The sequence below is a fragment of the Cohnella nanjingensis genome, assembly GCF_014212125.1.
Classification (GTDB): Bacteria; Bacillota; Bacilli; order Paenibacillales; family Paenibacillaceae; genus Cohnella; species Cohnella nanjingensis.
Map to the genome: position 1 here is coordinate 1 of NZ_JACJVP010000029.1, position 56,173 is coordinate 56,173.

Below are 56,173 nucleotides of genomic sequence, written 5' to 3' on the forward strand. Positions count from 1 at the left end.
CGCAAAGAAAAGGCTCTGCCGGCAGGCATGCGGCAGAGCCTTTTCTTTGCGTGCTAGGGGCGGCAGCTTACAAGCGAACGTCGCTCTGCGGGCCACCTCGCTCGTTCCGGCGCGCGTCCGCCAGCTCCGCTTCCCAGGTCAGATGACGATATTCGGCCGCGGCTTCGTCCGAGTTGAACCACTGCAGGTAATCCTCCCACAAAGCTACGCCCCAGGCCGCGTCGATCTGCGCGGTCGAATAGCGCCCTTCCTTCAGCCGGACGAAGCCGAAGACGTCGCGCGCCTGGGACTTCTCCGCCTGCACGACGGTGAGTTCGGCGAGGTGCGGCGGGATGAAGATGACGCCGGCCGGCGTGCCCAGCACGACATCGCCGGGGAGGCAGACGGCCCGGCCGATTCGGGTCGGCACGTTCATGCCGACCATCGTCACGTCCGCGATCGCGGTCGGATCGCTGCCGCGGTAGAAGATATTGATATTCTCGATCTGCGCGACCTGCTGATTGTCCCGGATGCCGCCCCAGATGACCGCGCCTCCCCGCTTCGTGCGGGTCGAGATGGCGGTCGAGAGGTTGCCGCCTACATACGTCCCCATGTGCACTTTGTCGAACATATCGACGACGACGACGTCATCTTCCACGAGCGCATCGATGACCCATTGGTTGAAAAATCCCCTCCGGCCTTCCTGTTCGTGCCCGTAATTCAGCAGCGTATCGTGGAGATCGGGCCGCTTCGGCACGAGGACGGCCGTAACGGCGCGTCCGACCATGACCTGATTCGGATGGACGATCTTGAAGTCGCCTTCGAACTGAAATGGATAGCCTCGGTTCCACAACGGCCCCCATGCTTCCTCCAACGTGATTTTCCGGATCCGGCGAAGCACGTCCTCCGATACTTTGGGGCGCCCGTTCGCGAACCGTTCTCCTTTCCATAGCGGCGTAAGCCGGACGATATCTTCCGGATGATCGAATTTCATGCCGAAGCACCTCTTCCCGGTAGGGTAAGTTCGAAGTTCTTGAGGTCTATTGTTAGGGACGTACCGGGATTTGTCGATGCGACTTTTTTAAGGCATTTTTCGCCCGGACATAATTTTCTCTCCCCTCCGGCAGCGCCTTTTTCCGCCTCCGCGGCACGCGCGGCGAAAGGATAAAAAAAACAAACCATTTCATAAATTCGTCGCCTATGACGATGTAACCGCTTCCGATATCATGAGTCTACGCCTATGCATCCGCGCAACAAACGAAAAGGAGATGGGGCAAATGGGGATCGCCGCGGAACGGGCGGCGGCAGCCGGCAGAGGAGCTTCCGCGAGGAGGCGCAAAGCCGCCGGAGACGCCAATTTGGCCGGTTATCTATTCATCTCGCCGTGGCTGATCGGATTTCTGCTGCTGACGTTATGGCCGATCGCGCAATCGTTCTATCTGTCCTTCACCGAGTATTCGCTGCTGAGCGATCCCGCGTGGACGGGCACGGACAATTACGCGAAAATCTTCGCGGAGGACGCGACGTTCGCCAAGTCGCTGAGCGTGACGTTTCTGTTCGTGCTGTTCTCCGTTCCATTGAAGTTATTCTTCTCCCTCCTGGTGGCGATGGCGCTGAACCGCAACATGCGCGGCATGAACCTGTACCGGACGGCCGTCTACTTCCCGTCCTTGATCGGCGGGAGCATCGCGGTGGCGGCCCTCTGGCGCAACATGTTCGGACTCGACGGATACGTCAACCAAGTGCTGGCCTGGTTCGGCATCCAAGGCGTCGGGTGGATCTCCAACCCCGACACGTCGCTCGGCACGCTGATTCTGCTCAATACGTGGCAGTTCGGCTCCACCATGGTGATCTTCCTCGCGGGACTCAAGCAGATCCCCCAAGAGCTGTACGAATCGGCCGCCGTCGACGGCGCCGGCAGCGTGCGCAAGTTCGTCCGCATCACCCTGCCGATGCTGTCTCCGGTCATGTTCTTCAACCTGGTGCTCGGCGTGATCGGCTCCTTCCAGACGTTCACCTCGGCGTTCATCATTACCAAGGGCGGACCCGTCAATTCGACCTACATGTACGCCATGTTTCTATACGAGAAAGCGTTCAAGCATTACCAGATGGGCTACGCTTCCGCCCTGGCCTGGGTTCTGCTCGTCATCGTCGCGCTGCTCACCGTCGTCAACTTTGCCGCTTCCCGCTACTGGGTGTTCTATGAATCGGATGGAGGGAAGACGAGATGACAACCGCAGCCGGAGCCAAATGGTCGAGACATTTGTTCCTGACGCTCTTCTCTCTCTTGATGCTGTATCCCGTCATCTGGTGGGTCGGGGCTTCGCTCAAAAAGACGGAGGAGCTGAGCCTGCCCACGCTTTGGCCGTCGAAGCCGATGTGGGAGAACTACAGCAACGGATGGCGCTTCTCGGGCGAGTACACATTCACCCATTTCTTCGCCAACACGCTCCTGATGGAGCTCGGCAACGTCGTAGGCGGCGTCCTGACCGCCGCCATCGTCGCCTACGGCTTCGGACGCTTGAACTTCAAGCTGCGGGGCTTCTGGTTCTCCATCCTGCTCCTGACGATGATGCTGCCGGGGCAAGTAACGGTCGTTCCGCAGTACATTCTGTTCAACAAGCTGAGTCTCGTCGACAGCTACGTTCCGCTCGTGCTGCCGCATTTCTTCGGCGGCGGCGCGTTCTTCATCTTTCTTCTCGTCCAGTTCATTCGGGGCATCCCCCGCGATCTGGACGAAGCGGCCAAGATCGACGGCGCCTCCGTCTACGGCATTTTTCTGCGGATCGTATTTCCCCTGATCAAGCCGGCGCTGATCACGGTCGCGATATTCACGTTCATCTGGAGCTGGGACGACTTTTTCGCGCAGGTGCTCTACTTGAGCTCGGTGGACAAATTCACGGTCGGCTTGGCGCTCCGCATGTTCATCGACCAGTTCGATATCCAGTGGGGGCAGCTGCTCGCGATGTCTCTGCTATCCGTCATGCCTTCGGTCGTTTTGTTTTTCCTGGCGCAAAAGCACTTTGTCGAAGGGATCGCCACGACGGGGTTGAAGGGCTAACCGGTAATAAGCCAATTTCCAAAGAGGGGATGACAAAGCATGGGGAAGAGAAAGTCGCAAGGCGCAGTCTTGACGCTCCTGGCCTCGGTCCTGTTGTTGGCGGCTTGCGGAGGGAATAGCGAGAGCGGAGGGGACGGACAGAGCGGGACCGACACCGGCAAAGGAACGGATAGCGGCGGGGCGAAGACGCTCGGGATGATGTGGTGGGGACCCGACGCGCGCCACGAAGCGACCAAGAAAGCGCTCGAGATCTATACGCAGCAGCATTCGAACGTCAAGTTCAAGCCCGAGTTCATGGCCTGGGACGCTTATTGGCAGAAGCTGCCGACGCTCGCGGCGTCCAAATCGATCCCGGACGTGCTGCAGATGGACGCCGCCTACATCCAGGAATACGTCACGAGAGGCCAGCTAGAGGATCTGTCGGATATCGACCTGAATGGGATCGTCGACCCGAACGTCGTCGAGAATAGCAAGATCGGCGGCAAGCTGTACGGCATTCCGCTCAGCCAGAACGCGCAGGGCATCGCCTTCAACAAGGAGGAGCTGGCGCAATACGGGATTCCGCTGCCGAAGCAGAACTGGACGTACGACGAGTTCTTCCAATGGGCGAGGGACGCCCGGGCGAAGCTGCCCGAGGGCAAATACCCGATCGGCGACAGCACGACGTGGGACGGCTTCAACTTCTACCAGACGTCGATGGGCAAATCGCCCGTCATGGCGGACGGGGGCAAGACGTTTAACCTCGACAAAGACTTGTTCATGAAGTTCTACAACACCTACGAAGACTTCCGCAAAGCCAAGATCGTGCCCCCGGCCGAGAAAGCCGCAGCCTTCCTGGAGAACGACCCGAAGGCGGATCCGATGGCGTCGGGCGTCGTGATGACCCGGGGCGCGACGACGGGGTCGGTGAGCGCGCTGGAGCAGTTAATGCCAGGCAAGGTCGGCGTCGTGAACATGCCGATCGGACCTTCCGGGGGCGGGTGGGCGCAATCGACCATCTTCCTGAGCGTCAGCGCGAATTCCAAGAATAAGGACGAGGCGAAGAAGTTCGTCCGGTGGTTCGTCTCCGACAAAGATGCGGGCGAGGCGCTGGGTCTGACCCGCGGCATTCCGATCAACCCGGACATTTACAAGGCGCTCGAGCCTTCCATGCAGCCGCAGGATAAGCTCGGCAAAGAAATCTACGACCTCTCGGTCGAGAAGGCGCTGCCGTTCTACTCCGCCGCCGCAGGCTATTCGGAGTGGGTCGACACGTACAAGAAGGAGATGGACGCGGTCACCTTCGGTCAGCAGTCGATCGAGGACGCCTACGCGAAGATCGACAAGATGGGCAAAGAGCTGGCGGCCAAAGCCGGAGGCAAGTAGCGGCGGCGCGCGCTCCCTCCGCCGAATGCGAAGGGGCGCGCAAGGCCGACGATCCGATTCGAGAGAGGAGTATGCGAGATGCAATTGGCCGAATTTTTCTCGTCTCAGCCGAGCCGACTCTGGCACCTAGCCAAGCAGATGGACGTCAATTACGCCGTCGGCGGCCTGCCCTGGGAGGAGCAGTTGGAGAAGCCGTGGGACCTGATGCCGCTCATTCGGATGAAGCAGCGCTACCAAGACTTCGGACTGACGCTGTCCGTCATCGAATCGATGCCGCCCAGCAACCATATCAAGCTGGGCACGCTGGGACGCGACGAGGAGATCGAGATGTTCCAGACCTTGATCGTCAACATGGGGGCGGCCGGCATCCCGGTGCTCTGCTACAACTTCATGGCGCAGTTCAACTGGTTCCGCACGTCGACGACGACCCGCTCGAGAGGCGGAGCGCTCGTCTCGAGCTACGACCACAGCCTGATGACGGACGCGCCGCTCACCGAAGCCGGCGTCGTGACGGAAGAGCGGCTGTGGGAGAATCTCCATTACTTCATGAGCCGGATCGTCCCGGTCGCGGAGCGGGCGAAGGTGAAGCTGGCGCTTCATCCGGACGATCCGCCGATCTCTCCGATCCGCGGAATCTCGCGCATCCTGCGCAGCGCGGAGGCGCTCCAGCGGGCGATCGACCTCGTGCCGAGTCCGTACAACGGCATCACGCTCTGCCAGGGAACGCTGGCGACGGCGGGCGACGACATTCCGAATACGATCCGCCATTTCGCGAGCCGGGACAAATTGTTCTTCGTGCACTTCCGCGACGTGCGGGGCACCAAGGAGAAATTCGAGGAGACGTTCCACGACGACGGCAAGACCGATATGCTCGCGGCGATGCGGACGTATTACGAAGTCGGCTACGGCGGGCCGGCGAGGCCGGACCACGTCCCGACGATGGAGGGCGAAGACAACGCGAATCCCGGTTATGAGCTCCTCGGCCGGCTCTATGGGGTCGGCTATATCAAAGGCTTGATGGAGGCGGCCGCGAAGAGCGTCCCCGCCTCCTCTCCGGCTTGAGCGGGGCGGCTCGGCCCGGCCGAACGCGGCGCGCGAAGAAGGCGGCCGGCATGCGCGAGGACGCATGCCGGCCGCCTTTTCTTTTTTAGGGCACGGATACATTCAGTAAGCACTACGCCGATGAATGCGATTTTTTATTCAAATTATTATTGAATGTTCACTAAAGAAACTGGTAAGCTACTTGGTGAGGGGATAATCGAAGGCAAGCGGATCAGCGAGGAGCACAGGTCCTTCGACAAGGACGCCGCGAAGCGGCTCTATGACGTCACCCGGGAATGGCTGTCACATTGACTTAAAGTTGTTTGTACGAGGAGGGGAAACCAGTGGCCAGACCCAGAGAGTTCGATACGACAGAGGTTCTTTCCAAAGCGATGGATTATTTCTGGAAGTATGGTTATGAAGGTGCGTCCATGCAAGAATTGGTGAAGCATGTGGGAATCAAGGCGCAAAGTCTTTACAATACTTACGGGGGCAAACGCGACCTGTTCTTCGCGGCGCTCAAGCATTATGTCAATCAAAGTACGGCGGTTCATACGCTCGAACATACGTCTTCGGGAAAAGAAGCCATCGCTCGAGTGTTCCGTGATTTGCTGGCAGATCTTGCCCGTTCGGATCGAACGAGGGGATGCTTCATAAACAATACTTGCGTGGAGCTCGCGCCGCACGACTCCGAGATTGCCGATTTTATAGAAAAGGAAAGAATCCGTCTTGAACGCGCTTATTACCTTGCATTGGCACGAGCCAAGGAACAGGGAGAAATCAATGAGCGCTATCAGGATCTTATGGCGCTTGCGCGATATTTGAACAATGCGCAAGGGGGATTGATGGTTACCGCCAAGACGGTAACGGATATGACTGTTCTGGAGGACATCGTTGGGGTCACTCTTTCGATATTCGATTGAAAGACGGTCCCCTTTTTTTTCTTTATTTTTTAATGATTGTTCAATAATATGACAGATAAGGGAGATTGAAAATGAACAAGAACTGGGTCCTTTATTTACTTGCCTTTTGCGTATTTGTCATGGCATCTGCCGAAATTGTTGTAGCGGGTATTCTGGGAATGATTGCACAGGATACGAATGTGTCCGTAGGTATGGCCGGGCAATTGGTGACCGTCTATGCCATAGTCATTGCGGCCGGATCGCCCATTCTGCTATCGCTAACGTCAAGGATGGAAAGGAAAAAACTTCTGCTGCTTGCCTTTTTTGTTTTCGTCATCGGTAATTTGCTTGCCTTCTTCAGCCCTAACTTCACCATTCTCATGGCTTCCAGAATGGTTCAGGCGGCGAGTGCAGGCGTGTTTACAGTAGTCGCTTTGACTGTAGGCGCAAGTATGGCAGCGCCGGAGAGGCGGGGCAGCGCTATCGGCATCATTATCATGGGTGCAAGCACGGCCTTGGTCGTCGGCGTTCCGCTTGGGACTTTAATAGGAGAATATTGGGGATGGCGCCTAGTCTTTATGTTTATCAATATTTTAGCCCTATTTTCAATCATCGGGATTGCTTCATCCGTTCCCAAAATGGAAAGTCAGGAATCGGTTTCGTTAAAAACTCAGCTTGCGGTCTTGCGGGATCGCCGAATCATTAGCGGATTGTTCATTACGTTTTTTTGGGTCATCGGGTATCAATTCATATTTACCTATATCTCCCCCTTTCTACAGGAGGCTGCAAGCCTCAATACGACACAGATCAGCGCAGCTCTATTCATATGCGGAATATTTGCTGTAATAGGTTCGCGTATCGGGGGATACGGCGCCGACCGGTGGGGGATTTACCGGACTCTGCTTGTCAGTCTGCTGCTCCACGCCGTGTCGCTAGCGGCGCTTTCTTGGGTGGGAACCACATTTTTAGGGGCTATCATGATCCTTGCCGTTTGGATAGGATCTGCCTATATGACAACGCCTGCACAGCAGTACTACCTGGTGTCGCTTTCTCCGAACGCCTCCGGTTTGGTGCTCGGCTTGAACAATTCCGTGCTTCAACTTGGAATTGCTGTTGGAGCCGGTGCAGGCGGATGGGTGGTAAACCAAACATCGGTCATGAATCTGGGCTGGATTGGAGCAATTAGTATCGTGATCGGTATGTTTGCCGTATTTTACTCGTTTTCATTAAAAAGTAAACCACTAAAAGAAGCCTAATGCAGCCTCTTAAACCGGTTCCCTGTAAGCTGGCAGCGGTACCTCGCATACCTATCATCCCATGTTCAACATGTCCCCTATGTACGTTCGTGATCGAGAAAAGGCAGCTTTTCTTGGAATCAATCTTACCGCTTTAATAGAGAAATCGGAGAAGGGCGAGCTATAGCCCTTCTCCGCCAAAAAATCCGAATACCCTTTTTTATCGCTTCTCGCGTCCATCGCCCGTCCATCGCCCGCGGCGACGGTTCAGCTCCACAAGCGATCGTTGGCGTAAAATTTGTTCCAGCCTTCGGTCGGCTCCCACAGCCCGGGAATATCGGGGTGCAGGTGCGCGGCGAGGACTTCGTCGTTCAAGTCGTCGATGCCGAGTCCCGGCGCGTCCGTGAGGGCGATGAATCCGTCCTGGACGAGCTTCTTCGGTTGCCCGCCGGAGCAGATGATGTCGTCCCACCATTCGACCTCGCAGGAATGGTATTCGAGGGCGAGGAAGTTCTCGGTCGCCGTCGCGACGTGGGCGGCGGCCAGACAGGCGATCGGGCTTTCCGCCATGTGGATGGCCATCGCGACGCCGTATTCTTGCGCCATATCGCCGATCTTCTTCGTCTCCAGGATGCCGCCCGCCGTGAGGACGTCGGGATGAATGACCGAGACGCCGCCGGCTTCGAGCAGCGGCTTGAAGTTCTCCTTCAGATAGATGTCTTCGCCCGTGCAGATCGGCGTCGTGACCGCGCGCGACAACCGGGCATATTGCTCGGTGTATTGCCAAGGGATCATGTCTTCCATCCACGCGAGGTTGTACTTGTCCACGCGCCGGCCCAGCTTGATGCAGTCTTCCAGCCCGATGTGGCCGAAATGATCGATCGCGAGCGGCACTTGGTACCCGATCACCGAACGGACGTCGGCGACATACCGCTCCAGCAGATCCAGTCCCTTCTCCGTGACATGGATGCCGGTGAAGGGATGGGGGATGTTGTAGACGTCGTAGTGGCGATTCGTGATCTCCCGGATCTCGTCGTCGGTCAGATCGTCGAAGTTCTGGTTGTAGCGGTTTTTGGACTTCTCGCGCATCTCCTCCAGGAAACCGACGGGCGCGCTGAGCGTGCCGGGTTCGTGGAGGATCTGGCCGATGCCGAGGTCCATCTTGAGGAAGGTGAATCCGGCCTCCATTCGTTTCTTGAGCGCCGCGCCCATCGCCAGCCCCGAATCTTTGCCGACGACCTCCGTATCGCAGTACATCCGCACCCTGTCCCTGAATTTCCCGCCGAGCATCTGATAGACCGGCACGCCGTACGCTTTGCCGGCCAGATCCCACAAGGCGATCTCGATGCCGCTCACGCCGCCGCCTTGGCGGGCATGGCCGCCGAATTGTTTGATTCGCCGGAACAGCTTGTCGACATGGCACGGGTTCTCCCCCAGCAAGCGGCCCTTGAGCAGCTGCGCATAGACCTTGTCGGCCCCGTCGCACACCTCGCCGAATCCGACCAAGCCTTGATTCGTGTACACCTTGATGAGGCTGCTGTGGAAAGGACCGCCGACGATGTCGGCAAACCGGATATCCGTAATGCGGAGTCCGGACGGATTGGAGAACGTCTTCACGTGCGCGAGCGTCTCTTCATAGGTGCCGTTGTCGATCACGAGCATCCCCCTTCGGATAAAAGGATTGCGGTTGCCGCCGCCGCGTGCCGTGTTCCGGACAGAAACGGCCATCGGCATCGCGCCGCACCTTCATCTTAGCGATCGGGTCGCTTCGGCGGCGATGCCGTAATCTTACGATTTTGTTTGTTTTTTTTGGCAACCGCGTCAGACCCGGGCCATCCTGCGTACGACCCTGCGGGAGATGCGGGAATCGCGGGATCCCGGCCCCGGCGGCCGCCGCCCCTAGGGAATCGCGCGCCTGCGGTCCCGTTCGAAGTTTCGCGCCCAAATCGGGCGGGTAAGAAGGGCTATCAAGAGGACTGCAGCCTAACTCGAAAGGAAGGTGATCCGTATGAGCAACCAGGAACTCATGGCTTGGAGCGTCGTCCTCATCGCCATCAGCTTCGCCGCTCTCTGCGTATATTTGATCGCGACGCTGAAGGCGGCGCGCCAGACGCTGCTCTCGGTACAGAGTACCGTCAAGGAAGCCGGGGACACGGTGGAGTCGATGCGAGGGAAGGTCGAAGAACTGACCGAGAACGTCAAGACGATCTCCGAGGACGTGAAGAACAAGATCCGGTCGACGAACGAATTCTTCCAAGCGGCCCGCAACGCAGGCGTCACGCTGAAGGAGACGACGGGCGCCGTCCGGGAGATCTCGGGGACGCTGACGCGGGCCGTCCGCGATCAGGTCGCCGCGCTCGAGGAGCAGGATCAATCCAAGGAGAAGCCTTGGGTCGCCTGGCTCAAAGCCGGCATGAAAGTCGTATCGGCCGTCCGCAGCGCGCGCCGCAGTGCGGAAGAGCAAGAGGAGCAGGCGTCCGAGGCGTACGTGCCCGAACCGTTTCAGCCGCGGAGCGGGCGGGTATATAACGGACAGAACCGCTTAACGCTTAATCGTTAATACCGAGACCTGCCTAAGGAGGAGATTCGATATGAAAGCTTACGCGAGACTGGTGAACAACGGACTGGAAGCATTCGACGCCGTGAAGGATTTGCACCGCCAAGGATACCGGGAAGAAGAGATCTACGTGCTGGCCCACGGGGAAGACCGGACGGTCCGGATCGCCGACGTCTCCCGCGCGAATACGATAGGAGCCTCCGAGGAAGGCGTGCTTCAATCGGTCGCGAACCTGTTCAGGGACAGGGGAGACGAGCTTCGCACCAAGATCAAGGCGATGGGCTTCGAGGACGGCGAAGCCGAGATGTACGAATCCGAGCTGGACCGCGGCAAAGTGCTGGTCCTGGCCAAACATTAACTCCGCCGGCCTGCGCGGCAGCGCGAACGGCATCCGGGAATAGGGAATGAGAGAACCGCTCATTCCTTATTCCCGTTTGTCGCTTGCGCTTTACAGTTGGCGTGCCCCGCGCTAGGCTGAGAGGAAGAGAAGGACGAGGAGAATTCAATTCTATGAGCATATTGGTAGTAGACGATAACCCGATGAACGTGATGGTCGTTCGGGAGATGCTGAACCGTTCCGGCTATGAGGACGTCCGGGTCGCATACTCCGCCGAGGAGATGTTCGCGATGCTTCGCCCCCAGGATCCGGCGGCCGAGGGAGATTCGGTCGACCTGATCCTGCTTGACCTCATGATGCCCGCGATCGACGGGATCAAGGCCTGTCATATGCTGCAGAAGGACGAACAGCTGCGGGACATTCCGGTCATCATGGTGACCGCGATCGGCGATTCCAGGAAGCTGGCGGAAGCGCTCGACGCGGGCGCGACCGACTATGTCACGAAGCCGATCAACAAGATCGAGCTCCTCGCCCGCATCCGCTCCGCGCTTCGGCTGAAGCGGGAGCTGGATTGGCACAAGGAGCGGGACCGGCGGTTGCGGGAGGAGCTCAATCTGGCGCGGCAAGTCCAGGAAGCCGTCCTCCCGAACGACGTGGATGAGGAGAATCTGCGGGTGAACGCGTTTTTCCGCGCGTCGGAGGGGCTGGCAGGCGATCTCTACGCCTGGCACGTATTCGACTCGCAGCATTTCCTGATCGCGGTGATGGACGCCATGGGACACGGCATCTCGTCGTCGCTCATCAGCACGTATACGGCATCCGTGCTGCACGAGGCGATGCGGACGACCGTCACGCCGAAGCGCATCGTCGAAGAACTGAACCGGCGGCTGCTTCAGCTGCAATACGACAGCGAGATGATGCAGTATTACTGCACCGGCATTTGCGCGTGGATCGATCTCGAGAACGGCGTCATCGAATACGTCAACGCCGGCCACCCGCCGGGGCTGTTGACGCGCGCGGACGGCGAAGGGACGGAGCAGCTGGCCGCCACCGCGCCGCCGATCGGACTGTTCGATCAGATGGAAGCGAAGATGGAGACGGCGGTCCTGCGGACCGGGGACGTGCTCCATCTCTATACGGACGGTCTGCTCGACCTGTTCCCCGGCGACATGGACGAACGCATCGGCCAGCTGACGGAACGGGTATTCCAAGCGGGCGGGAACACCGAGGAACTGGAGGCGCTGATGGCTTCGGAATCGCTGGACCGGCGCCCGGACGACCGGTGTCTCGTGCGCGTCGAGGTGAAAAAAGCAAGGCGGTGAACCGGTGAAAATCAAAACGAAACTCATCTCGGGATTTACGGTGCTGCTCGTCCTGCAGGTCGGGATCACTTCGTTCGGCTACGATCGGCTGAGCCGCATGAACGATCGGCTGGAGAGCTTCTACGATCACCGGTTCGTCAAGGTGCTCGAAGTCATCGAGTTGCGAGGCCAAGTGAACGTCGCGGGAAGAATCGTAAGCGACGTGCTGACGGGGACGTCCGAAATCGATCGGCTGGCGGCGGGCCAGCTCGCCGACCAGACGAACGATATTCAAACGAGCATGACGAAGTTGGCCGAGGGCCAAAACGACGCTGACGAGCGGCAGATGGTCGATCGGGCCGGACTCGATCTGGAACTCTACGTCGACTGGCTGAAGCGGTTCGCGGCGGCGATCGCGGACGGCGATCGCGAGACCGCCCTCGCGCTGCAGAAGAATGAAGGACGCGACCGCCAGACGGCGGTGGCGGGCTCCTTGGACGTGCTCGTCACGTACGAGCAGAAGTCCATGGCGCAGGAACAAGAACAAGCCAAGCGCATGTTTGAGCGGTCCGTCAGTTGGGTGGCCGGGTTGACCATCGCCGGCTTGCTGCTCGCGCTCGGGGTGATCCGCTGGGTCTTCCCCGCCTTCGCGCGGGGGATGGCGGTGCTCTCCATGATGGCGCGCAAGTTCGGGCAGGGGCGGCTGCGGGGATTCGAGCGGCTCGAGGTTCGCGAGACCGATGAACTGGGCGACTTGGCGCGGGTCTTCCGGCAGGTCGCCCTCGATCTGCAAGCTAAGAACGAGCGGGAAGCGCTCTACAATCAGGCGAAGGACCAGCAGGCGTGGATCGACGCGCAGATCGCGAGACTCACGGAGCTGCTGCGGGACGGGAACGACCTTGGCGCGGTCTCCCAATCGTTCATCGGGGAGTTCTCTCCCGAGCTCAACGCGGCCTACGGCGCGGTCTACCTCCGCGAGGAAGACGCGATCGCCGGCGTCCGCCTCGTCTTGGCGGGCGCCTATGCGGGCGACTCGGCACACCGTTCGTTCCGCATCGGCGAAGGGCTCGTCGGCCAATGCGCGGCGAGCGGGCGGCAGATGACGCTCGACGCGCTGCCGCCCGGCTACATCCGGATCGGTTCGGGACTCGGCTCCGCCGAGCCCGAACAGCTGCTGCTGTACCCGCTGAAGCTGAACGAGCGGACGATCGGCGTGATCGAGCTCGCTTCGCTGCATCCGTTCTCCAATCTCCATCTGGCGTTGTTGGACAAACTATGCGAGAAGTTCGCGTATCTGATCGGCAACATCCAGTCCCGCATCCGGGTGGAGGAGCTGCTCCGGGAGTCGCAGACGATGACGGAGGAGCTCCAGGTTCAATCGGAGGAGCTGATCTCGCAGCAGGAGGAGCTCCGGCAGACGAACGAGAAGCTGGAGAGAAAAGCGGGGGATCTGAAGCGCTCGGAACATGAGCTGCAGCGGCAGCAGGAGCAGCTCGAGTACGCCAACCGCGAGCTGACGAACAAGACGGCCGAACTCGAAGAGCAGATCCGCCAGACGGAGCGGGTCAACCGGGAGATCGCCAAGGCGAACGTCTCGCTCGAACGACAGGCCATGCAGCTGTCGCTCGCTTCCAAGTACAAGACGGAATTTCTGGCGAACATGTCCCACGAGCTGCGCACGCCGCTCAACAGCATGATTATTCTGTCCCAGTTCCTGACGGACAACAACGAAGGCAACCTGACGGCCAAGCAGCTCGAATATATGTCCGCGATCCATGCGTCGGGCAGCGACCTGCTCAAGATGATCGAGGAGATTCTCGATCTGGCCAAGGTCGACGCCGGCAAGATGGACATCTATCCCGAGTCGACGGTGCTGGAGGATATCACTTCGCACCTGGAGCAGGTCTACACGCCGATCGCGCAGGAGAAGGGTCTCGCGTTCGCGATCCGGACGGACCCGGACGTGCCGAAAGTGCTGCTGACGGACGGCTACCGCTTGAAGCAGATTCTGCAGAACTTGCTGTCGAACGCGCTCAAGTTCACGTTGGAGGGATCCGTGACGCTGCATCTGCGCAAGGCGCGGGAGAAGGAAGTTCCCGCAGCTCCCGCCAGGTCGGAGGGGGACTACGTAGCGTTCGAAGTAACGGATACGGGGATCGGCATCCCGCCCGAGAAGCGCGAAGTCATCTTCGAAGCGTTCCGCCAAGCGGACGGCACGACGAGCCGCAACTTCGGCGGCACCGGCCTGGGCCTCGCGATCAGCAGGGAGCTATCCAACCTGCTGGGCGGATGGATCTCGCTCGAGAGCGAACCCGGACGCGGGAGCGTCTTCACCTTGATCGTGCCGGAGGCTTGTCCGAATCCGCCCGCGGCGGAGACGGAGGGGACCGCCGACCGCGAGGCAGCCGCCGCGAGCCCCGGGGCGGAACGGGAAATGGCGGCCGCCGCGTCCGGAGCGGAGCCCGGCATGCCCCTGTCGTCGGCGCTCGCATTGGCGGAAGAGGAGGCGGGTCCTTCCGCGGCGGCTTCGGGCAAGCGGGAGCGAGGGCGGGAATCGGGATCCTATGCCGGCAAGACCATCCTGCTCGTCGACGACGACGCCCGCAATGTCTTCTCCTTGACCAGCTTGCTGAACCATCACGGCATGACGGTCATCTCGGCGGAGAACGGCCGGGAAGCGCTGGAGATTCTGGACGCCCGGGACGACGTCGACCTCGTCTTGCTGGACATCATGATGCCCGTCATGGACGGGTACGAGGCGATGGCGCGCATTCGTCGCGACCCGCGCTGGCGCGAGCTTCCGATTCTGGCCGTTACGGCGAAGGCGATGAAGGAAGACCGGAACAAATGCCTGGAAGCGGGGGCGTCGGACTACATCCCGAAGCCGATACAGACCGAGCAACTGCTCTCTTTATTGAAAGTGTGGTTATATGCATGACGGATCGGGGCGAACCGCAAGCTTACGACGAAAAACTGGAGAAGATCGAAATCGAGGTGCTGCTGGAAGCCGTCTTTCTGAGATACGGCTATGACTTTCGCTACTATGCTTATCCTTCGCTGAGGCGAAGGATCTGGCACCGGATGTCGCTCGAGCAGCTGCCGACGATCTCCTTGCTGCAGGACCGGGTGCTGCATCAGCGGGAGGCGTTCGAACGTCTGCTGGCGGACCTGTCCATTCCGGTCACGGAGATGTTCCGCGATCCGGGCATGTTCATGGCGGTGCGCGGCGGCGTCTTGCCCGTCCTGAAGGACGCTCCGTTCCTCCGCGTCTGGCATGCGGGCTGCGCCTCCGGCGAAGAGGCCTATTCGATGGCGATCCTGCTGGAGGAGGAGCAACTGCTAGGCCGGTCCAGGATCTACGCCACGGACATCAGCGAGAGCTGCCTCCAGCGCGCGCGCAAAGGCGTCATCCCGATCGACCGCATGCGCCTCTACACGAAGAATTATCAAGCGGCCGGCGGCAAGCGCACCTTCTCCAGCTATTACGAGGTCGCGCACGGCTCAGCGACGCTGGACGCCGCGCTGGGCGAGCGCATCGTTTTTGCGGAGCACAATCTCGTGACCGACCGGTCCTTCAACGAATTCCAGATCATCTTCTGCCGGAACGTGATGATCTACTTCAATGCGGCCTTGCGGGAGCGGGTGCACGGGCTCTTGTACGAGAGCTTGGCGCCTGGCGGATTCCTGATTCTGGGGGGGAAGGAGTCGGTCGCTTTCACCGGCTTCGCGAGCCGTTACGAGGCATGGAACGACGAGTTCCGCATTTACCGGAAAGTGCGCTGAAGCAAGCCGGGGTTGTCGGCGATTGCGCATGTGGCGCACCTCGGGCATTTTAGCCGCATAATGCGGCTTATTTCGCTTCGAAGGGCGCGTTCACAGTATTTAAGCCACGAATTGCGGCTTATTTTGTTCGAGGCGTATCTTTTTTATCTTCTTCTTAAGCGCAGCTTCCTCGAGTTGATTTGCGTTCTCCGCGCGTCGGCGCTTCGGTTCAATTCCGCCCGCGAAGGGTAAAATGAGGGAAAGGCGAAAGGCGGAAGCATCGCCGAAAGGAGGTCTTTCCCATGGGTATGACAATCGGAATCTTCTCTCAGGAACAACAAGTGCTCGACGCGATCGAGGCGCTTCGCAATGCAGGATCGCACAAGCAGGATCTGCGCGTCATCGTGAAGAACGAAGCGGACGCGCCGCTGCTCTCCTCTAACAGCGTGGTGCCGCTGGAGGGCGTAGCGGGCGTGCGGGAAGCGCAGGAACGCGGCGCGCGCGAGGACATTCGCAGATGGAGCGGCGACGAGAGCGTGGTGCCGGTCGCGGGCGTACTGGCCGCTCCTCAGATGAACGGGGTGGCCGGCTATACGGGCAGCGGTCCGGTCATGCCGGTCGCGGGTCTCGTCGACTGGGACAACGAAGGCGATGTCGATACGGATCGCGTGCTGGGCCAGATGGGACTGCCGGATAGAATAGCCGATCGCGCGGCGGAGGAGTTGAACGGCGGGAAATACCTGCTCGTCGCCGAGGAGCGCAAGGACGGACAGACTGCCAAAATCCTCCGGCAAGCTGGCGCGCTCGATGTTGTGCAATAATAGTGGCGCCAAACGCCGAGCTACCGCCGCGCTCTGAGGAGCGCGGCGGTAGCTGTTTTTTATAGAGGACAGGGTCGCATGTGCGGGACAGGATGGAAACGGCCTGGCTGCAAGGGCCGGGTATCGCGGGGATTGGGAGCCCGCGCACCGCCGGCGTCAAAGAGATGTACTGGATACACACTTTACGCATTCCGATGCTGCCAAGTGTCAAAGACACGTGATGTGACGTACTGCATACGTCTCTTTGGCCGCAAAGCGGCGAACACGCGCGAAGTGACGTGCTGCATACGCCTCTTTGACCTCAAAGCGGTGAACACGCGCGAAGTGACGTACTACGTACGTCTCTTTGACCGCAAAGCGGCGAACACGCGCGAAGTGACGTACTGGGTACGCCTCTTTGACCGCAAAGCGGTGAACACGCGCGAAGTGACGTACTGGGTACGTCTCTTTGACCGCAAAGCGGCGAAAACGCGCGAAGTGACGTACTGGGTACGTCACTTTGACCGCAAAGCGGCGAAAACGCGCGAAGTGACGTACTGGGTACGTCTCTTTGACCGCAAAGCGGCGAAAACGCGCGAAGTGACGTACTTGGTACGCCTCTTTGAACGCAAAGCGGTGAACACGCGCGATGTGATGTACGGGATACATCGCTTTAGCCTCGCTAGGGCGAACACGCCTGAGGAAGTTGTCCCACCGGTCTAAAACCGTCCGGGACAGCCTCTATGGCTCACCTGGCATCACCTGGACGCAAAGTCGATCGCGCGGCCAAGCGCCGACCGTCCTAATCTAAGCGTTCGAACCCGTAGGCTCCGCGACTTTGGCCGGCTCGCTTCGCGCGGGGCTGACGATCGCCGCGATCGGATTGACGATGCCTAGCAGCTCGTCGACGAGAAGCTGGGCCGCTATCCAGCTGTAGACGGTCCCGTTGCCCCCGTATCCCAGCGCGTAGTAGTGGCCGGGCCTGTCCGGATCTTCTCCCAGCCAGGGAAGCTGATCCGCGGATTCCCCAAAGGTAGCGCACCACTCGTAGGCCAATTCCAGCTCGTAATGCGGGAACAGCTCCCGCAAATCGTCCATGAGTTTGGCGCTATAGACACTAAGCTCCTTCTGGTTGGTCAAGGGCTCCCGGATAGGCTCGTCGCGGCCGCCCGCCACGATCCGCCCGTCCGCGGTCGTGCGCAGATAGAAATAGGGCCGCGCCGTCTCCCACAATAGCCAGCGCTGATGCCATTCCGCTAGAGACGGCAACGGCTTGGTCACGATGACGTAGGTCCGGTTGAGCAGCGCCTTGACGCGATTGCCGCCCGCCGTCTCCGGCGAATAGCCGACGGCGTATACGACGCGCTCCGCGTGGACCTCTCCGCGTTCCGTTCGGCAGATCAGATCGCCCTTCCGTCCCTCGACGGACTTCAAAGCGGTATGCTCGTGAACGCGCAGACCATGCTGCGCCGCATCTCTGGCCAGCTCGGACACGAATCGGAACGGATCGACCTCGCCGTCTCCGCGCGTGACGATCGCCGACTCGCGACGGAACGGGAAAGCGTCGGCGATCCGGTCCGCGTCCCACCATTCGGAGTCGAAGCCGTGCCGGCGCAACATCTCGTATTCGCGCCGCAGATCGGGCACGTCGTCGGCCGAGGTGGCGTAGTACAAGCTGTTGCGGCGTCTAAAGTTCACGTCCGCCGGCAGGTTCTCCGCGATTTGACAAAGCTTTTCGACGGCGTTCTTGCAGGCCCGGTAGAACATCGATGCATCCTGCTCCCCGATCTGGGCCGCGAGGTCCTTCAACGTTATGTCGTTGGAGAATTGCAGCAGCCCCGTGTTGGCGGAGGTGCTGCCCGAGGCGATGCGGTCCTGTTCGATCAGTACGGTTGAGATGCCGCTGCGAACCAAAGCGTAGCCGATAATAGCGCCGGTCATGCCGCCCCCGACGATGGCGACTTGGCAGTCGACTCGTCCGTTCAGAGGCGGGTAACTCGGCATGGCCGGACTGTTCGCAGGCCAAAGTAACGATCCGAAATGCAGCGATTTCAAATTCACGCCTCCATCCGTTCATCGTGCTTCAAGTATGCGCCCTTTTCTCAGGCTTTACTTCAACATGGGCAGCAAGTAATAAATGATGAGGTACATCAGCCCGAAGAAGATGACCAGGTAAGCCGCGTATTTGATGAACGAGGACCAAACGACGCTCGAATCGGATTTATGCTCCACTTCGCGTCTTTCGATATCCACATTGTTGTTCATGACGTCCACTCCCTTTATGTTATAAAATGGATGGGGCTCCGCTATGACCGATTACCCGGCTCGCGGAGCCGGCGAAACAAAAGGCGTCAAGCCGTTTGCATTTGTTTCAAAGCGCCAAACGCAGGGTAAACATCCATATCCGCTTATCTATTATTGGAGAGGGGTTTCGTATGCATACCGATAAATTGTCTTTTCACACGGAGAACCTGGATGGTCTGACCGTCGTTCATATTGCAGGGGAATTGGACCTGGAGGTCGCTTCCCAGATGCGGTCCGTCATGGAGCCGCTCATGGAATTGCCCGATCGCAGACTGATCTTGAACTTGCGCGAGCTTAAGTATATCGACAGCACCGGCATCGGGATCCTGATCAGCATCGTGAAGGCCCGTCATGCCCGCAACGCGCCGTTCGGGGTGGAGGACGTGCCGCCCACCATTCAGAAGCTGTTCGACATGACCGGCATTACGCCGTTTCTTGACGCTTCCAACGCCTAATGCGTACTTATATAACGAAGGGAACGAGGACGAAACAACGATGAAAAATGACGCGAACGTAACGCTGTCGGTACCGGCCAAAGCCGAGTATGTAGATATAGTCCGCTTAACGTTATACGGCATCGCCGCGAGAATGAAGTTTTCCTTTGAAGAGATCGAGGATATGAAGGTGGCCGTCTCGGAAGCCTGCAACAATGCGGTCCTGCATGCCTATGACCAATCGGAGCCCGGACACGTGGAAGTCGTCTTCACCGTGATCGGGGACGACGCGCTCCAGATCTCGGTCAGCGATTCGGGCGTGAGCTTCGAACAGGCGACGGACCGGACTTCTTCCAATCTGCATGGAAAGTCCATCGAGGAGATCCAGTCGGGCGGGTTGGGACTTTATCTCATGCAAGCATTGATGGACCAAGTCGAAATCCGCAGCAATCAAGGCACCAGCGTGATCTTGACCAAGCGGCGGATGGCTCAAGAAACGGTATGAGCGTGCAACCGAACGCGCGTCTGCCCGACGATGCGTTTCTGAAGCTGTTAGAATACCAGCGTACGCTGTGCAATGAATTGGCCGAAGATCTGATTCGGCATTATGAGCCGCTCGTCCGGATGGCTGCGCACAAGATGTCCCGCAGCCATCTGAGCTTGCAGGAGGACCTGTTCCAGGTGGGGCGGATGACGCTGTTCCGGCTGCTGAAGCAATTCGACCCGGACCTCGGCATGCCCTTCGAGCCTTACGCGATGAAAAGCATCGTCGGTCAGATGAAGAACTATCTGCGCGACAAGTCGTGGTACATTCAAGTGCCTCGCCGGATCAAGGAAAAAGGACTGGTCGTCCAGCAAGCGATCGACGAGATGACCGTCCGGCTCGAACGGTCGCCCAGCGTGGAGGAGATCGCGGAATTTCTGGAGATGAGCGTGGAGGATACGCTCGAGGTGCTGGCGGGCCGCGAGCTCCATCACTACGTCTCGCTGGATACGCCTGTCTCTCAAGAAGAGAATACGGCGACGCTCGGCGAGCTGATCGGATCGCCGGCGGACGACTTCGCGGGCGTCGACCGGCGGATCGATCTGCAGGAGGCGATGATGAAGCTGAAGCCCGAGGAACGGCAGGTGCTCGTCCTTCTGTACGAGGAGGGTCTCTCGCAGCGGAACGCCGCCGAGCGGCTGTGCGTCTCCCAGATGAGCATCTCGCGCATCCAGCGCAGGGCCATCGACAAGCTGAAGGGATGGCTGGCCGAGCCGGAGGAAGATGAAGAGAATTAGCCCCCGATGTTTAGGGGGGCGGCGAACCGGGTACATATCGGTAAGCTACACCATTCTCTTCACCAAAGGCGGTGGAAACGATGACTGTCAAGTATCGTCTCGCGTGCTTCGAGTGCGACATCCTGGTTCGCGAACACAACGATGCTCACCAACTCAGCATCCAATCCCGCAAAAACCCGCTAGGCAACGGCAACCGGTTGGCCGACTACGACTCCGAAGAGAAAGCCGTCCATGCAGCCGATCAGTTGTGCCAATCGTACACGATAGCTAGAGAGTATGGTTATCATCTGTCGGGCGGCGAGTTCGTGAAGGCCGATATGCCTTCCATTCCGGTCGTTCAACTGCTGGACATGGGACTTACGCCGTCGGGACTGCGGAACCTGCTCGACCAGGAAGCGATCGTGTACGGCGCGCAAGAAACGGTAGGCTAAAGTTAAGCGTTCTCATGGCGTCGCGACGAGGCCGTTCTCTCTCTGATCGCCAAAGATGAAAAAAGATCATAAAGGAACGGTGCAGAGCAACATCTGCACCGTTCTTTTTGAGTTTGAAAGGTTCATGCCTAATCCTTTCCGCATGACCTCCGATCCAAGCGTTCGCCCTCTTGCCTGGCAGACGGTCAAGCCGGGTTGCCTTGCGGGCAAAAGTAGCGAAGAAAGCCGAGGTTCTTTACAATAACTCATAGGCCTAATTTCGAACGCGGAGGAAACACTGCTATGAGGCGTTATTTCATATTCATCGTGGAGGACGACGAGAAGATCGCAGCCGAGCTGAACAAATACTTGATGAAATACGGATACGACCCCTATATCGCGCGCCGGATGGACGATCTGAAGCGGGAATTCCTCGAGCGCAAGCCCGATCTCGTTCTACTGGATATCAACTTGCCGTACTATGACGGTTACTACTGGTGCAGGCAGATTCGTACGGTCTCCAGCGTGCCGATCCTCTTCGTCTCCGCGCGGACGCATGAGATGGACCAGGTGATGGCGATCGAATACGGGGGCGACGACTATATCGCCAAGCCCTTCAACTTGGAAGTGATGCTCGCGAAGGTGAAGAGCAGCTTGCGGCGCGCTTATGGCGAATACGCGGTCGCGCCGCAGACGCGGGAGATGCTCGACATCGGCGGCCTGCTGCTCGATCGCACGCGCAACCGGCTGGTCTGGAAGGACCTGCAGACGGACTTGACCCGCAACGAATGCATCCTGATCGACGCGCTCGGTTCGCGCGCCGGCGAGATCGTCTCCCGCGAGGATCTGCTCTCCAAGCTGTGGGACGACGTGAACTTCGTGGACGACAACACGCTGTCGGTCAATATGACCCGGCTTCGCAAGAAGCTGGAGCAACTTGGCATCCTGAACGCCATCGAGACGGTCCGGAGCCAAGGCTACCGGCTGAACGCGGATAGGGACGCGGAGCGATCGGAGGCGTCCCGTCCATGAGAGGAACGGCTTGGCGGATCTGGCGGGCATTGCTGCGGGATCGGCTCGTCTATATGCTGGCGTATGCGGCGCTGGCCGTAACGCTCGTCGCGGTGCTGGCGCTTCGGCTCGCGGATGCCGGGCAGCCGATCGATTGGCGAATCGCGGGTTACATGCTGCTCCTGACCGTCGTCTTCCTGACCGTCGCGCTCGCGATCGATCACTTCCGCCGCCTCGCGTTCGAACGGCGCGTTCGCGAGCTTCGGCAGACGCCGCCCGCAGGTCCGGAGAAGGTGCTCTCCCTGCCCGAGCCGGACTTCTCCGATCAGCTCGTCTACCGTGAGCTCCTCTTCGCCCAATATCACGCCCATGTGTCCGGAATGGCGGAGGCGCGGCAACGCGCGGAGCGGCGGCATCTGTTCACGCAGCAGTGGGTGCACCAGATGAAGACGCCGGTATCGGTGATCGACCTGTTGACGCAGCAATCGGGTGGGTTGCCGTCCTTGGAGGAAGCGCGCGAGACGCTGCGCAGCATCCGGGAGGAGAACGGAAGGATCGAGGAAGGACTGGAGACGGTGCTGTACCAGGCCAGGCTGGACCAATTCGACCGGGATCTACGGCTCGAATCGGTCTCTCTGCGGGAGACGGCGCGGGCTGTCGTGAACAGGCACAAGCATGCGATGCTCCGCGCGTCCGTCTATCCCCAGCTGGAAGGGGAGGATCTCCTGGCGACCACGGACGCCAAGTGGCTCGCCTTCATGATCGGACAGCTGATCTCGAACGCCATCAAGTATTCCCGAGCCAAGCCGGGGGCGAAGCGGCTCCTCGTCGCCGTCGCGGCGGTCCAGGGCGGGTGCGAGCTTTGCGTCGCCGACGAGGGGGTCGGTATCGCCGAAGAGGACTTGCCGCGGGTCGCCGAGCCCTTCTTCACGGGCCGGAACGGCCGAATGGGCGGGGAGTCGACGGGGATGGGGCTCTACTTGGTCCAAGAGACCTGCGCGCTGCTCGGCCATCGACTCGCCATCGAATCCCAAGCGGGCGCGGGAACGACCGTACGGATCTTTTTCCGCCGATGACCGTCCGAACGCGCGGAAGAAACGTGACGAACTTGTAAGATACGCGGGGCCATTCGTAAGCCAAATCCATAGGTTCTTCGAGATCGCCTTGCTAGACTAAGATTATCGAACGGCATTCATGGGAGGTTGCATCATGACGAAGGTGATCTTGAAGGCGGAAGGCCTATCCAAAATCTACGGCTCGCAGAGCGGGGTTATGTATACGGCGTTGGACGAGATCCGGCTCAGCGTCGAGCAAGGCGAATTCCTCGGCATCATGGGGCCGTCGGGGAGCGGCAAGACGACGCTGCTCAACTTGCTGTCTACGATCGACAAACCGTCGTCGGGGCAGTTGGAGATCAACGGCGTTCGCCCCCAAACGCTGAAGGACGCGGAGCTTGCGTTGTTCCGCCGGCGGGAGCTCGGCTACGTCTTTCAGGATTTCAACTTGCTCGACACGCTCTCGATCCGGGAGAATATCATTCTCCCCCTCGCCATGGACAAGCTGCCCGTGGACGAGATCGACAGGAGGGTCCAAGAGAGCGCTGCGCTCCTCGGCATCGAATCGATTCTGGACAAACGGACCTATGAAGTGTCCGGCGGCCAGAAGCAGCGCACGGCCATCGCCAGGGCGATCGTGCACCGGCCGTCCCTGCTGCTGGCGGACGAGCTGACGGGCAACCTCGACTCCAAGGCGTCGCGCGACGTGATGACGTCCTTGACGGGCTTGAACGAACGGCTGCACGCGACGATCGTCATGGTCACCCACGATCCGTTCGCGGCCAGCTATTGCCGGAGGATCGTCTTCATCCGCGACGGCAAGCTGTTCTCGGAGATCCGGAGAGGGTCGAACCGGCAAGCGTTTTTCCAACAAATACTGGATGCGTTGAGCGTGTTGGGAGGGGAGTTCAATGACGTTTCGCCAACTCGCCTCCCGTAACATCTGGGGCAACCGACACGCATACGGCTCCTTCTTCCTGAGCAGCGTGTTCGCGGTGACGGTCTTCTTCGTCTACGCGGCGTTCATCTTCCATCCGCTCATCCTGCAGGGAGACGTAGCCGGAGGGGCCGGTACGAGGCTCGCCTTGATCGGCTGCGAATACATCATCATCGTCTTCTCTTTCTTTTTCATTCAATACGCGAGCTCCTCGTTCCTGAAGACGCGGCAGAAGGAGTTCGGCATGCTCTGCCTGTTCGGATTCACCCGCCGGCAGCTGCGCAAGCTGATCGTCTACGAGAACCTCCTGCTCGGCGCGGCGGCCATCCTATGCGGTCTGGCGATCGGACTGCTGTTCAGCAAGCTGTTCTTCATGGTGTTGTCCAGGCTGATGGACGTAGCGAATCCGATCCCCTTCTACTGGCCTTGGCGGGCGATCGCCCTGACGGCCGCGGGCTATCTGCTGCTGTTCTTGGTCATCGCCGCGTTCTCGCTCAGGCGCGTCGGACGAATGGAGGTCGCGGAGCTCCTGCTGGCCTCGCGAAAGCCGAAGCGGGCGCCGGCCGCTTCGCCTTGGCTCGCGGCGTTGTCCGCGGTCTGTCTAGGCGGAGGCTACGCGATGGCCTACACGATGTCGGCGGGCAATCTGATCTTCCGCATCCTGCCCATCATCGGGCTGGTCACGGTAGGGACGTATTTCTTGTTCACGCAGCTCAGCGTAGCGCTGCTGAAGCGTCTCCAGCGCAACCGGGGGATCAGCCATCGCGGAACGAACCTGGTCGTGCTGTCCCAACTGGCTTACCGGATCAAGGACAACGCGCGGGTTCTGTTCCTGGCTTCCATCATGTGCGCCGTCGTCGTGACGTCCGCCGGCACGCTGACCGTGTTCATGAACGCGACCGAAGACAACGTGGTCGGCCACAACCCGCAGACCTTGTCGTTCCAGCAGCGGGGCAAGCCCGCCAAGGCAGCGGATCTGAACCGGATCGAGGAAGCCGTTCGGGCGGAAGGCTTCAGCCTGGCGTTCAAAGCCGACGTGACGGGGATCGCAGGTTCGCTGAAGCTGCCCGGGGTCAGGGAACTCGATGATACCGCCATGCTCGTCTCCGAATCCGCCTACAATGCGCTGGCCGGGCATATCCAAGGCCTGCGGCCGGTGAAGGTCGAGCCTGGCCACGCTTGGTTCGTCTATCCCTACCGGGACGCCGCACCCGCGTTGGCGACCGCGGGAGCGGAAGCGGCGTTCCGGACAGGCGAACGCGTGCTGCCGCTGTCGATGGACGGCCAGCGCAACGGAGGGATCGTTCAGGCGATCGGTCCGGCAACATATCTGGTCGTGCTGAATGACGCGCAGTTCGCAGCTCAGTACAAAGAGGCGGCCGGGGGCAGCCGGGTCTACGCCTACGGGTTCGAGATTCGCCATTGGCAGAAGGCCGAGCAGGCGATCGAACGGGTCCGGGCTTCCTTGCCCGATCTGAAATTCGCTTCCCGGCTGGACGAGTACAAGCTGACTCGGCAGTTCTCTTCGCTCGCGCTCTTCATCGCGATGTTCGTCAGCGCGTTGTTCTTCCTGGCTTCCGGCAGCTTGCTCTTCTTCAAGCTGTTCACCGAGCTTCGGGAGGAACAGACGCAGTTCCGCTCGTTGATGCGCATCGGCATCTCCCCGAAGGAGCTCGGCCGGATCCTGACCGCTCAGATCGCCATCCTGTTCTTCATCCCTTGCGCGGTCGGCGCGCTGCACGCCGCGTTCGCGATGATCGCGCTCGGGAACGTCTTGGATCCCGCTAGGATTCTGTCTTCCGCATCGATGGTCATGGGCATCTATCTGGCGCTGCAGACCGCGTACTTCCTGATCGCCCGCCGCTCCTACGCCCGAACGGTAGCCCGGGACTCGGGCATCCGCGTATAGCGCGCACATACAAGAACCTCCATTCCCGTCGACCCGGGATGGAGGTTCTTGCGCATGGGGATGCTTATTCGTCCTGCGCCGGATCGGGCACAAGACCTTCTTCCTTCAACTCTTGACCGGTCTTGACCCGTTCCATATCGGCGCCGAGGCGCTTCAGATCGTCCAAGTCCTGGACCATCGAGCCGTTGCGCGCCTCTTCGACCGGCCGCGTCGGCATCGGTCCCGAAGGTGTGCGGTCTGCGTCGGGCTCGTAATCTTTGCCGGGAACCGGCTCGCCGTTGCGGGAAAGCGAGGAATCGCCCATCCCGTTCACGCTCCTCTCTCGTTGCGAATCGAATCGCGCCTCGCGAGCCCCGGGGATCCTCCCCGGATCTGGTTCGCCGGCGGAAGCCCGAACAAGGCCAATCCCCGAGCGCGATCGGGGAAGGCCTGGGAAGAGAGGCGATCAGTTCGGCTTCTGCGCGTCCGACATCGCATCGTGCATGCCATCCTTCGCGGATTGGATGCCGTCTTTGGCCGTCTGGACGGCGGACTTCGTCTGGCCGATCAGATCGGTCGCCTGCCGACCGACTTTTTGGGCCACTTCCTGCGTCTTGACGCCGGCATCGGACACCCACTGCTTCGTGCGGTCCATCGACTTGTTGTACGTCGTCTTCAGATCCTGACGCAGTTCGCGTCCCGACTTCGGAGCCAGCAGCAGCGCCGCAGCCGCCCCGACGACCCCGCCGATCAGCGCGCCTTTAATCAGTCCTGCCATATGAATTCCTCCTTTATATCCTGTGTCTGTCTTGCTTGGTTTTCATTACCCGACCCGTCCGGGGCTGAATCATGGCGGGACTTTCCGCAGCGTGGACTTTGGTCTACAATAGGGAAAGACAGGGAGGAAGGCGAGGGCGTTCATGGACTGGAGAGACGACGGAAGGCCGTCGCCGTTCGGCTGGGGCGGCGTGTCCGCCGACGAACGGACAAGCCGCCGCTGGAGGCGGCTCGATTGGATCTTGGTATTGGCATTGATGATATTCTCGGCGCTGACATCGTTCACCGATTTGGGCAACCGATCCGGACCGCAGACGTTCTGGAAGCCCGACGCGTCCGGCGAAGGTTTCGTCGCGGACTTCGGCGCCGTGCGGAAGGTAGACCGCGTCAACCTCTACGAGGGACCGGGCGCGACCGGCAAGAGCAAGATCGAATCGTCCGTGGACGGCGTCACCTGGGAGCCGTATCAGGATGTCGAGCATAAGACGAACCGGGTGTTCACGTGGATCTCGGCGGACAAGACCGTAGAAGCCCGCTACATGCGGTTCACGACGGAGCGCACGGGCTTCCGGCTCTATGAGGCCGGATTCTTCGCTCAAGGCGAGTCTGCTCCGATCCCCGTCGCGGGAATTACGCCGGTCGGCCGTCCCGGCTCGGAATCGGAAGGCGGCGGCGCGCAGGTGTTCGACGAGCAGGACGTCACCCCTTACCGGCCGGATTACCGCAATAGCATGTATTTCGACGAGATCTACCACGGCCGCACGGCTTACGAATTCATTCATCAGATCGAGCCCTACGAGAACACGCATCCGCCGCTCGGCAAGTGGCTGCTCACCTTCGGGATCCGGCTGTTCGATATGACGCCTTACGGCTGGCGCTTCATGGCGGCCGTGTGCGGCACGCTAATGGTTCCGGTATTCTACGCGGCGGCCAAAGGCATGTTCAGGCGGACGAGATACGCGTTCATCGCGACGCTCCTGCTTACGCTCGAAGGCTTTCACCTCGTGCATTCGCGGATGGCGAACGTCGATATCTTCGGCGTGACGTTCACGATCTTGATGTACTACACGATGTACCGCTATGGCGAGACCGCATGGCGGAACGGCGGCTTCGGACGAAGCTTCCGCTATCTGGCGCTGTCGGGCATCTTCTTCGGCTGCGCGGCCGCCGTCAAATGGAACTACCTGTACGGCGGCGCGGGGCTCGCGATCCTGTTCCTCTTCGCGCTGCTGCGTCGGAGGCGGGAGTCCAGGCTGGGCGGAGAGCGAGGCTACGCCAAGAAGACGATCATCACCCTGCTCTCGTGCCTGATCCTGTTCGTCGCCGTGCCGACCGGGATCTATACCGCGTCGTACATTCCGTACGAGAAGGCGACCAAAGCCGACGACGGGATCAAGGATCTGGTGCAATACCAGAAGAACATGTACCACTACCACAAGGGCGTCAAGGAGAAGCATCCGTACGCTTCCAAGTGGTATACGTGGCCCGAGATGCTCCGGCCCGTCTGGTACTACGGCGGGAAGGACCTGCCGAAGGGAGACGCGCAGAGCATCGCGGCGATCGGCAATCCGCTCGTTTGGTGGGGCGGTCTGATCGCGATGCTGCTCTCCTGGTGGCTCGGCGTGCGCAATCGGGACCGGATCGTGCTGACCATCACCGTCATGTACTTGTCCTTCTACGTGCCGTGGATGATCGCGCCGCGAAGCATCACGTTCCTGTACCACTACTTCCCGATGGTGCCGCTGCTCATCCTGTCGATCGTCTGGATGCTCCGGTGGATCGAGGAACGGTCGCGTTACGGGAAGCGCATCACGGCGGCGACGATCCTGGTCGCGGCGGCGCTCTTTGTCTGGTTCTATCCGGTGCTGACCGGCATGACGATCAGCCGGGAATGGATGAACCTGGGCATCCGCTGGCTGCCGAGCTGGGGATTCTAAGCGATGAACGGCGTTACGCATGATAAAGGGGGAAGCCGAATGGGCGGACCGGTAGTACTGTCGGTCGTCGTGCCGATGTATAACGAAGAAGAAGTCATCGAGACGACATATCGGCGTTTGACCGATGTGCTGGCCAAGCTGGGCGAGACGTACGAGCTCGTATTCGTGAACGACGGCAGCCGGGATCGCACGGCGGACCTCGTGCGCGCGCTCGGCGCGAAGGACGAACGGGTCAAGATGATCGACTTTGCCCGCAACTTCGGCCATCAGATCGCGGTCACGGCAGGCATGGACCATACGAGCGGCCGGGCCGTCGTCTTGATCGACGCCGACCTGCAGGATCCTCCGGAGCTGATCCCGGAGATGCTTGCCAAGTGGCGGGAAGGCTATGACGTCGTATATGGCAAGCGGATCGCCCGCCGCGGCGAGACCTGGTTCAAGAAGCTGACCGCAAAGGCGTTCTACCGTCTGCTGGCGTCGATGACGTCCGTCAGCATCCCGGTGGACACCGGCGACTTCCGGCTGATGGACCGGAAGGTGTGCGACGCGCTCAGCAGCATGCGGGAGCGGAGCCGGTTCATCCGCGGCATGGTGGCGTGGGCGGGGTTCCGCCAGACGTCCGCCGAGTACGTGCGGGACGAACGGTTCGCGGGAGAGACGAAGTACCCGCTGCGCAAGATGGTGCGTCTCTCGCTGGACGCGATCACGTCGTTCTCGACGAAGCCGCTGAAGATCGCGGGCATCCTCGGCTTCCTGATGTCGGCGGCGGGCTTCATCTACCTGATCGTCGTCATCTGCCAGCGGATCTTCACGGACACGACGACGGCGGGCTGGACTTCGCTCATCGTCATCAGCTTGTTTTTCCACGGCATCACGCTGTCGCTGCTCGGGGTGCTGGGCGAATACATCGGCCGTATCTACGAGGAGTCGAAGCGGCGTCCGCTGTACTTGGTCGCGGACAAGCTGAACTTCGGGGAGCCCGGGCGCGCGGCGCGCGGTCCGGAGCTGTCCGAGCTCGGCGAACAAGGCATCCGCCATTAGCGCATCGGGCGCGGAACGATACAGAGGCTGACCCTTATAGGGCCAGCCTCTGTTTTCGCCTATTCATTTCTGAATGATCTCCGATAACAACGTATCGCCCTCTAAAGAGGACGGCGAAGCCGTTTTTACTTGCGTTCCTGCCGCTTCGTAGAGCAGCTCGATCATGTGCCGAATGGCGGGATCGAGCCATTTTTTCTTGTGCAGCACGATTTGCGTATAGAAGGCAATCTCCGGATGCGAGATATCCAGCTCCACGAGTCTGCCTTCGAGCAGCTCGCGGGCGACGGCGATGCGCGGCAGCAAGCCGATGCCGAGGCCGTAGCTGACGCATTGCTTGATCGCTTCCAGGCTGCCGAATTCGTGGTGGATCGTATAGTCGACGCCTTGATTGCCCAAGAGCCGCTCGAATGCGCCCCGATAGGTGCAGGATTGCTCGGTTGCGATATAGGACTCGCCATGCAGCGCGTTCAAGCTCAGCTGCTTCCTTCCCTGCAGCGGATGTCCAGGGCAGGCGACGACGACGAGCTCTTCCTGGCGCAGCGTAATCGCTTGAATATCGTCATCGCAGACGATCCGGTCCAGGATGACGCCTATATCCATCGCACCGGATTTGACCTGTTGAATCACTTGGTGATCGTGGGACGGGCTCACTTGCAGGTTGATATTCGGGAAGGTGAGGCGGAACCGGTGGAACACCGGCGGGAGAAAGAACGAGACCAGCGACTCGATCGTGCCGATGTCGAGATGGCTGCGGGCCTGACGGGAGATCAAATGCTTCGAATTGTCGTAAAGTTCGAGGATCTGCTCGAAGGTGTCGAGCAGGTTCTCCCCGGCCGAGGTCAGCCGCATCGTGCGGCCGAAGCGTTCGAACAGGGTGACGCCGTATTCGCTCTCCAGCTTCTGGATATGCGCCGTTACGCTGGACTGGACGTAGCCGAGGTTCTCCGCCGCCTTGGTGAAGCTCTGGCAGCGGGCGACTTCCATGAAAGATCTGATATAAATAAAATCCAAACCATCACCGCCCGACGTGTGTTGTCAAGGCCGTTGGAACATGGAGATCGCGAGTGCGCTTAGCATCGGGCGGGAGCGTTTGCCTGCGTATACGCCCATCCCTCTGTCCAAGCGCCGTGCAAGCTTCCATTGAAGATCACGTTCCTTCGTCTCGCTTTCCCATATTTTATAAGCCGCGTAGTCGTGAATCAACATTTTTTTCGCCCCCTCCGGCAATCTGTGAAGACATCTTATCACCGGAGAGGTTCGGAGCGTTATCGAGCGCTTTTCATAGATGCCATCGGTATTATCGATGGAAACGCCATCATCCTTGCAGGACGGAAACGCGGTAGTCGGTCGGCGTCTGGCCGTAAGCCTTTCGGAATTGCTTCGAGAAGTAGAGCGCGTCGTGAAAGCCGACCGAGGACGCGATCTGCTCGACGGTGAGCTCGGGCCGTTCGCGCAGCAGCCGGCGCCCGTGATCGATGCGCAGCCGGGTCAGGAAAGCGATCGGCGTGAGCCCCGCCTGCCGCTTGAACAGCCGGGACAGATAAGCGCGGTTATAGCCGAGCGTCTCCGCCATCGCTTCGATCGTGACCGGCTCCGCGTATTGGGTGGACAGATGGGCAATGACCTGCCGCACGAGCTCCTCGTCGTGCGAATGCGGCCGCGGAGTCGCGGGAGCCTCTTCGGCCGACGCTTCCCGGAGGCCGGCCAGCAGCAAGTGCAGGTGCCCGGCCGCTTCCAGCGCGGCGGCGCCCCGGCGCGAGCGGAACGCCTCGTAGATGCTGCGGCAGCTGTCGGCGGGCAAGCGGCTCGCGCCGGTATCGGCGACCGCGCGGTCGCCGCCGAGGCCGGCTTCGGCCAGCAGGGCGGCGGCCGGCTCGCCGGAGAAGGCGACCCAACGGTAGCGCCACGGGTCTTCGCCGTCGCTCGCGTAGCTGAACAGCTGCTGCGGATGGATCAGGAACGTATGCCCCGCGCGCAGCTCGCGTTCGGCGTCGCCCGCGCGGAAGCGGCCCCGGCCGGAGAGGACGTGGTGCAGCAGATAGTAGTCGACGACCTTGGGACCGACCCGGTGGTGCGGGCGGGTCTGGCTCTCGCCGGCGAACAGCACGTTCAGTCCGCGGGACTCCATGGCCGCGGGGCTGGAAGCTACGCGGTAGGTGGGCACTCTCGGCATCGGGATTCCTCCTGCTTTCGCTAAACGGGATCTATTCGCATTTTAAACCATGAAGTCACAAATCTCCATAGGATACGCACTTCAAGCCATTTCCCGCGAAGGCTCGAATTCGTTATACTAATAGCAAATCCGACCTCATAGGAGGAACTGCCTTCATGCCTCATATTCCGCAGCTCAAGCAAGCATTCATCGACCGGTTCGGCGGATCCGAATCCGATATCCGCGTATTCCACGCGCCAGGGCGCGTCAATCTGATCGGCGAGCATACCGACTACAACGGGGGCGCCGTGTTCCCCGCCGCGCTGACCTTTGGCACGACGCTGCTCGCCCGCCCGCGCGGCGACCGGTCGCTCGGGCTCGCCTCCACGAACTTTCCGCTGACGCGGACGGTGTCCGCCGACGAACTCGTTTTCCGGGAAGAGGACGACTGGACGAACTATCCGAAGGGCGTCGTCTGGGAGCTGAACCATCGCGGCCTCCCGCTGTCGACCGGCTACGACCTGCTCTACCACGGCGAGATTCCGAACGGGGCGGGCTTGTCCTCTTCGGCATCCATCGAAGTCGTGACGGCATTCGCCCTGCTGACGCTGGAAGGCAAACGGACCGACACCGTGGAGATCGCGGTCTGGTCCCAGCATGCCGAGAACGAGTTCGTCGGCGTCAAGTGCGGCATCATGGACCAATTCGCGGTGGCGAACGGCAAGAAGGACCATGCGATTCATCTCGACTGCGACACGCTCCGCTACGAGCTGGTGCCGTTTCAATCCGGCGACTACAAGCTCGTCATCGGCAATACGAACAAGCGCCGCGGCCTGGTCGATTCGAAGTACAACGAGCGCCGCGCCCAATGCGAGCAGGCGGTGCGGGACCTGCGCGCGGCCTTCCCCGAGCTGACGCTGCTCGGCCAGCTGTCGCTCGCGGACTTCGAAGCGAACGAAGGCTTGATCGCCGACGAGACGGTTCGCCGCCGCGCCCGACACGTGGTGGAGGAGATCGACCGCGTCGGTCGTTCCATCGAAGTGCTGCGGGCGAACGACCTCGCCGCGTTCGGCGCGCTCATGAACGCGTCGCACGATTCGCTGCGCGATCTATACGAGGTGACGGGCGACGAGCTGGATGCGATGGTGAGCGCGGCGCGCGAAGTGCCGGGCGTGCTCGGCTCCCGCATGACGGGCGCCGGCTTCGGCGGCTGCACGATCTCTCTCGTTCACCAGGATTCGGTAGAGAAGTTCATCGCGCAGGTAGGCAGCCGCTATGAGGCGGCCACCGGGCTGCATCCGGACTTCTATGTCTGCGATATCGGCGACGGCGTGCGCGAGATAAAGGAGGAGGCGTAACATGGCGGTATTGGTAACGGGCGGGGCCGGGTATATCGGCTCTCACACCGTAGCGGCGCTGTTGGAAAAGGGCGAGCAGGTCGTCGTTATCGACAACCTGTACCAAGGGCACCGCGAGGCGGTGCTGGGCGGCAAGCTGTATGAGGGCGATCTGCGCGACGAAGCGTTCCTGGACCGGGTGTTCGCGGAGAACGAGATCGACGGCGTCATCCACTTCGCGGCGAATTCCCTGGTCGGCGAGAGCATGCAGAACCCCGGCAAGTACTACCACAACAACGTCTACGGCACGCTGTGCCTGCTCGAAGCGATGAAGAAGGCGGGCGTGGGACGCATCGTCTTCTCCTCGACGGCGGCGACGTACGGCGAGCCGGAGAAGGTGCCGATCGACGAATACGACCGCACGCTGCCGACGAACGCCTACGGCGAGACCAAGCTGGCGATGGAGAAAATGATCCGTTGGTTCGACGTCGCCCACGGCATCAAGTCGGTCTCTCTGCGCTACTTCAACGCGGCGGGCGCGCACGAGAGCGGCCGGATCGGCGAAGACCATCAGCCGGAATCGCATCTCGTTCCGCTGGTGCTTCAGGTCGCGCTCGGCCAGCGCGCGTTCATCTCCGTCTTCGGCGAAGACTACCCGACGGAGGACGGCACCTGCATCCGCGATTACATCCATGTCGGCGACCTGGCGTCCGCGCACATGCTGGCGCTCGAACGGCTGCGCGGCGGCGGGGACAGCGCGATATACAATCTGGGCAACGGCACGGGCTTCTCGGTCAAGCAAGTCATCGAGATCTCGCGCGAAGTGACCGGGCATCCGATCCCGGCGAAGATCGAAGCGCGCCGGGCGGGCGATCCGGCCGTGCTGGTCGCTTCGTCCGACCGCGCCCGGCGCGAGCTGGGTTGGACTCCGCGCTACGCCGATCTGAAGACGATCGTCGCGAGCGCTTGGGCATGGCATCAGGCGCATCCGAACGGCTACGAGAAGTAACGCGGGAGGCATCAGGTGCGTTCGAATAGCTGTTAGGAGAAGGAACATGGGAGCGCCAAGCAGCGTTAGAACGGGAATGTGAAGGAACAGGTGGGCACCAATCGGCGTTCGAACGGCTATTGCGAGGACACGGGCACCAAGTACATTCGAATGGCTGTTTGAAGGAACATAAGGGCACCAAGTTGCGTTCGAATGGCAATGTGAAAGAACACGGGAGGCATCCAGAGATGATCGAAACGCGTTATACCCCTTCTTCCGAGGAAGGAGAGGAAATCGGCCTGCTCATCGGGCGGCTGGTGCAATTCGCCCGGCAGCGAGGAATGCTTGAGGCGCTGGATACGGACGCCGCGATCAACGCGCTGCTCGATCTCTACGGACTGACGGAGCCGGCCGAAGGGGAGATTCCGGCCGAGACGCAGGAGAGCGCGACGCCGATCCTGGAGCCGCTGCTGGACGCAGCCGTGCGTCTCGGCTTGACGCCGGACGATACGGTCACGTCCCGCGACTTGTTCGACGCGCGGATCATGGGTCTGCTCCTGCCGCGCCCGTCGGAGACGACAGCGCGGTTCGCGGGGCTGGCGCAAGAGCGGGGCGCGGGCGCGGCGACGGATTGGTTCTACGGCTTGAACGTCGACTCGAACTACATCCGGATGGACCGCATCCGCAAGAACGGATACTGGCTGCATCCGACGGAGGATGGCGAGCTGGAGATCACGGTGAACCTGTCCAAGCCGGAGAAGGACCCGCGGGAGATCGCGAAGCTGAAGACGCTCCCTCAGGCCAAGTATCCGAAGTGCCTCCTGTGCAAGGAGAACGTAGGCTACGCCGGACGGCCGGACCATCCGGCGCGGCAGAACCTGCGGATCCTCCCGTTGAAGCTGCAGGGCCAGCGCTGGTTCTTCCAGTACTCCCCGTACGTGTACTACAACGAGCACAGCATCATCTTCTGCGGCGAGCACGTCCCGATGCGCATCTCTCCGGCGACGTTCGCGCGCCTGCTGGACTTTGTGGAGCAGTTCCCGCATTACTTCATCGGGTCGAACGCCGATCTGCCGATCGTGGGCGGCTCCATCCTGAACCACGACCATTTCCAGGGCGGGCGGCACGTCTTCCCGATGGAGAAGGCGTCGGTCGAGGCTTGGACGGCGCATGCGTCGGAGCCCAGCGTGCGGGCCGGCATCGTGAAGTGGCCGATGTCCGTCATGCGCCTTCGCGCGACGGACCGCGCCGCGCTGCTGCGCGTCGCCGAACAGGTGCTGACCGCTTGGCGCGGATACAGCGACGAGTCGGCGGAGGTTCGCGCGTTCACCGGCGGCGTGCCGCACAACACGATCACCCCGATCGCGCGGCTGCAGGACGACGGCGAGTATGAGCTGGATCTGGTGCTGCGGAACAACCGCACGAGCGAGGAGCACCCGGACGGGATCTTCCATCCTCATCAAGAGCTGCATCACATCAAGAAGGAGAACATCGGCCTGATCGAGGTGATGGGGCTCGCGGTGCTGCCGGGGCGGCTGCAGGAGGAGATGGCGCAAGTCGCAGCTATCCTGACGGGCCGCGAAGTCTACGAAGCCGGCGCGCTGGCCGAGCCGAGCCATCCGCTAGCGAAGCATGCCGATTGGATCGCGGCGCTCGTCGCGGCGCACGGCACGTCGATGCCGGAGCCGGATGCGCAGGCGGCCTTGCGCGCCGCCGTGGGCGACAAGTTCCACGCGGTGCTGCGCGACGCGGGCGTGTACAAAGGCGACGCGGCCGGCCAGGCGGCGTTCGGACGCTTCCTCGCCGAAGTCGGCTTCGGCGGCTGAGGCTGACGTTCGATAGTGTGGCTGAGGCTGACGTTCGATAGGGCGGCTTAGGAAGGCTAGCAGGCGGGCGGCGGCAGGCAGACGTTCTCTAGGGTGGCAAGACAGCAAGGCGGCTAGCAGGAGGAGTTAGTCGAAAAAATCGACTAACGCAGGCGCCTGGCTCGGGTGTTGAGCGGCGATAGTCGAAAAAATCGACTAACGCAGGCGGATGGCCCGGGTGAGGAGCGGCGATAGTCGAAAAAAACGACTAACGCGGGTTTAGGGCGAGGGAATGAAAAGGAGATAAGCGGAAAAACCGCTTATCTCGAACGCTTGGCCGATAGTGAGGCGGAATAAAGCGGAAAAACCGCTTTATTCGGCGTCTTAACCGGGTGCGAAGCGAAATAGAGCGGAAAAACCGCTCTATTCAGCGTCTTAACCGGGGTGTGGAGTGAAATAAAGCGGAAAAACCGCTTTATTCGGCGTTCTGGGCGGGAGTTACGCGGGGATAAAGCGGAAAAACCGCCTTACTCGGACGCACCGACTCGGATCCGCTTCTTTGCTCCCATTCGCGAACTTGGCGGTGCCCCGAGCGCCCAAAAAAAGGACCGAGCAGCCGCGCAACGCGCGTCTGCCGGTCCTTTTTCGTGCTTGTACGTCGAGTAGCCTCTCAGCCGCCAGCCCCTCAGCCACCAACTCTCGGCTGTCTAGCCCAGCCGCCAGCCCCTCAGCCACCAACTCTCGGCTGTCTAGCCCAGCCGCCAGCCCCTCAGCCGCCAGCCCACAGCCACCAACTCTCGGCGGTCTAGCCCAGCCGCCAGCCCTCAACCGACTAGCCTCTCAACCCCGCAGCTTGCCGAGCTCCGACACGAGCGCCTCGACCTCGCTGATGCTGAAGCGCTCCTTGGACGCGACCATGTCGTAGATATCCTTGATGTCCTCGTACTTCTCCGAGCTGAAATGCGAAGCCTGCATCGCCGCGCCCGAAGCCATGCGAAGCTTCGTCTTGATGGCCTCGATCATATACTCGACGTTCTCTTGAGAAGGCTTGGATAAATCCATTCGTTCCGCTTCCTTTCGGTATGTATCTTGCCCCCATTGTACCATAGGCGCGGGGGTTCGGCTAAGCGCGGATCCGGGTACAGGGAGAAAGAGGCCGAATCGCCCGCGGCGAGGTGGCGCTTGGGGGCGCGGGCATGGTACGCTTGTAACGATCCTGTAGGAGAAGGAGCTGTATTCGCGCCGTGACACCTCTTTCCAGTCGTACCGCCGCCGAGGACGCATCCGCGCTCGCGCCGTTCTTCGCGGATCTCGCGGCGCGTCACGCATTGGCGGATTTGACCTTCGTCTGCATCGGCACCGACCGTTCCACCGGCGACAGCCTCGGCCCCTGGGTCGGCACGCTGCTCGAGGAGCGCGGCTTTCCCCGCGTCGTCGGCACGCTGCGCGAGCCCTGTGACGCCGACAGGCTCGCCGAAGCGGTAGCCGCCCTGTCCCCGGAGGCGACGGTCGTCGCCGTCGACGCTTGCCTCGGCCGGCCGGAGAACGTCGGCCGCTTCCTGCTGTCGGCGGGGCCGCTCGTGCCAGCGCGCTCGGTCGGCCGTTCGTTTCCCGGCATCGGCCATTACAGCGTCGCGGCGATCGTGAACGCCGTCGGCCCAAAGCCGTACTGGACGCTGCAGACGACCTCGCTCTACCGCGTGATGGGCATGGCCCGCCAGATCGCGGACGCCGCCTCGCTTTATTTGGGTTCGCCCCATCCGATCCTAGACAACAAGTAACCACGACTGTCCCGTCCTCGTAGAGGGCGATACGTATACCGGCGATGCTCCGGAATTGGATCGGCCGGCAACAATTTTGTACAATAAAGAAAATGAACCGGAAGGATGTGCGCCAGCGATGACCGCCAAACACGTTACGCTAGCCAACGGACTGAACGTCGCTTATACGGAGGAAGGACAAGGAACGCCCGTCCTGCTGCTGCACGGCTATTGCGGGAGCAGCGCCTATTGGGAGGAAGTCTGGCCGCTGCTGGTTCCGCATGCCCGGCTCGTCGCTCCCGACGCGCGGGGACACGGAGGAACGTCGGCCACGGAAGGCGCGTACGCGATGGAGCAGCAGGCCGAAGACGCCGTCCAGCTGATGGACGCGCTCGGTCTGCGGCAAGCCTACGTCCTCGGTCATTCGATGGGGGGCTATGCCGCACTGGCGCTGGCCGAACGGTACCCGGAGCGGCTGCTCGGCTTCGGCCTGCTGCACTCCACGTCCTATCCGGACAATGAGACCGGCAAGGAGAACCGCGAGAAAGTCGCGCGGCGGGTCGCCGAGGAGGGGGTCGAAGGACATGTCGCGGACTTGATTCCGAAGCTCTTCGCTCCCGCGCACCTGAACACGATGCCGGAGAAAGTGGAGCGCGCGAAGCGGATCGGTTACGAGACGTCGCCCCTCGGGGCCATCGGCGGCGCGCTCGGCATGAAGGACCGGCCGGACCGCAAGGTCGTGCTCGAAAAGACGGCGCTGCCGGTGCTGCTGCTGGCCGGCGAGTCGGACGGCGTCATCGCGCCGGAGAAACGGTTCCCGGTCGATCGCCCGAACGTGACGGGCACGCTGCTGAGCGGCTCCGGCCACATGGGGATGTTGGAGGCGCCGGAAGCTTTCGCGGAAGCCGTGCTCGCTTATCTGCAGGCGGCCGAAGAGAATCGCGCCGATGCATGACCGCGACTATCTGATGCGGCTCATCAGCCAGATGTCCGTCGCCTTCGGCCGACTGATGGGGCTGAAGGAGCAGAAGAAGCACGAGGAGGCGATCGTGCACATCGACGAGTTTCTGAGCCGCGAGCTGAGATTGCGGGCCCGACTGGCGCTGGGCCTGTCGGACAAAGACCTGCTCGCGATGTTCTCGACCGGCGGCGTGCCGAACGCCGAGACGGTGGCGATCATCGCCACTTTCCTGCAAGAGGAGGGCGACCTGCTGCGCGAGCTCGGCCGCGATGCGGAGAGCGTCCCCCGCTACGAGAAAGCGCTGCGGCTCATGCTGTACGTGCTGCGGGTGAACGGACCGATCGAAGGGCTGGGGCTGGAGATCCGCAAGAACATGCTGCTCACAGCGTTGGCGGACGAGTCCTGCTCGGCGGAGACGAGACGCGCGATCTGGGTATGGCAAGAATACGAAGGCCGGTACGCGGAAGCCGAGGATCTGCTGTACGATCTGTCGGAAGACGGGGCCGTCACCCCCGAGGACGGGCGAGAATTCTACGATCGCTTGGACCGGTTGGGGGACGAAGCGCTCGCTTCCGGCGGCTTGACGCGGGATGAGTTGCAGGACGGCCGAAGACAATGGCAATCGCTGACGGGAGAGACGGCATCATGAGTTTGAGATCGATGGACGGTGATTTGGAGACGGTATTGCGGCAATCGGTGGCGGAGAGCAAGCTTCTGCAGGCGACGCTGAGCCAGCCCCGGCGCAAAGACGCGGACTTGGCGCGCAAGGTGACGGTACGTCCCGTCCGGATGAAGAACGGGCTCCATTATCAATTCGAGCGCTTGCTGGAGAACAAAGCGTTCCACGACAATCTGTCGCCCGACGCGGCGGCGGACGAGCTCTCGCGGCTGCTCGCGGACGATTATCGCCAGGCGCTGCTGAAGACGCCGGAAGCCGATATTCAAGTGCTGATCAACAAGAAAGGCAAGCCCGCCTTGCTCCGCGGCGCGCCGTCCGCCGGCGCGAAGGGGGCGGCGGACGGCGCGCCGCCTGCGCACAACCGGACCAAAGCGTACGTGCTGCCGGAGGGCGAGCCGGTCCCGTTCCTCGAAGCGCTGGGCGTCATGACGGCGGAAGGCCGCGTCGTCAAAGCCAAGTACGACAAGTTCCGGCAGATCAACCGGTTCTTGGAGACGGTCGCGGACGTGGTGCCGAACCTGCCGAAGGACCGCGAGCTCACGATCGTTGATTTCGGCTGCGGCAAGTCCTATCTGACCTTCGCGCTCTATCATCTGCTCGCGGTCAAGGAACGCCGGGACGTGCGCATCATCGGCCTCGACCTGAAGGCGGACGTCATCGAGACGTGTTCGCGCCTAGCCGAGAGACTCGGATGGGACAAGCTGAAGTTCGCGGTGGGCGACATCTCGCAGTACAACGGCTCCGAAGCCGTGGACATGGTCGTGACGCTCCATGCCTGCGATACGGCGACGGACGCGGCGCTTATCAAGGCGATCGGCTGGCGGACTGCCGTCATCCTGTCGGTGCCCTGCTGCCAGCACGAGCTGTTCGGACAACTGAACCAGCCGGTCCTGAAGCCGCTCTTGAAGCACGGGCTCCTGAAGGAGCGTTTCGCTTCGCTCGTGACCGATGCCGTTCGCGCGCAGTTGCTCGAGCTGTCCGGTTACCGGACGCAGCTGCTCGAATTCATCGACATGGCGCATACGCCCAAGAACGTGCTCATCCGAGCCGTCCGAACCGGACAAGCGCCGTCCCCCGAAGCCGTTCGCGAATACGAGGCTTTCCGCGATTTTCTGTCCATTTCCCCGTTTATGGAACGAAATTCTTAAGAGTAGGTTAAAAAGCGGGAACAAACCAGAAGTTCATGTTGTCGAAAAAAACCAGTGTATGGTAGAATAAAGCAATTAAGTCCCGGGCGTTTAGGGGCAGCTGATTCGTGAAAAGGTGAGCCGATTGGGATTCTTGCGGCCTGACTTTCTTCTCTTTATCTGTCTCTTCGTGTTGTTCGCCAGCGTCATTGCCCTCAATCGGATCACGCAAACGCACAAAGTCTATTTGGCGTTTCACTTCGTGATGATGCTGTGGCCGCTGGGGCAATTCGCGGTTCGGACCACCGACTTTCCCGTCTATCAGCTCTTCTATCTCAATTTGTCTTTTGTAGCGCTGTCGCTGCTAGGACCCGGATGGCTCATCTTTGTGCTCTTCCTCACTCAGCGGTCCCATCTGCTGAAGTCATGGCGGCTTGGCGCCTACCTGGCGCCCGCGCTCGTCTGCATGGCTTCCGTCGTCTGGAATCCCGATCACGCCTTTCTGAAGCCCGTTGCGGGCCTATACGACCAAAGAGAATACGGAGCGCTGTTCTGGCTCCTGACCTTACTGCAGTTCGCTTATTTTTCCTTTGCGCTTATCATCATGTTCCAAGCGATCCGAACCGTCCGATCGGCGAACGAGCGCAAGCAGCTCGCGACGACGCTCGTCGGGATGTTCGTGCTGACGGTATTCGCGGCGATCGATCTGATGGTCAACGTGCTGCTCGCGAATTGGCTGCCGACCATTCCCGGTCTCATGTCGCTCGGGATTCTGCTCTCCGACATTTGCTTCGTGGTGGCGATCTACCGGTACGGCATGTTCGATATTCTGAGCATGGCGCAGCGCGATCTCTTCCATCACCTGGCGATGGGCATCGTCGTCGTGGACGAGAACGCCAAGGTGCTCGAAGTGAACCGCAGCGCCGCCCCGTTCGTCCGGCTCTCCAAAGGGGATGCCTTCGAGATGGAGAAGTTCCTGGCCCCTCTGCAGACGAAGGGGGAGGTCAACGAATTCCTTTTCCAGTACCGTCACCATCCCGGAGAGCGCATGCAGACGGAGATCTCGCTCGGCGAGGGCGCCGGCAGGCACGTCTCCATCCAGATCTCGCCCGTGCTCGACCACTTCAAGCAAGCGATCGGTCGCGTCATTACGTTCCACGACGTGACGGAGCTGCGCAAGCTGGTCGACGAGATGAACCGGAAGAACGAAGCACTCCATGAGCGCAATCTCGAATTGATCGCCATCCAGGAAGAGCTGTTCCGCGTGAACCAGAAGCTGGAGCAGATGGCGGTCACCGACGGACTGACCGGCTGCTACAATCGCAGGTTTCTCATGCATCAGCTCGAGCACGAGGTCATGCTTAACGCGCGTCACCGTATCCCGTTCTCGATCTTCCTGTTCGATATCGACTTCTTCAAGCAAATCAACGACCGCTACGGCCACGTGATCGGCGACGAGGTGATCCGGGCCACGACCGACGCGGTTCGCTCCGAGCTGCGGCGTACCGACATCTTCGCCCGCTACGGCGGGGAGGAGTTCACCGTCTATCTGCCGCACACGAGCAGACAGCAGGCCGAGGTGCTGGCCGACCGCATCATGCGGGCGGTGGCGGACAACGTGGTGCATGCGGGCGGAGACCGGGTCAGCATCACGATCAGCATGGGGATCGTCTCCGAAGAGGACGACTACTTGCGCATCGACAACGCCAAGGAATATTTGCGCGACCTGTTCTCCCGGGCGGATGCCGCGTTGTACGTGGCGAAGAACGAAGGACGGAACAGGATCGTCTACGCATAATCGAAAGTACATATCGAACGAGCGACAGGAAGAGGAGGACGGGGCATTGGCGCACACGGGCGGAATGATCGGCATGGCATTGGCGAGCGGCATCTGTACGGCCGTCGTTCTGACGTTAACCGTATCGCGCGGCTTCACCGTCCCGGCGCCGTTCGACCTATGGGTGGGTGCGGGGTTCGCGACCATCCTCTATCCGCTGGGCTGGTCGCTCGGCAGGCAGTACGACCGGATGAAGCATCGCGCGGAGCGCGACAGCTTGACGGGCGCCTTCAACCGCGGATTCATCGGCCGGTGCTATCCTCAGCTGGCCAAGCGGGCGGCTCGCGCGCAGAAGCGGATCTCCGTCGCCCTCATCGACGTGAACGACTTCAAGGCGATCAACGACGTTCACGGTCATATGACGGGCGACTTGGCGCTGCTGCGCCTTGCCGATGCCCTGAATTCCTGCACCCGTCGCGGGGAGATCGTCGGCCGCTGGGGTGGGGACGAGTTCCTGGTTCTTTGTCCCTACGCGGAACGGGATGAGCTGGATTCGCTGGAACGGCTCATCTCGGACAAGCTGGACCGCCTGTCCTCGCAGGAGGGCTTGAAGCTCTCGATCTCGTTCGGCACGGCCGTCTACCCGGGGGACGGGCAGACGCTGGAATGCCTGGCGGCGGCGGCGGATCGCCACATGTACGAGAACAAGCGCCGTGCCAAAGCGCCCGCCCAGGCCGCTCAGCGGCTGAACGCATAGGCGACTTGCGTCGTCCTAGGACTGGGGACTTACGCACGCTCGCAAAATATGGTAGAATCAATCGTGTCGAAGCGATAGTGATGCAACGATAAAGGCAAACTTGTCGAAAGGCAAGGACGCAAAGCCATAGGGTCTAAAGTTCGCGAGAACGATGACAGCCTGGCCGCCGATAGCTTCCCGCTTGGGATGAGAATTGGTGAAGGCTGCTTCCTTATCGGGAGCGGCCTTTTTAAGATAGAATTCGAGAATGCGAGAGCATGGGAGACAGAAAGGTGGATGCGCAGCATGGTCCAAGAAGGAGCATTGCGCAAGAAGGGTTTGGCTGGAGGAGATCGGGATCTGCCGCCTCTCAAGGTGCTGCTGCACTGTCGTACCGTCGTCGAGCGCAAAAACTTCGTCACCACGGGCATCATGACCCAGGTGGAGGGGGAGCTGTTAGAGATCGAGCTGCACGAATATCAATTGTTCGAGCTGGGCGAGACGGTGAAGCTGACCGTCTATTCGCCGGCGGGCATCCAATCGTTCCAATCGATCGTCCTGGCCAAATACGAAGGCGCGATCGCAACGATTCAGCCTCCAGCGCTGCATCAGAAGTTCCAGGAGAAGCGCGAACACTACCGTGTCGAGGCATCGGGGACCGGACTGATCACGCACGTATCCGCCGATAAAGATGAACAGCCGCGGCTGCTGCCCCGGCCGCTGGAAGTCCAGATCAAGGATATCAGCGTGGGCGGGATCGGGTTCGCCGGACCGGACCTGCCGGAATTCAAGCCTGGCTCGCTGCTCCGCACCGTCGTGAACGTGGGGTTCAGCTTTGCCTGCGACCTGGAGATTATGCGGCGCGAGCGAACCGAAGACGGCGTGTTCTGCGGGACGAGGCTGACGCTGCTGGATCCGGACATGACGAGACAACTGCGCGCTTTCCTGTTACGGCAGCAGGTACAGGCGCTCGTCAGGCATCGCAACGAGGCGAACGCGCAGAAGAAATTCAAAGGGTGAAGGCCCGGCTTTCGGCGGAGGAGAGGGACAGGTCCGGATGGACCTGTCTTTTTGTTGCGCGGCGACGCTCTCCGGACGATTGGAGGGGCAAAGCCGCCGTTCGTGCCCGCCGCTCCTCGGCGCTTGCCTTGCGGCGAAGCGATGAAGCCGTTACGCTAGAAGGATAATGGGCGAGGGGAAAGAGTGACCATGCGGGTGAGGATGGATTACGCGCTTGCCGCGATCGGGGCGCTGGCGTTCGCCGCCGGGCTGGCGGGGGCTGCTTATACGAAGGGAATGTTCTTCGACGGCGATCTGTACCGTTGGGAGGCGATCGTCGTCGCGCTCGCGGCCTGCGTCGCGGCAGGCGTCTGGCTGCGCGCCCGCCGTCTCCCGCCGCTCTGGTCGGCGGCGCCTTTTGGGCTGGTCCTGGCCTATGCGCTGTCGTATCTCGCCGGTCCAGCTTCGGTCAAAGGAACGGTGGACGCCATGCTGCGATGGTCGCTGTACGGCGGGTGGATGGTGTTGGCGGGCTTATTCTTCTCCAAGCCGTTAAGACGGAGCGCCGGTTTGGCGGCATTTCATGCGGCCGGTCTGACCGTCGTCCTTGGCGGTCTTGCCGGGTGGTACGGCTGGCTGGCGTACCCCGAGATCGTCTTCCGTTCCACTGACGCCGCGCTCTCGGCGACGGGCGCCCGGCTGGCCGGCTTCCTGCAGTATCCGAATGCGTATGCGGCGGTCTTGGGCATGTGGGCGCTGGCCCAATGGCAGCTCTTGGACGCGCGCAGCCGCCCGGCGGCGGCGTTCGGCTGCGCCGCGCTCATCCCGAGCGTGACGGCGCTGCTGCTGACGGAATCGCGGGGGGCGATCCTGGCGATCGCGATCGGCGGCATCCTCTCGTGGGTCTGCCGTCCGAAGGGGCGGCGCGGCTACGCGCTCGCCGCCGCCGGGATCGCGATCGGGCTGGCGGCGGTCGCCGCCCACGCGTCCTTCGCGGCGATGGCGCGCGGCGCGCCGGCCGCAGGGGTCTGGACGCTGCTCGGCGCCGCGGCAGCAGGCGGCACGCTGCTCTGGGCGCTGCGGCCGAGGCCGGGAGCGGAGGGAGCTGCGGGTTCGAGCGACGGGCGCCGCCGGTTCAGCCGGGCGGCCGCCGCACTGACTACGACGCGGGGCGGCGCGGCCTTATTCGCGATCGGACTCGCGGCCGCGTACCTGCTCCTGGTCGGCGGCGCGTCGGGCGGCGCGCGGGTTGAAGGTCATCTGGAGACGGCCTCCGCCCGGCAGCTGTACTACGCGGACGCGCTGCGCATGTTCGCCGACCGGCCGTTGTTCGGCGCGGGCGGAGAGGCATGGCGGATGCTGGTCGGCCTCTACCAGAGGAGCCCCTATATCGGCAACGAGGTCCATAGCGGCTATCTGGAAGTATTGATCGATACCGGCATCGTCGGCTTGGCGCTGCTGCTCGCGATGCTGATCGGCTATGCCCTGAAGCTGCGCAGGCGCGCGGGCGCGGCCTGGGGACCCGCCGCCGTGCTGCTGGCGCATGCGGCGGTCGATTTCGACTGGGGCTATGCGTTCGTCTGGCTGCTGCTGCTGTATTGGATCGCGCTCCAGCTGTCCCATCCGCAGCAGGCAGGCGGGGCATCCGGCGCCGCTGCGCCGTTAGCGGCCACGGCGGCGGAGGCAGATGACGCCCTCGCGCGCGAGGGGGCCGAACACGCTGCCGCACCGGCTGAGACCGACGATCGGCAGCAGCGCAAGCGCGCCGGCGAAGCCGGAGAAGCCGCCGCCGACCGGCGCAGCCGCGCCAGCCGGGCGGCAGGCGCGGTTCCGGCGCTGCTGCTGATCGCGGTCGCGGTCGCGACGGCGCCTGTCGCCTGGGGGTACGCGGCGGCCGCGCACGCCGACAAGGCCGCCTACGCCGCGCAGAGCGACGCCTTGCGGATCGCGTACTGGCGCAAAGCGCTGGAGGCGAACCCGGCTTGGAGCTCGGCTCGTCTCCAACTGGGGGCGCTCCTGCCGCCGAAGGAGCGGGCGAACCTACTGACGGTCGGCTTGCGGTACGAGCCGCAGTCCGCGGCCATTCAGTACGAACTCGGCATGGCATATATCGATCTGGGAGAGGTCGAGCCCGCGCACCGTTACTTGCGCGAGGCGATCCGCCTGAGCCGGTTCAACCGCGATGCGCAGGATGCGGTCATCGCTCGTCTGATGCGCCTCTCGGAGCGTCTCGACGACGGAGGGGACCGCGAGGGCGGGCGCGCCGCCGCGGACGCCGCCGTCGGCTTCTTCGAACGATACCGCGATCTGTACGCGCGCTTGTATGCGGGGAGGACGAACCCGTGGCACGCGACGGCTTTGTTCGCTTCCGCGAAGGTCAATGCCGCCAAGGCGTACGGCCGATTGGGCATGGAAGACAAGGCGGTGCCGCTGCTGCGCGAGGTCGTCGCCGCGGACGACGGCGACTGGAAGGAAGAGGCCGCGTCGCTGCTGAAGACAATGGGGGTTTCAGCCGAGGCTGCCGTGAAATAGGGGGATTGCCCGCGCGCCGCAACATCAAGCAAGGCCCCTTACGGACGGCTACGCCGCTGCATGGGGCCTTGCTGTCTTCCCGCGCGATGAAGCTACCCGCCGAACGCGTCCCGGAACGCTTGGACGAGCCGCTCCCGGTCCACGTTCCAGAGCGCGGCGATCTCGCCGCTCAGCTCCGTCTCCCACCAGTCCGCCAGCTTCTTGCGGTCGCTCCGGTGATCGTGGATCCACAGCAGGTTGGAGATGACCCGCCGCACGTACAGCTCCTCGGCCTGCTTCATCTGGTCGGCGGAGACGTACGTTTTGAGCCGCTTCGCCGTGCGATACAGCTCGTTAGAGCAGGCTCTGCGAATACCGCGCGGATTCGGCAGCGGCGAGGCGTGCTTCTCTTTCCCCATCTTCATAAGCCATCCTCTCCCGCTTTAGATTATGCGGGAGAGGATGGGGAGGTCACCTGCGGAGGCGGCGGCTGACCGCTTCCCTTGTCATACAGCATTTATGAATTTCACGCCTATTCAATTCCGTATGACCTCCGATACAAACGCGTAGTCCTCTTTCGAGGACGGAAGCCGTTATTCGATGGCTTATTGAACGACGATATAGCCGACCATCGGGATTCCGGTCTTCGGATCGTTGTGCGTTTCGCAGATGATAGGGTAGGTGCCGGCTTGCTCCGCGGTGAAGCGGACCACGGTCGTCTTGCCTTTGTTGACCGTCCCCTGAACGCCGAGTCCTTCGATCGAGAACGGATGGGATTGGCCGCTGACGCCCGTGATCCGGAGCTCGACGGGCTGTCCTTTTTTGACGACGAGCGTATCCGGCGCAAAGACGTAAGCCTCGAGCTGCTTGCCGTTCTCGGTCGTCGAAGTGAATTCGCCCGTGACGAGCTGATATACCTGCGTCTCCGCGGAGATCGGCGCCGTAGCGGCTTGCGTCCGTTGCCATCCAATATACGCGCCTCCAAGCACCACGAGCGCCGCCGCGACGATATACCACTGGATCCTTCTTTTGCTGATGAACATGACTTTGCTCATATCCGTTCGCTCCTCTTCGGCTTTGTCTTAGCTCTATCAAGAGTCTATGCGCCGGCCCGTCCCGGCATGACAAGCCTGCGCTCGCCGGTGCCGGGAGATTCGAGTAGAATCGGCGCGCCGGTCTATGCTAGAATAGAGACGGTTTGGACATCCGGCCACGGCCAGCCGCAAGGCGCAAATCGGATAAAGAGAGCAGGTACGATAGGATGATGGATACGATTCACGAGTGGTTGTCCCAGTTGTTGCAGTGGATTGAGAGCCTTGGGTACTTCGGCATCATTATCGGTCTAGCCATCGAAGTCATTCCGAGCGAGATCGTGCTGGGTTACGGCGGCTATCTCGTCTCCAAGGGCGACATTACGTTCTGGGGCGCGGTCCTGTGCGGGACGATCGGCGCGATCCTTCAGCAGTGGTTGCTCTATGCCATCGGCAGATTCGGCGGACGGCCCGTCGTGGACCGATTCGGCAAATACTTGCATCTCAAATCGAAGCACGTCGACATCGCGGAAGGCTGGTTCCAGAAATACGGACCCGCCATCGTCTTCACCGGACGATTCGTGCCGGTCATGCGCCAAGTCGTCTCGATTCCGGCAGGCATGGCGCGCATGAACTTCTGGCACTTCACGGTGCTGACGGTGATCGCATCGATTCCGTGGTCCATTCTCTTCGTCTGGCTGGGGAATTCGCTCGGGGACAACTGGGAACAGATCAACCATAAGGCGGCCCCGTACGTACAACCGATCATCTTGATCGCGGTCGCGCTGCTGATTCTCTATATTGTCTACCAAATCGTGCGCCGTCGCGGCAAATCGGCGTAATTCGCGAGGCGTCTCCGCTTGGAGACGCCTTTGGCATTTGTTACAATAGAAAAGAGTTAGGTCCAAGGCACATACGCCGGGAAGAAAAGAGGGATTGGGATGAGCCAGCAACTGGGGCACAAATTAAATCAAGGCATCTCGCCGCGCCAATTCATGGACGGCATGGAGAAAAACAAAGAAGCGTTCGCCGCGAATTACGAGCAATTCGCGTGGCCGGACGACAAGCTGCGCGAATTTTTCGAGTCGCTGAACAACCGCGACGATCTGCGCAGCATGATCATCACGGCCGATTGGTGCGGGGATGCGCTCCGTAGCGTGCCGGTCATCTTCCGCGCGCTGGAGACGGCAGGCATCGCGACCGAGGTGATGATCATCGAGCAGCACTACGACCTGCTCGACCAGCACCTGACCCTGGGGGGACGCTCCATTCCGATCGTGCTGTTCACGGATACGGGCGGCCACCTGCTGGGCAAGTGGGGACCCCGTCCGCAGCACGTGCAGGACGTCATGGTCGCGTTCAAGGAAGCGAACCCGGACCGCGAAGCGCCGACCTATGAAGACAACATGGCCGCGGCGCGCCGGGAGATCGTACAGCAGTATGGCGATGCCTCCGATTATACGCCTGTCATTCTCTGGGAACTGCAAGACATTCTCGAGCGCGCGTGAGGTCGGTGGACGAATGCTGACCTTTCAACGATTCACGCTGGGGGCGCTGCAGACGAACGCGTACGTGCTGATCGACGCGGGCCGCACGCGCGCCGTCGTCATCGATCCCGGTACGCCGGACGCCACGCTGCTGCGCCGCCTGGAGGGGCTGAAGGTCGAAGCGATCGTGCTGACGCACGCCCACTTCGATCATATCGGCGGGGTGGACGAGCTGCGCCAGCGCTTCGGCTGCCCGGTCTATCTGCACGCGCTGGAGAAGGATTGGCTCGGCGACGCGGCGAAGAACGGCTCCGCCCGCTGGACGGACGTGACCGGTCCGGTCGCGACGTCGCCGCCGGATCGGTTCCTCGAGGACGGGCAGCGGCTCGAACTGCTCGGAGAGACGTTCGAAGTGCTGCACACGCCGGGTCACTCGCCGGGCAGCGTCAGCCTGCGTTGCGGCGACCTGCTGTTCGCGGGCGACGCGCTGTTCCGGCGGTCCGTCGGCCGCACCGATCTGCCGGGCGGCAATCCCGCCGCGTTGGAGCGGGCGATCCGGGACAAGCTGTACGTCCTTCCGGACGACACGATCGTGCTGCCCGGACACGGGCCGGAGACGACGATCGGCGAAGAGAAGACGGACAACCCTTATGTCAAAGCTTAATAAACGTCTGATGAATGCTCCCCCGCCGGGTTCGGCGGGGGAGCTTTATTTGCCGGAGCGTGATGGTGGGCCCGTCGCTGTAACGATAGAAAATATCGTTATAGGCGTATAAAGGGCGTGGCGGGTCGCTTTAGCGGTAAAAGTATCGTTAGGGGCAATTGCGATTGGGACTGAATAACCGCTAAAGCCGGTTATACACCTCAACTAACCTCAAACCGTGGGAGATACCCGTCGAAACCTGTTATCTCCCCTTAAACGAGCCTCAAACCGTGGGAGATACCCGCCGAAACCGGTTATCTTCCCTTCAATGAGCCCCAAACCGTGGGAAATACCCGCCGAAACCTGTTATTTCCCCTTAAACGAGCCTCAAACCGTGGGAGATACCCGCCGAAACCGGCTATCTGCGCCTCAGTGAGCCTCAAACCGTGGGCGATACCCGCCGAAACCGGCTATCTGCGCCTTCAGTGAGCCTCAAACCGTGGGTGATACCCGCCGAAACCGGTTAACTCCGCCTCAACGAGCCCCAAACCGTGGGAAATACCCGCCGAAACCGGCTATCACCCTCGCCCTCAACTTCCGACCACATCGGCGTTTTATTTTTTTGCGCGAAATGCGTTAGACTGGATACAAAAAGCCGGGCACGTTCGTCTTCCTAATAGCTGCAGCGGAAAGGAGGCAAATCCCTTTGGATCATCCGGAATCCGAAATGTTTCGCCAAGTATTCTATGAACACTATTCGTCCGTGAGGCGCAAGCTTGCCGCCTTGGTGCGCGATGAAGCGGCCGCCGACGATCTGGCCCAGGAAGTGTTCCTGCGGCTCTACCGCAATCCGCCGGAAGAGTCGGGCGCGATCGGCGCTTGGCTCCATCGGGTGCTCACGCGGATCGGATATGACTATATGGACAAGAAAGTCAGGGAGCGGCGGCTGCTCGCCAAGCAAGAGACGCTGCTCGATGAGACGCCGAACCCGCCTTCCGGCGAAGAAGTTCTGCTCCGCCGCCTGGACCAGGAAGAGGTCCGGGAATGGCTTGAGGAGCTGCCGGAGCGGGACAGGCAGGCGCTCATGCTCCGCTACTCGGGGTACAGCTACGCCGAGATTGCCGAGGAGCTGAACCTGCGTCCGCCCCTGGTCGGGACGCTGCTCCACCGGGCTTCCCTCAAACTCAGACAAAGCGCGGGCAAACGGCTGGCGCAAACGGAATAAATCTCGCATTTCGACAAGGAGGATCTGCCATGACGAACGAATCGCTTCATGCCAGAGAGGAGAAGCAGCGGACGGACGACGCCTGGGCGAAGTTCCAGTCGCGGTCGGCCGGCGAGCCGATGCACCCGAATTGGGCCGTCTGGTCCGAGGCGGACGCGCTTGTTGCGAAGAGCCGCCCGCGGGCGGCGACGATCGACGAAGCGTCCGCCTCTGCGCCGCATGCCGAACAGGCGGAAGCGCCCGCAGCGATTCAGCCCCCGGGGCTCGAGTCGCCGCCGCGCAGATTATCGCGGCCGCCGCGCGGCCGACGCAAATGGGCGGCGCTCGCCGCCGCGGGCGTGCTGTTCGGCGCCCTGCTAGCCACGCCGGCGGGAGACCGGGCGCTGGCCTCGATTCTGGCGCAATTCCGGATGCAGGACGTGACCGTCGTGAACGAGGACGACCTGCAGCAACTGTTCAATCAGTTCGTAAGCGACGGACAGACGCGCGAGAGCATCAACCGGTTCGGCAGCTTCGCAAGCACGAACGGAACGATCAGCGGATCGTACGAACCGAAGGAAGCGGCGCGGCTCCTCGGCTATCCGGGGTTGCCGCAAGGGCTGGAAGCGGAGTTGAGCGGCAGCGGGACCGCGCAGGGCCGGCAATCCGCTTACGTCTCCGCTTCGCAACGGGTGACGTTCTCGCTGAATGTGGCGCCAATCAATGAGGCGCTGAAGCGGCTGGGCGCGAAAAAGCTGCTCTCCCCGGCCGTCGACGGCAAGCCGATCACGCTGTCGATTCCGGAGGCGGTCTCGTACCGGCTGCCGGGCAAGGGAGCTGCCGAATTGCGGCAGATGAACGTCCCCGTCGTCACCGTCGATCCTTCGATCGACGTGAAGCAAGCGCTGGACGCGGTGCTGGACTTCCCGCTCCTGCCGAGCCGGCTCAAACAATCTTTGCAGCAGAGCCGCATCTTGTCGGGCGATATCCCGATGCCGGTGTTCGCGGGCCAAGGCGCCGTGCAGCGGGAGATCGGAGGCGTCAAAGTCATCGTACAGAAAGTCGTCTACGGCGATCAGACGCAGTATCAAGCGACCTGGGTGAAGGACGGCCAAATGCTCACGTTCGAAGGCGGCCGGGATTACGACACCGAAGAAGCGTTCGACGGCAAGCTGAAGGAGTGGTTGGGCGCATGAGCGAAGCGGCGATCGTCGCGGACGGACTGACCAAGCAATTCGGCAACGGCCGCGGCTGCCGCGACGTCACGATTGCCGTGGAGGCGGGGGAAGCCTTTGGCTTCCTCGGCCCCAACGGCGCCGGCAAGAGCACCTTCGTCAAGATGATGGTGGGTCTCGTCATGCCGACGAGCGGCAAGGGAACGCTGCTGGGCCAACCGATCGGGTCGCTTCCATCGAAGCGGCTCATCGGTTATTTGCCTGAACTGTACCGCTACCAGGAGTGGCTGACCGGCGAGGAGGTCGTGCGTCTCCATGCCCGGCTATGCGGCGTGGACCGCCAGGCCGCCGACCGCCGCGTTCCGCGTCTGCTCGAGGACGTCGGCATCGGGCTTAGGGGCAGGGATCGGGTCAAGCATTATTCCAAAGGCATGCAGCAGCGTCTGGGGCTCGCCTGCGCGCTGGTGGGGGACCCGCCGATCGTGTTTCTGGACGAGCCTTCCTCGGCGCTCGATCCGATCGGACGGATGGAGGTGCGCCGGCTGCTGGAGCGGCTTAAGGCGCAAGGCAAGACCGTCTTCCTGAACTCGCACCTTCTGGAAGACGTGGAGGCGGTCTGCGACCGGATCGCGCTCATGAACGACGGGCGCATCCTTCGCCATGGCCGCGTGGCGGACGTCCTGCAGCAGCGACTCCGATGGCGATTCAAGGTGGGCGGATTCTCGGACGCGGCGCTCGGCTGGTTGCGGGAAGAGAGCGGACTGCCGGTAGGTATCCCCCCGGACGCGGGATCGGACCGGGATGGCGCCGTATGGCTGGAGGCAGATCTGGCGAACGAGGAGCAAGCCGGCTGGCTGAACGCGCTGATCGTCGAACAGGGCTTGACGCTGTACGAGGCCGGTCCTCGATCGGAGCGGCTGGAATCCTGGTTCGCGAACGCCGTCGCGGGATTGAACCACAGGGGGGAACGGGAATGACGGTGATCTTCGGCATGACCTGGCGAGAGATGCTGCGCAAGCGCGTCGTCTTGCTCACCCTGCTTTTGACGCTTGCCTTTCTGGTCGCCTTCTGGTTTATCGCGCAGACGATCGGATCCGCGGGCAGCATTGCGGGCCTCGACCCGAACGGCGGGGAGGCGTTGATGGAGCGGTTCGCGCGCGGCGCGTTCCTACTTACGCTCGGGTACTTTTTCGGCGCCTTCGTCGTGGCGTTTCTGTCGATCTTCAGCTCCTTCTCCGCGATCGCCGGCGAAGCGGAGCAAGGGGTGCTGCAGGCGATGCTCCCCCGGCCCGTGCCCCGCTGGCAGTGGTATCTGGGCCGGTGGCTCGGTTATGTGACGATGGGCGTGTTGTACGCGTTCTTGCTGTACGTCGCCATTCTTGGCATTACGCAATGGCATGCGTCCGTTCCCCGCGACGCCGTCTCGCTTGCGGAGGCGTTTCTGCTGTTCGCCATGCCGGTTCCGATCCTCGCGGCCGTCTCGATGCTGGGTTCGGGCTTCCTCTCCGCGCTCGGCAACGGCGTCTTCATGACGATGCTGTACGGCGCCGGCTGGCTGGGGGGCATGATCGAGAAGCTCGGCGGACAGATGCCGCTCGGCGCCGTCGTCCTGGCGCCGCTGTCGAAGATTTCCGGCCTGATCGCGCTGGTCATGCCCGTCGACGGGCTGCAGGGCAAGATGCTGGCGGTCTTGTTCGATTACGGCTCTCTCGGCAGTCTCATGCCGGTGGGAGCCAATCCGATGAACCAATTCGCTTTCGGCCAGGTGCCGTCGGCGTCCTTCGTCGTTTATGCCGGCATCTACGGCCTGGCCGCGTTAGGGCTCGGCTTATGGCGGTTCGAACGCAAAGACCTCTAGCAGTCGGGGGCAAATAGCCTTTTCCATGCTTGCGGGAGGAGGGAGCGGGCTGCGCTCTAGAGGGAGGCTCCATCTTCCCGGCGAGGCAGGCGACCAATGCGCGATGTTACGGCGGTCATCTAAGGCGCGGCGCGCGGCGGACACAGCGAAGTTTGTGGGGGATCGTCCGGCGGGCGGGAGTCCGTTACGTCAAGTTTATGGCGGTCATCGTCCGGCACGCGGACTTTAAGGCGCCTGGCGGCGTTCGTCTAACCCTGTCGCATTTTGGAAATTAATGCTTTACAACGCTGGTAGCATCTGCTAATATGGGCCATACCAGCAACTTACATATTTTAGCTACGGCTGCGAAGAACGCAGGCGATAGAGAGCGAACGCTCTCTCCGCTTGCGTTCTTTTTTATTTCCAAGAGGAGGCGATCAGGTGAACCGCAAGAGGCAATTGACCATTAGCCTATCGGCTGCCGTCCTATCCGGACTGCTCGTGTACGGGGTGTATCTGCTGCAGCTGAGGCACATCCGGCTGGAGGAGACGGAGCGCGTCGTCGTGCCGAGACAGTTCGTGCCGGCGGGGACCGCGCTGGACAGGGGGATGCTCACGACCGTGTCCGTCCCGCGCGGCGCGGTAACGGGCGAGATGTTCACCCGGGTGGAGGAAGCCGTCGGCCTGGAAGCATACGCGCCGCTCGGCAGCAACGAACCGTTGCTGAAGTGGAAGCTCGACAAGTTCCGTCTGCTTCCCCGGCCGGGAGAGGCGACGTTCCAGATTCCGCGGGAGTACGTGAAGTCCGTATCGAACGGCATTCGGGCAGGCGACCGCGTCGTCGTCTACTTGTCCGCGGAGGCGAATGTCTCTCGCAGGCTCTTCCCCTCCCCCGTCGTCATCGCGGCGGTCAAGACGGCCTCCAATCAGGAGATCGACAATCCGAAGAACTCCAACCTCCTCTCGCTCGCCGAGGGCGACAAGGAACGGATGTACGCCTCGCGCCGCGATGCGAACGGCAGCATCGACGCCATTAACTTGAACTTGACCGAAGCGCAATGGCTGGAGCTGGACAACGCCTGCAAGGGCGGAGCCGCCAAGCTGGTCATCGCGTTCGACGCCTCCACGTTCGACGCGGCCGAAGGGGGGAAGACGCCATGAGCGCGCGGACCGGTACGTTAGTGACCTTCGCCGGTTCGACGCCGAATATCGGCACGTCGCTAGCGGCGTTCGGGACGGCGTTCCGCCTCGCCTCGGTCACCGGCAAGCGGGTGGGCTTTCTCTGCCTGAACTTGAAGAGCGCCAAGACGCATTTGTACTTGGGGATCGACAAGCCCGAGATCACGCTGGACGGCCTCCGGCCGGAACTGAAGGCGGGCACGCTGACCGGCGACAAGCTGAGGCAGTATGCGTTTGCGCCGACGCGGCTGAACGGTCTGCACGTCTTGTTCGGCAATCTGGCTCGCGACCAGGCCGAATACTACGAGCCGGATCAGGTGACGCGCCTGCTAGACGCCTCTCGGGAGGCATTCGATCTGACCGTGGCGGAAGTCAGCGAGAGTTTATGTGGACAAATTCCATGTAATTTCTGGTTCTGTTCCCCTGGGATTGATTTTCACATACAATACGATTTTTCGAAGAATGATCTTCTGTTCTTCTTCTGTCAGTTCATCCCATACGTCTCCAATTTCTCGAATGAATGATACGTCAACTGATTCATTGTTTGCTGGTGAACTATCTTTAATCTCTTCTAGACTCTTTTCAGCAGCTTCTTTTTCCTCTTCTAAATCCTTTATCCGTTTCGCAACGGAAGATGCTTTGACAGCTCCAATCTGGATTGCTTCCATTAGGTTTTCTAGTCCTGAATCCGCTGCCTTTATTCGCGATTTGAGAGCGTGTATAATTTCCTCATTGTTGTCGCTTTTAGTTCCTAATTGATTTTGTACGTCGTTGTCATCGGATGATATTGTTTTAATCTTATGGACGATATAATCTTCAACCTCTATACGCCGATGATAACCCATGGTGCAGCTATACGGCTTGAACTTTTGTGCCTTACAACATATATAGTCTTTGTAATATACCTTGCCGGTCTTTTTATTCTTGTGCTGCTTAGTTTCGTGTACCACGGATGAACCGCATAGACTACATCGGCATAGGCCCGTTAGCAAGTAATCTCCACGCGGAGGGAGACCGTCATTTCTGCGCTTTAACTCTCTTCGTGAGTCTTCCCATGTCTTTGCATCGACGATTGGCTCCGTAGTGCTTTCATACATCGTTCCGGAATATAACATTTTCCCTGCATAGGCCGGTCTGCTGATGATTCTTTTAATAATGCTTGCCTCGAATGTATGTGAAGGGTGTTTTTCCTGTGCCCATCTAGAAAGCTCGCTATAAGAATCACCATCTATAAATCGTCTGAATATCTCTATTACCGTATCTGCTTCATCGGGTACCATCTCCAAGAAGTCGCCGGATTCGTGCCACTGGTATCCGAATGGCGCATGCCCTCCATGCCACTTGCCGCCGCGTATTCGTTGCAATTTTCC

Annotated in this window: 55 protein-coding genes, 1 pseudogene and 1 riboswitch (1 of these 57 cut by a window edge); of the genes and pseudogenes, 44 read left to right on the forward strand and 12 right to left on the reverse strand. The window is 61.3% G+C overall.

Annotation, left to right across the window (positions count from 1 at the left end; all coding sequences use genetic code 11):
* Window positions 1–67 precede the first annotated feature (67 nt).
* Window positions 68–973 carry an RraA family protein gene (locus H7C19_RS17760; protein WP_185144014.1) on the reverse strand — a complete coding sequence of 302 codons (906 nt, stop codon included), beginning with the start codon at window positions 971–973 and terminating at the stop codon, window positions 68–70.
* A gap of 283 nt (window positions 974–1,256) precedes the next feature.
* Here H7C19_RS17760 and H7C19_RS17765 point away from each other — a divergent pair, with 283 nt between their 5' ends.
* From H7C19_RS17765 to H7C19_RS17790, 6 genes are all read left to right on the forward strand, one after another.
* The gene (locus tag H7C19_RS17765) at window positions 1,257–2,210 is read left to right on the forward strand and encodes a carbohydrate ABC transporter permease (RefSeq protein ID WP_185144015.1); all 954 of its coding nucleotides are present in this window, start codon (window positions 1,257–1,259) and stop codon (window positions 2,208–2,210) included.
* On the forward strand, window positions 2,207–3,040 hold the full coding sequence (locus H7C19_RS17770) for a carbohydrate ABC transporter permease (protein WP_185144016.1): 834 nt from the start codon (window positions 2,207–2,209) through the stop codon (window positions 3,038–3,040). Before H7C19_RS17765 ends, H7C19_RS17770 begins: the two co-directional genes overlap by 4 nt.
* 39 nt (window positions 3,041–3,079) lie before the next feature.
* Entirely contained in the window at window positions 3,080–4,405 is a 1,326-nt protein-coding gene (locus H7C19_RS17775) for an ABC transporter substrate-binding protein (protein WP_185144017.1), read from the forward strand.
* A 78-nt stretch (window positions 4,406–4,483) separates the two neighbouring features.
* Window positions 4,484–5,467: a mannonate dehydratase gene (locus H7C19_RS17780; RefSeq protein ID WP_185144018.1), complete on the forward strand. Its 984-nt coding sequence runs from the start codon at window positions 4,484–4,486 to the stop codon at window positions 5,465–5,467.
* Between the two features lie 323 nt (window positions 5,468–5,790).
* Window positions 5,791–6,369: a TetR/AcrR family transcriptional regulator gene (locus H7C19_RS17785; protein WP_185144019.1), complete on the forward strand. Its 579-nt coding sequence runs from the start codon at window positions 5,791–5,793 to the stop codon at window positions 6,367–6,369.
* Window positions 6,370–6,440: 71 nt separating this feature from the next.
* Window positions 6,441–7,604, forward strand: a complete 1,164-nt coding sequence (locus H7C19_RS17790) for an MFS transporter (RefSeq protein WP_185144020.1) — start codon at window positions 6,441–6,443, stop codon at window positions 7,602–7,604.
* A gap of 246 nt (window positions 7,605–7,850) precedes the next feature.
* Here the strand turns inward: H7C19_RS17790 and H7C19_RS17795 are convergent, their stop codons facing one another.
* On the reverse strand, window positions 7,851–9,245 hold the full coding sequence (locus tag H7C19_RS17795) for a mandelate racemase/muconate lactonizing enzyme family protein (protein ID WP_185144195.1): 1,395 nt from the start codon (window positions 9,243–9,245) through the stop codon (window positions 7,851–7,853).
* Window positions 9,246–9,591: 346 nt separating this feature from the next.
* Between H7C19_RS17795 and H7C19_RS17800 the strand changes: the two genes are divergently transcribed.
* From H7C19_RS17800 to H7C19_RS17830, 7 genes are all read left to right on the forward strand, one after another.
* Window positions 9,592–10,143 (forward strand): DUF948 domain-containing protein, encoded by a 552-nt coding sequence (locus tag H7C19_RS17800; RefSeq protein WP_185144021.1) that lies wholly within the window; start codon window positions 9,592–9,594, stop codon window positions 10,141–10,143.
* Window positions 10,144–10,174: 31 nt separating this feature from the next.
* On the forward strand, window positions 10,175–10,498 hold the full coding sequence (locus tag H7C19_RS17805; protein ID WP_185144022.1) for a YflT domain-containing protein: 324 nt from the start codon (window positions 10,175–10,177) through the stop codon (window positions 10,496–10,498).
* Window positions 10,499–10,650: 152 nt separating this feature from the next.
* On the forward strand, window positions 10,651–11,799 hold the full coding sequence (locus tag H7C19_RS17810; protein ID WP_185144023.1) for a PP2C family protein-serine/threonine phosphatase: 1,149 nt from the start codon (window positions 10,651–10,653) through the stop codon (window positions 11,797–11,799).
* 4 nt (window positions 11,800–11,803) lie between these two features.
* Window positions 11,804–14,716, forward strand: coding sequence for a response regulator (locus H7C19_RS17815; protein ID WP_185144024.1), 2,913 nt, complete (start codon window positions 11,804–11,806; stop codon window positions 14,714–14,716).
* Window positions 14,713–15,561, forward strand: coding sequence for a CheR family methyltransferase (locus H7C19_RS17820; protein ID WP_246469582.1), 849 nt, complete (start codon window positions 14,713–14,715; stop codon window positions 15,559–15,561). The genes H7C19_RS17815 and H7C19_RS17820 overlap by 4 nt, the downstream gene beginning before the upstream one ends.
* Window positions 15,562–15,842: 281 nt before the next feature.
* Window positions 15,843–16,361: a hypothetical protein gene (locus H7C19_RS17825; protein ID WP_185144026.1), complete on the forward strand. Its 519-nt coding sequence runs from the start codon at window positions 15,843–15,845 to the stop codon at window positions 16,359–16,361.
* A gap of 222 nt (window positions 16,362–16,583) precedes the next feature.
* Window positions 16,584–17,063: a hypothetical protein gene (locus H7C19_RS17830; RefSeq protein WP_221469317.1), complete on the forward strand. Its 480-nt coding sequence runs from the start codon at window positions 16,584–16,586 to the stop codon at window positions 17,061–17,063.
* 84 nt (window positions 17,064–17,147) lie between these two features.
* Here H7C19_RS17830 and H7C19_RS17835 read toward each other — a convergent pair whose 3' ends face one another.
* Both H7C19_RS17835 and H7C19_RS17840 read right to left on the reverse strand, forming a co-directional pair.
* Complete coding sequence (locus tag H7C19_RS17835; protein ID WP_185144197.1) at window positions 17,148–18,344, reverse strand: NAD(P)/FAD-dependent oxidoreductase; 1,197 nt, start codon at window positions 18,342–18,344, stop codon at window positions 17,148–17,150.
* Between the two features lie 105 nt (window positions 18,345–18,449).
* Window positions 18,450–18,605 carry a hypothetical protein gene (locus H7C19_RS17840; protein ID WP_185144028.1) on the reverse strand — a complete coding sequence of 52 codons (156 nt, stop codon included), beginning with the start codon at window positions 18,603–18,605 and terminating at the stop codon, window positions 18,450–18,452.
* 170 nt (window positions 18,606–18,775) lie between these two features.
* Here H7C19_RS17840 and H7C19_RS17845 point away from each other — a divergent pair, with 170 nt between their 5' ends.
* The 9 genes from H7C19_RS17845 to H7C19_RS17885 all read left to right on the forward strand — a co-directional run bounded on the left by H7C19_RS17845 (window position 18,776) and on the right by H7C19_RS17885 (window position 25,681).
* Window positions 18,776–19,099 (forward strand): STAS domain-containing protein, encoded by a 324-nt coding sequence (locus tag H7C19_RS17845; protein ID WP_185144029.1) that lies wholly within the window; start codon window positions 18,776–18,778, stop codon window positions 19,097–19,099.
* Between the two features lie 40 nt (window positions 19,100–19,139).
* A complete protein-coding gene (gene rsbW, locus H7C19_RS17850) occupies window positions 19,140–19,583 on the forward strand; it encodes an anti-sigma B factor RsbW (RefSeq protein ID WP_185144030.1) in 444 nt (147 codons plus the stop codon).
* Window positions 19,580–20,359, forward strand: coding sequence for a sigma-70 family RNA polymerase sigma factor (locus H7C19_RS17855; protein ID WP_185144031.1), 780 nt, complete (start codon window positions 19,580–19,582; stop codon window positions 20,357–20,359). The genes rsbW and H7C19_RS17855 overlap by 4 nt, the downstream gene beginning before the upstream one ends.
* Before the next feature lie 80 nt (window positions 20,360–20,439).
* The gene (locus tag H7C19_RS17860) at window positions 20,440–20,790 is read left to right on the forward strand and encodes a hypothetical protein (protein ID WP_185144032.1); all 351 of its coding nucleotides are present in this window, start codon (window positions 20,440–20,442) and stop codon (window positions 20,788–20,790) included.
* 55 nt (window positions 20,791–20,845) lie between these two features.
* Window positions 20,846–21,034: a hypothetical protein gene (locus H7C19_RS17865; RefSeq protein WP_185144033.1), complete on the forward strand. Its 189-nt coding sequence runs from the start codon at window positions 20,846–20,848 to the stop codon at window positions 21,032–21,034.
* A 38-nt stretch (window positions 21,035–21,072) separates the two neighbouring features.
* Entirely contained in the window at window positions 21,073–21,801 is a 729-nt protein-coding gene (locus H7C19_RS17870; RefSeq protein WP_185144034.1) for a response regulator transcription factor, read from the forward strand.
* Window positions 21,798–22,856: a sensor histidine kinase gene (locus tag H7C19_RS17875; RefSeq protein WP_185144035.1), complete on the forward strand. Its 1,059-nt coding sequence runs from the start codon at window positions 21,798–21,800 to the stop codon at window positions 22,854–22,856. The genes H7C19_RS17870 and H7C19_RS17875 overlap by 4 nt, the downstream gene beginning before the upstream one ends.
* Window positions 22,857–22,989: 133 nt before the next feature.
* On the forward strand, window positions 22,990–23,775 hold the full coding sequence (locus tag H7C19_RS17880; RefSeq protein ID WP_185144036.1) for an ABC transporter ATP-binding protein: 786 nt from the start codon (window positions 22,990–22,992) through the stop codon (window positions 23,773–23,775).
* A complete protein-coding gene (locus tag H7C19_RS17885; protein ID WP_185144037.1) occupies window positions 23,747–25,681 on the forward strand; it encodes an FtsX-like permease family protein in 1,935 nt (644 codons plus the stop codon). The genes H7C19_RS17880 and H7C19_RS17885 overlap by 29 nt, the downstream gene beginning before the upstream one ends.
* A 64-nt stretch (window positions 25,682–25,745) precedes the next feature.
* On the opposite strand, the gene H7C19_RS17890 is transcribed toward H7C19_RS17885, so the two are convergent.
* Both H7C19_RS17890 and H7C19_RS17895 read right to left on the reverse strand, forming a co-directional pair.
* Window positions 25,746–25,985, reverse strand: a complete 240-nt coding sequence (locus H7C19_RS17890; RefSeq protein ID WP_185144038.1) for a hypothetical protein — start codon at window positions 25,983–25,985, stop codon at window positions 25,746–25,748.
* A gap of 141 nt (window positions 25,986–26,126) precedes the next feature.
* Entirely contained in the window at window positions 26,127–26,438 is a 312-nt protein-coding gene (locus H7C19_RS17895) for a YtxH domain-containing protein (RefSeq protein WP_185144039.1), read from the reverse strand.
* Between the two features lie 142 nt (window positions 26,439–26,580).
* Here H7C19_RS17895 and H7C19_RS17900 point away from each other — a divergent pair, with 142 nt between their 5' ends.
* Together H7C19_RS17900 and H7C19_RS17905 are read left to right on the forward strand one after the other, a co-directional pair.
* Window positions 26,581–28,374 (forward strand): glycosyltransferase family 39 protein, encoded by a 1,794-nt coding sequence (locus H7C19_RS17900; protein ID WP_185144040.1) that lies wholly within the window; start codon window positions 26,581–26,583, stop codon window positions 28,372–28,374.
* A 39-nt stretch (window positions 28,375–28,413) separates the two neighbouring features.
* Window positions 28,414–29,415 carry a glycosyltransferase family 2 protein gene (locus H7C19_RS17905; protein WP_185144041.1) on the forward strand — a complete coding sequence of 334 codons (1,002 nt, stop codon included), beginning with the start codon at window positions 28,414–28,416 and terminating at the stop codon, window positions 29,413–29,415.
* A gap of 63 nt (window positions 29,416–29,478) precedes the next feature.
* On the opposite strand, the gene H7C19_RS17910 is transcribed toward H7C19_RS17905, so the two are convergent.
* Together H7C19_RS17910 and H7C19_RS17915 are read right to left on the reverse strand one after the other, a co-directional pair.
* Window positions 29,479–30,399, reverse strand: coding sequence for a LysR family transcriptional regulator (locus H7C19_RS17910; protein WP_246469583.1), 921 nt, complete (start codon window positions 30,397–30,399; stop codon window positions 29,479–29,481).
* Window positions 30,400–30,730: 331 nt separating this feature from the next.
* Window positions 30,731–31,588 (reverse strand): AraC family transcriptional regulator, encoded by an 858-nt coding sequence (locus H7C19_RS17915; protein ID WP_185144043.1) that lies wholly within the window; start codon window positions 31,586–31,588, stop codon window positions 30,731–30,733.
* Window positions 31,589–31,743: 155 nt separating this feature from the next.
* Between H7C19_RS17915 and H7C19_RS17920 the strand changes: the two genes are divergently transcribed.
* The 3 genes from H7C19_RS17920 (at window position 31,744) to H7C19_RS17930 (ending at window position 35,718) form a co-directional block, all read left to right on the forward strand.
* Window positions 31,744–32,925 carry a galactokinase gene (locus tag H7C19_RS17920; protein WP_185144044.1) on the forward strand — a complete coding sequence of 394 codons (1,182 nt, stop codon included), beginning with the start codon at window positions 31,744–31,746 and terminating at the stop codon, window positions 32,923–32,925.
* 1 nt (window position 32,926) lies between these two features.
* On the forward strand, window positions 32,927–33,913 hold the full coding sequence (galE, locus tag H7C19_RS17925; RefSeq protein ID WP_185144045.1) for a UDP-glucose 4-epimerase GalE: 987 nt from the start codon (window positions 32,927–32,929) through the stop codon (window positions 33,911–33,913).
* A gap of 227 nt (window positions 33,914–34,140) precedes the next feature.
* A complete protein-coding gene (locus tag H7C19_RS17930) occupies window positions 34,141–35,718 on the forward strand; it encodes a UDP-glucose--hexose-1-phosphate uridylyltransferase (RefSeq protein ID WP_185144046.1) in 1,578 nt (525 codons plus the stop codon).
* 819 nt (window positions 35,719–36,537) lie between these two features.
* Here H7C19_RS17930 and H7C19_RS17935 read toward each other — a convergent pair.
* Entirely contained in the window at window positions 36,538–36,759 is a 222-nt protein-coding gene (locus H7C19_RS17935) for a DUF1128 domain-containing protein (protein ID WP_185144047.1), read from the reverse strand.
* A gap of 182 nt (window positions 36,760–36,941) precedes the next feature.
* On the opposite strand from H7C19_RS17935, the gene yyaC reads away from it, so the two are divergent.
* From yyaC to H7C19_RS17975, 8 genes are all read left to right on the forward strand, one after another.
* A complete protein-coding gene (gene yyaC / locus H7C19_RS17940) occupies window positions 36,942–37,478 on the forward strand; it encodes a spore protease YyaC (RefSeq protein WP_313731772.1) in 537 nt (178 codons plus the stop codon).
* 118 nt (window positions 37,479–37,596) lie between these two features.
* Window positions 37,597–38,412, forward strand: a complete 816-nt coding sequence (locus H7C19_RS17945) for an alpha/beta fold hydrolase (protein ID WP_185144048.1) — start codon at window positions 37,597–37,599, stop codon at window positions 38,410–38,412.
* Window positions 38,405–39,067: a DUF6483 family protein gene (locus tag H7C19_RS17950; RefSeq protein WP_185144049.1), complete on the forward strand. Its 663-nt coding sequence runs from the start codon at window positions 38,405–38,407 to the stop codon at window positions 39,065–39,067. The genes H7C19_RS17945 and H7C19_RS17950 overlap by 8 nt, the downstream gene beginning before the upstream one ends.
* A complete protein-coding gene (locus H7C19_RS17955; RefSeq protein ID WP_246469584.1) occupies window positions 39,064–40,245 on the forward strand; it encodes a class I SAM-dependent methyltransferase in 1,182 nt (393 codons plus the stop codon). Before H7C19_RS17950 ends, H7C19_RS17955 begins: the two co-directional genes overlap by 4 nt.
* Before the next feature lie 133 nt (window positions 40,246–40,378).
* Window positions 40,379–42,022 carry a histidine kinase N-terminal 7TM domain-containing diguanylate cyclase gene (locus H7C19_RS17960; protein WP_246469585.1) on the forward strand — a complete coding sequence of 548 codons (1,644 nt, stop codon included), beginning with the start codon at window positions 40,379–40,381 and terminating at the stop codon, window positions 42,020–42,022.
* Window positions 42,023–42,068: 46 nt separating this feature from the next.
* Window positions 42,069–42,758: a GGDEF domain-containing protein gene (locus H7C19_RS17965; RefSeq protein WP_185144050.1), complete on the forward strand. Its 690-nt coding sequence runs from the start codon at window positions 42,069–42,071 to the stop codon at window positions 42,756–42,758.
* Between the two features lie 83 nt (window positions 42,759–42,841).
* A riboswitch (cyclic di-GMP riboswitch) is annotated at window positions 42,842–42,929 on the forward strand.
* A gap of 114 nt (window positions 42,930–43,043) precedes the next feature.
* The gene (locus tag H7C19_RS17970; protein WP_185144051.1) at window positions 43,044–43,757 is read left to right on the forward strand and encodes a PilZ domain-containing protein; all 714 of its coding nucleotides are present in this window, start codon (window positions 43,044–43,046) and stop codon (window positions 43,755–43,757) included.
* 201 nt (window positions 43,758–43,958) lie between these two features.
* On the forward strand, window positions 43,959–46,268 hold the full coding sequence (locus H7C19_RS17975) for an O-antigen ligase family protein (RefSeq protein ID WP_221469318.1): 2,310 nt from the start codon (window positions 43,959–43,961) through the stop codon (window positions 46,266–46,268).
* 92 nt (window positions 46,269–46,360) lie between these two features.
* Here the strand turns inward: H7C19_RS17975 and H7C19_RS17980 are convergent, their stop codons facing one another.
* Together H7C19_RS17980 and H7C19_RS17985 are read right to left on the reverse strand one after the other, a co-directional pair.
* A complete protein-coding gene (locus tag H7C19_RS17980; RefSeq protein WP_185144053.1) occupies window positions 46,361–46,672 on the reverse strand; it encodes a dehydrogenase in 312 nt (103 codons plus the stop codon).
* A gap of 180 nt (window positions 46,673–46,852) precedes the next feature.
* Window positions 46,853–47,302: a cupredoxin domain-containing protein gene (locus H7C19_RS17985; RefSeq protein ID WP_185144054.1), complete on the reverse strand. Its 450-nt coding sequence runs from the start codon at window positions 47,300–47,302 to the stop codon at window positions 46,853–46,855.
* A gap of 209 nt (window positions 47,303–47,511) precedes the next feature.
* Here H7C19_RS17985 and uptA point away from each other — a divergent pair, with 209 nt between their 5' ends.
* The 9 genes from uptA (at window position 47,512) to H7C19_RS35285 (ending at window position 55,327) form a co-directional block, all read left to right on the forward strand.
* Window positions 47,512–48,120 carry an undecaprenyl phosphate transporter UptA gene (uptA, locus tag H7C19_RS17990; RefSeq protein ID WP_185144203.1) on the forward strand — a complete coding sequence of 203 codons (609 nt, stop codon included), beginning with the start codon at window positions 47,512–47,514 and terminating at the stop codon, window positions 48,118–48,120.
* A gap of 99 nt (window positions 48,121–48,219) precedes the next feature.
* Complete coding sequence (locus H7C19_RS17995; protein ID WP_185144055.1) at window positions 48,220–48,786, forward strand: thioredoxin family protein; 567 nt, start codon at window positions 48,220–48,222, stop codon at window positions 48,784–48,786.
* Between the two features lie 13 nt (window positions 48,787–48,799).
* Window positions 48,800–49,429, forward strand: coding sequence for an MBL fold metallo-hydrolase (locus H7C19_RS18000; RefSeq protein WP_185144056.1), 630 nt, complete (start codon window positions 48,800–48,802; stop codon window positions 49,427–49,429).
* A 685-nt stretch (window positions 49,430–50,114) separates the two neighbouring features.
* Complete coding sequence (locus tag H7C19_RS18005) at window positions 50,115–50,633, forward strand: sigma-70 family RNA polymerase sigma factor (protein ID WP_185144057.1); 519 nt, start codon at window positions 50,115–50,117, stop codon at window positions 50,631–50,633.
* Window positions 50,634–50,662: 29 nt separating this feature from the next.
* Complete coding sequence (locus H7C19_RS18010; protein ID WP_185144058.1) at window positions 50,663–51,808, forward strand: hypothetical protein; 1,146 nt, start codon at window positions 50,663–50,665, stop codon at window positions 51,806–51,808.
* On the forward strand, window positions 51,805–52,764 hold the full coding sequence (locus H7C19_RS18015) for an ABC transporter ATP-binding protein (protein ID WP_185144059.1): 960 nt from the start codon (window positions 51,805–51,807) through the stop codon (window positions 52,762–52,764). The genes H7C19_RS18010 and H7C19_RS18015 overlap by 4 nt, the downstream gene beginning before the upstream one ends.
* Window positions 52,761–53,645, forward strand: a complete 885-nt coding sequence (locus H7C19_RS18020) for an ABC transporter permease (protein WP_185144060.1) — start codon at window positions 52,761–52,763, stop codon at window positions 53,643–53,645. Before H7C19_RS18015 ends, H7C19_RS18020 begins: the two co-directional genes overlap by 4 nt.
* Before the next feature lie 420 nt (window positions 53,646–54,065).
* Window positions 54,066–54,785, forward strand: a complete 720-nt coding sequence (locus tag H7C19_RS18025; protein ID WP_185144061.1) for an SAF domain-containing protein — start codon at window positions 54,066–54,068, stop codon at window positions 54,783–54,785.
* A complete protein-coding gene (locus tag H7C19_RS35285; RefSeq protein WP_281384896.1) occupies window positions 54,782–55,327 on the forward strand; it encodes a CpaE/TadZ family protein in 546 nt (181 codons plus the stop codon). Before H7C19_RS18025 ends, H7C19_RS35285 begins: the two co-directional genes overlap by 4 nt.
* Window positions 55,328–55,606: 279 nt before the next feature.
* Here H7C19_RS35285 and H7C19_RS18030 read toward each other — a convergent pair.
* A pseudogene (locus H7C19_RS18030) lies at window positions 55,607–56,173 on the reverse strand (recombinase family protein); its annotated part runs 420 nt beyond the window's last position; the annotation flags it as partial.

Excerpts from the sequence above, each read along its gene's own strand:
- H7C19_RS17835 (WP_185144197.1), bottom strand. The coding sequence starts at position 18,344 with ATGCCGAGTTACCCGCCTCTGAACGGACGAGTCGACTGCCAAGTCGCC.
- H7C19_RS17895 (WP_185144039.1), bottom strand. The coding sequence starts at position 26,438 with ATGGCAGGACTGATTAAAGGCGCGCTGATCGGCGGGGTCGTCGGGGCG.
- H7C19_RS17825 (WP_185144026.1), top strand. The coding sequence starts at position 15,843 with ATGGGTATGACAATCGGAATCTTCTCTCAGGAACAACAAGTGCTCGAC.
- H7C19_RS17795 (WP_185144195.1), bottom strand. The coding sequence starts at position 9,245 with ATGCTCGTGATCGACAACGGCACCTATGAAGAGACGCTCGCGCACGTG.
- H7C19_RS17860 (WP_185144032.1), top strand. The coding sequence starts at position 20,440 with ATGACTGTCAAGTATCGTCTCGCGTGCTTCGAGTGCGACATCCTGGTT.
- H7C19_RS18015 (WP_185144059.1), top strand. The coding sequence starts at position 51,805 with ATGAGCGAAGCGGCGATCGTCGCGGACGGACTGACCAAGCAATTCGGC.
- H7C19_RS17820 (WP_246469582.1), top strand. The coding sequence starts at position 14,713 with ATGACGGATCGGGGCGAACCGCAAGCTTACGACGAAAAACTGGAGAAG.
- galE (WP_185144045.1), top strand. The coding sequence starts at position 32,927 with ATGGCGGTATTGGTAACGGGCGGGGCCGGGTATATCGGCTCTCACACC.
- H7C19_RS17910 (WP_246469583.1), bottom strand. The coding sequence starts at position 30,399 with ATGGAAGTCGCCCGCTGCCAGAGCTTCACCAAGGCGGCGGAGAACCTC.
- H7C19_RS17920 (WP_185144044.1), top strand. The coding sequence starts at position 31,744 with ATGCCTCATATTCCGCAGCTCAAGCAAGCATTCATCGACCGGTTCGGC.
- H7C19_RS17970 (WP_185144051.1), top strand. The coding sequence starts at position 43,044 with ATGGTCCAAGAAGGAGCATTGCGCAAGAAGGGTTTGGCTGGAGGAGAT.
- H7C19_RS17845 (WP_185144029.1), top strand. The coding sequence starts at position 18,776 with ATGCATACCGATAAATTGTCTTTTCACACGGAGAACCTGGATGGTCTG.
- H7C19_RS17955 (WP_246469584.1), top strand. The coding sequence starts at position 39,064 with ATGAGTTTGAGATCGATGGACGGTGATTTGGAGACGGTATTGCGGCAA.
- H7C19_RS17950 (WP_185144049.1), top strand. The coding sequence starts at position 38,405 with ATGCATGACCGCGACTATCTGATGCGGCTCATCAGCCAGATGTCCGTC.
- rsbW (WP_185144030.1), top strand. The coding sequence starts at position 19,140 with ATGAAAAATGACGCGAACGTAACGCTGTCGGTACCGGCCAAAGCCGAG.
- H7C19_RS17880 (WP_185144036.1), top strand. The coding sequence starts at position 22,990 with ATGACGAAGGTGATCTTGAAGGCGGAAGGCCTATCCAAAATCTACGGC.
- H7C19_RS17800 (WP_185144021.1), top strand. The coding sequence starts at position 9,592 with ATGAGCAACCAGGAACTCATGGCTTGGAGCGTCGTCCTCATCGCCATC.
- H7C19_RS17870 (WP_185144034.1), top strand. The coding sequence starts at position 21,073 with ATGAGGCGTTATTTCATATTCATCGTGGAGGACGACGAGAAGATCGCA.
- H7C19_RS17935 (WP_185144047.1), bottom strand. The coding sequence starts at position 36,759 with ATGGATTTATCCAAGCCTTCTCAAGAGAACGTCGAGTATATGATCGAG.
- H7C19_RS17770 (WP_185144016.1), top strand. The coding sequence starts at position 2,207 with ATGACAACCGCAGCCGGAGCCAAATGGTCGAGACATTTGTTCCTGACG.
- H7C19_RS17840 (WP_185144028.1), bottom strand. The coding sequence starts at position 18,605 with ATGAACAACAATGTGGATATCGAAAGACGCGAAGTGGAGCATAAATCC.
- H7C19_RS17775 (WP_185144017.1), top strand. The coding sequence starts at position 3,080 with ATGGGGAAGAGAAAGTCGCAAGGCGCAGTCTTGACGCTCCTGGCCTCG.
- H7C19_RS17915 (WP_185144043.1), bottom strand. The coding sequence starts at position 31,588 with ATGCCGAGAGTGCCCACCTACCGCGTAGCTTCCAGCCCCGCGGCCATG.
- H7C19_RS17875 (WP_185144035.1), top strand. The coding sequence starts at position 21,798 with ATGAGAGGAACGGCTTGGCGGATCTGGCGGGCATTGCTGCGGGATCGG.
- uptA (WP_185144203.1), top strand. The coding sequence starts at position 47,512 with ATGGATACGATTCACGAGTGGTTGTCCCAGTTGTTGCAGTGGATTGAG.
- H7C19_RS17985 (WP_185144054.1), bottom strand. The coding sequence starts at position 47,302 with ATGAGCAAAGTCATGTTCATCAGCAAAAGAAGGATCCAGTGGTATATC.
- H7C19_RS35285 (WP_281384896.1), top strand. The coding sequence starts at position 54,782 with ATGAGCGCGCGGACCGGTACGTTAGTGACCTTCGCCGGTTCGACGCCG.
- H7C19_RS17890 (WP_185144038.1), bottom strand. The coding sequence starts at position 25,985 with ATGGGCGATTCCTCGCTTTCCCGCAACGGCGAGCCGGTTCCCGGCAAA.
- H7C19_RS17765 (WP_185144015.1), top strand. The coding sequence starts at position 1,257 with ATGGGGATCGCCGCGGAACGGGCGGCGGCAGCCGGCAGAGGAGCTTCC.
- H7C19_RS17865 (WP_185144033.1), top strand. The coding sequence starts at position 20,846 with ATGAAAAAAGATCATAAAGGAACGGTGCAGAGCAACATCTGCACCGTT.
- H7C19_RS17805 (WP_185144022.1), top strand. The coding sequence starts at position 10,175 with ATGAAAGCTTACGCGAGACTGGTGAACAACGGACTGGAAGCATTCGAC.
- H7C19_RS17995 (WP_185144055.1), top strand. The coding sequence starts at position 48,220 with ATGAGCCAGCAACTGGGGCACAAATTAAATCAAGGCATCTCGCCGCGC.
- H7C19_RS17945 (WP_185144048.1), top strand. The coding sequence starts at position 37,597 with ATGACCGCCAAACACGTTACGCTAGCCAACGGACTGAACGTCGCTTAT.
- H7C19_RS17905 (WP_185144041.1), top strand. The coding sequence starts at position 28,414 with ATGGGCGGACCGGTAGTACTGTCGGTCGTCGTGCCGATGTATAACGAA.
- H7C19_RS17930 (WP_185144046.1), top strand. The coding sequence starts at position 34,141 with ATGATCGAAACGCGTTATACCCCTTCTTCCGAGGAAGGAGAGGAAATC.
- H7C19_RS17780 (WP_185144018.1), top strand. The coding sequence starts at position 4,484 with ATGCAATTGGCCGAATTTTTCTCGTCTCAGCCGAGCCGACTCTGGCAC.
- H7C19_RS17885 (WP_185144037.1), top strand. The coding sequence starts at position 23,747 with ATGACGTTTCGCCAACTCGCCTCCCGTAACATCTGGGGCAACCGACAC.
- H7C19_RS18000 (WP_185144056.1), top strand. The coding sequence starts at position 48,800 with ATGCTGACCTTTCAACGATTCACGCTGGGGGCGCTGCAGACGAACGCG.
- H7C19_RS17980 (WP_185144053.1), bottom strand. The coding sequence starts at position 46,672 with ATGAAGATGGGGAAAGAGAAGCACGCCTCGCCGCTGCCGAATCCGCGC.
- H7C19_RS17900 (WP_185144040.1), top strand. The coding sequence starts at position 26,581 with ATGGACTGGAGAGACGACGGAAGGCCGTCGCCGTTCGGCTGGGGCGGC.
- H7C19_RS17790 (WP_185144020.1), top strand. The coding sequence starts at position 6,441 with ATGAACAAGAACTGGGTCCTTTATTTACTTGCCTTTTGCGTATTTGTC.
- H7C19_RS17975 (WP_221469318.1), top strand. The coding sequence starts at position 43,959 with ATGGATTACGCGCTTGCCGCGATCGGGGCGCTGGCGTTCGCCGCCGGG.
- H7C19_RS17810 (WP_185144023.1), top strand. The coding sequence starts at position 10,651 with ATGAGCATATTGGTAGTAGACGATAACCCGATGAACGTGATGGTCGTT.
- H7C19_RS18010 (WP_185144058.1), top strand. The coding sequence starts at position 50,663 with ATGACGAACGAATCGCTTCATGCCAGAGAGGAGAAGCAGCGGACGGAC.
- H7C19_RS17760 (WP_185144014.1), bottom strand. The coding sequence starts at position 973 with ATGAAATTCGATCATCCGGAAGATATCGTCCGGCTTACGCCGCTATGG.
- H7C19_RS18020 (WP_185144060.1), top strand. The coding sequence starts at position 52,761 with ATGACGGTGATCTTCGGCATGACCTGGCGAGAGATGCTGCGCAAGCGC.
- H7C19_RS17855 (WP_185144031.1), top strand. The coding sequence starts at position 19,580 with ATGAGCGTGCAACCGAACGCGCGTCTGCCCGACGATGCGTTTCTGAAG.